This window comes from Streptomyces sp. NPDC101166, assembly GCF_044768125.1.
Lineage (GTDB): Bacteria > Actinomycetota > Actinomycetes > Streptomycetales > Streptomycetaceae > Streptomyces.
Genome location: NZ_JBIWPF010000016.1, coordinates 1 through 57,285 on the forward strand (window position 1 = coordinate 1; position 57,285 = coordinate 57,285).

General features: G+C 72.1%; 48 protein-coding genes (1 of these 48 only partly in view). 22 read left to right on the top strand and 26 right to left on the bottom strand.

Annotated elements, in window-relative coordinates; translation table 11 throughout:
- Window positions 1-143 precede the first annotated feature (143 nt).
- Together ACIRS4_RS26435 and ACIRS4_RS26440 are read right to left on the bottom strand one after the other, a co-directional pair.
- A complete protein-coding gene (locus ACIRS4_RS26435; RefSeq protein WP_404200687.1) occupies window positions 144-1,394 on the bottom strand; it encodes a helix-turn-helix domain-containing protein in 1,251 nt (416 codons plus the stop codon).
- Window positions 1,395-1,779: 385 nt separating this feature from the next.
- The gene (locus ACIRS4_RS26440; RefSeq protein WP_404200689.1) at window positions 1,780-2,172 is read right to left on the bottom strand and encodes a hypothetical protein; all 393 of its coding nucleotides are present in this window, start codon (window positions 2,170-2,172) and stop codon (window positions 1,780-1,782) included.
- 308 nt (window positions 2,173-2,480) lie between these two features.
- Between ACIRS4_RS26440 and ACIRS4_RS26445 the strand changes: the two genes are divergently transcribed.
- A complete protein-coding gene (locus ACIRS4_RS26445; protein WP_404200691.1) occupies window positions 2,481-3,008 on the top strand; it encodes a universal stress protein in 528 nt (175 codons plus the stop codon).
- 90 nt (window positions 3,009-3,098) lie between these two features.
- Here the strand turns inward: ACIRS4_RS26445 and glmS are convergent, their stop codons facing one another.
- Together glmS and ACIRS4_RS26455 are read right to left on the bottom strand one after the other, a co-directional pair.
- The gene (gene glmS, locus ACIRS4_RS26450) at window positions 3,099-4,916 is read right to left on the bottom strand and encodes a glutamine--fructose-6-phosphate transaminase (isomerizing) (protein WP_404200693.1); all 1,818 of its coding nucleotides are present in this window, start codon (window positions 4,914-4,916) and stop codon (window positions 3,099-3,101) included.
- A gap of 24 nt (window positions 4,917-4,940) precedes the next feature.
- Window positions 4,941-5,198 (bottom strand): hypothetical protein, encoded by a 258-nt coding sequence (locus ACIRS4_RS26455; protein WP_404200695.1) that lies wholly within the window; start codon window positions 5,196-5,198, stop codon window positions 4,941-4,943.
- 186 nt (window positions 5,199-5,384) lie between these two features.
- Here ACIRS4_RS26455 and ACIRS4_RS26460 point away from each other — a divergent pair, with 186 nt between their 5' ends.
- Window positions 5,385-6,947: a purple acid phosphatase family protein gene (locus tag ACIRS4_RS26460; protein WP_404200697.1), complete on the top strand. Its 1,563-nt coding sequence runs from the start codon at window positions 5,385-5,387 to the stop codon at window positions 6,945-6,947.
- A 21-nt stretch (window positions 6,948-6,968) separates the two neighbouring features.
- Here ACIRS4_RS26460 and ACIRS4_RS26465 read toward each other — a convergent pair whose 3' ends face one another.
- The 11 genes from ACIRS4_RS26465 to ACIRS4_RS26515 all read right to left on the bottom strand — a co-directional run bounded on the left by ACIRS4_RS26465 (window position 6,969) and on the right by ACIRS4_RS26515 (window position 21,129).
- A complete protein-coding gene (locus ACIRS4_RS26465) occupies window positions 6,969-7,892 on the bottom strand; it encodes a DUF4429 domain-containing protein (protein ID WP_404200699.1) in 924 nt (307 codons plus the stop codon).
- A gap of 69 nt (window positions 7,893-7,961) precedes the next feature.
- The gene (locus tag ACIRS4_RS26470) at window positions 7,962-9,737 is read right to left on the bottom strand and encodes an IucA/IucC family protein (protein WP_404200701.1); all 1,776 of its coding nucleotides are present in this window, start codon (window positions 9,735-9,737) and stop codon (window positions 7,962-7,964) included.
- Window positions 9,734-10,297 (bottom strand): GNAT family N-acetyltransferase, encoded by a 564-nt coding sequence (locus tag ACIRS4_RS26475; protein ID WP_404200703.1) that lies wholly within the window; start codon window positions 10,295-10,297, stop codon window positions 9,734-9,736. Before ACIRS4_RS26475 ends, ACIRS4_RS26470 begins: the two co-directional genes overlap by 4 nt.
- Window positions 10,294-11,571, bottom strand: a complete 1,278-nt coding sequence (locus ACIRS4_RS26480; protein ID WP_404200705.1) for a lysine N(6)-hydroxylase/L-ornithine N(5)-oxygenase family protein — start codon at window positions 11,569-11,571, stop codon at window positions 10,294-10,296. Before ACIRS4_RS26480 ends, ACIRS4_RS26475 begins: the two co-directional genes overlap by 4 nt.
- On the bottom strand, window positions 11,555-13,021 hold the full coding sequence (desA, locus tag ACIRS4_RS26485; RefSeq protein ID WP_404200707.1) for a lysine decarboxylase DesA: 1,467 nt from the start codon (window positions 13,019-13,021) through the stop codon (window positions 11,555-11,557). The genes ACIRS4_RS26480 and desA overlap by 17 nt, the downstream gene beginning before the upstream one ends.
- Before the next feature lie 180 nt (window positions 13,022-13,201).
- Entirely contained in the window at window positions 13,202-14,059 is an 858-nt protein-coding gene (locus ACIRS4_RS26490; protein WP_404200709.1) for a siderophore-interacting protein, read from the bottom strand.
- 151 nt (window positions 14,060-14,210) lie between these two features.
- Window positions 14,211-15,257 carry an ABC transporter substrate-binding protein gene (locus tag ACIRS4_RS26495; RefSeq protein WP_404200711.1) on the bottom strand — a complete coding sequence of 349 codons (1,047 nt, stop codon included), beginning with the start codon at window positions 15,255-15,257 and terminating at the stop codon, window positions 14,211-14,213.
- Window positions 15,258-15,459: 202 nt separating this feature from the next.
- Complete coding sequence (locus ACIRS4_RS26500; RefSeq protein ID WP_404200713.1) at window positions 15,460-16,620, bottom strand: acyl-CoA dehydrogenase family protein; 1,161 nt, start codon at window positions 16,618-16,620, stop codon at window positions 15,460-15,462.
- On the bottom strand, window positions 16,620-17,573 hold the full coding sequence (locus tag ACIRS4_RS26505; protein WP_404200715.1) for a hydroxymethylglutaryl-CoA lyase: 954 nt from the start codon (window positions 17,571-17,573) through the stop codon (window positions 16,620-16,622). Before ACIRS4_RS26505 ends, ACIRS4_RS26500 begins: the two co-directional genes overlap by 1 nt.
- A complete protein-coding gene (locus ACIRS4_RS26510; protein WP_404200717.1) occupies window positions 17,570-19,501 on the bottom strand; it encodes an acetyl/propionyl/methylcrotonyl-CoA carboxylase subunit alpha in 1,932 nt (643 codons plus the stop codon). The genes ACIRS4_RS26505 and ACIRS4_RS26510 overlap by 4 nt, the downstream gene beginning before the upstream one ends.
- A gap of 11 nt (window positions 19,502-19,512) precedes the next feature.
- Complete coding sequence (locus tag ACIRS4_RS26515) at window positions 19,513-21,129, bottom strand: carboxyl transferase domain-containing protein (RefSeq protein WP_404200719.1); 1,617 nt, start codon at window positions 21,127-21,129, stop codon at window positions 19,513-19,515.
- Between the two features lie 96 nt (window positions 21,130-21,225).
- Here ACIRS4_RS26515 and ACIRS4_RS26520 point away from each other — a divergent pair, with 96 nt between their 5' ends.
- The 4 genes from ACIRS4_RS26520 to ACIRS4_RS26535 all read left to right on the top strand — a co-directional run bounded on the left by ACIRS4_RS26520 (window position 21,226) and on the right by ACIRS4_RS26535 (window position 24,657).
- A complete protein-coding gene (locus ACIRS4_RS26520; protein ID WP_404200721.1) occupies window positions 21,226-21,828 on the top strand; it encodes a TetR/AcrR family transcriptional regulator in 603 nt (200 codons plus the stop codon).
- Window positions 21,829-21,996: 168 nt separating this feature from the next.
- Entirely contained in the window at window positions 21,997-23,154 is a 1,158-nt protein-coding gene (locus ACIRS4_RS26525; RefSeq protein ID WP_404200723.1) for an acyl-CoA dehydrogenase family protein, read from the top strand.
- A 35-nt stretch (window positions 23,155-23,189) separates the two neighbouring features.
- Window positions 23,190-24,056 (top strand): acyl-CoA thioesterase, encoded by an 867-nt coding sequence (locus ACIRS4_RS26530; protein ID WP_404200725.1) that lies wholly within the window; start codon window positions 23,190-23,192, stop codon window positions 24,054-24,056.
- A gap of 304 nt (window positions 24,057-24,360) precedes the next feature.
- Window positions 24,361-24,657 carry a hypothetical protein gene (locus ACIRS4_RS26535; protein ID WP_404200727.1) on the top strand — a complete coding sequence of 99 codons (297 nt, stop codon included), beginning with the start codon at window positions 24,361-24,363 and terminating at the stop codon, window positions 24,655-24,657.
- Between the two features lie 37 nt (window positions 24,658-24,694).
- On the opposite strand, the gene ACIRS4_RS26540 is transcribed toward ACIRS4_RS26535, so the two are convergent.
- Together ACIRS4_RS26540 and ACIRS4_RS26545 are read right to left on the bottom strand one after the other, a co-directional pair.
- Window positions 24,695-25,483 (bottom strand): phosphatase, encoded by a 789-nt coding sequence (locus ACIRS4_RS26540; RefSeq protein WP_404200729.1) that lies wholly within the window; start codon window positions 25,481-25,483, stop codon window positions 24,695-24,697.
- Between the two features lie 82 nt (window positions 25,484-25,565).
- Window positions 25,566-27,047 carry a PucR family transcriptional regulator ligand-binding domain-containing protein gene (locus tag ACIRS4_RS26545; protein WP_404200731.1) on the bottom strand — a complete coding sequence of 494 codons (1,482 nt, stop codon included), beginning with the start codon at window positions 27,045-27,047 and terminating at the stop codon, window positions 25,566-25,568.
- Window positions 27,048-27,243: 196 nt separating this feature from the next.
- On the opposite strand from ACIRS4_RS26545, the gene speB reads away from it, so the two are divergent.
- On the top strand, window positions 27,244-28,224 hold the full coding sequence (gene speB / locus ACIRS4_RS26550; protein WP_404200733.1) for an agmatinase: 981 nt from the start codon (window positions 27,244-27,246) through the stop codon (window positions 28,222-28,224).
- Window positions 28,221-29,903, top strand: a complete 1,683-nt coding sequence (locus tag ACIRS4_RS26555) for a thiamine pyrophosphate-binding protein (protein WP_404200735.1) — start codon at window positions 28,221-28,223, stop codon at window positions 29,901-29,903. Before speB ends, ACIRS4_RS26555 begins: the two co-directional genes overlap by 4 nt.
- Window positions 29,904-29,913: 10 nt before the next feature.
- Here ACIRS4_RS26555 and ACIRS4_RS26560 read toward each other — a convergent pair whose 3' ends face one another.
- Complete coding sequence (locus ACIRS4_RS26560; RefSeq protein ID WP_404200737.1) at window positions 29,914-30,723, bottom strand: endonuclease I family protein; 810 nt, start codon at window positions 30,721-30,723, stop codon at window positions 29,914-29,916.
- A 207-nt stretch (window positions 30,724-30,930) separates the two neighbouring features.
- Window positions 30,931-33,219 carry an ArnT family glycosyltransferase gene (locus ACIRS4_RS26565; protein ID WP_404200739.1) on the bottom strand — a complete coding sequence of 763 codons (2,289 nt, stop codon included), beginning with the start codon at window positions 33,217-33,219 and terminating at the stop codon, window positions 30,931-30,933.
- A 182-nt stretch (window positions 33,220-33,401) separates the two neighbouring features.
- Between ACIRS4_RS26565 and ACIRS4_RS26570 the strand changes: the two genes are divergently transcribed.
- The 4 genes from ACIRS4_RS26570 (at window position 33,402) to ACIRS4_RS26585 (ending at window position 40,170) form a co-directional block, all read left to right on the top strand.
- Complete coding sequence (locus ACIRS4_RS26570) at window positions 33,402-34,256, top strand: serine hydrolase (RefSeq protein ID WP_404200741.1); 855 nt, start codon at window positions 33,402-33,404, stop codon at window positions 34,254-34,256.
- 101 nt (window positions 34,257-34,357) lie between these two features.
- Window positions 34,358-38,071 (top strand): ABC transporter ATP-binding protein, encoded by a 3,714-nt coding sequence (locus tag ACIRS4_RS26575; protein WP_404200743.1) that lies wholly within the window; start codon window positions 34,358-34,360, stop codon window positions 38,069-38,071.
- 135 nt (window positions 38,072-38,206) lie between these two features.
- Window positions 38,207-38,608: a hypothetical protein gene (locus ACIRS4_RS26580; RefSeq protein WP_404200745.1), complete on the top strand. Its 402-nt coding sequence runs from the start codon at window positions 38,207-38,209 to the stop codon at window positions 38,606-38,608.
- Between the two features lie 104 nt (window positions 38,609-38,712).
- Entirely contained in the window at window positions 38,713-40,170 is a 1,458-nt protein-coding gene (locus ACIRS4_RS26585) for a S28 family serine protease (RefSeq protein ID WP_404200746.1), read from the top strand.
- Between the two features lie 43 nt (window positions 40,171-40,213).
- On the opposite strand, the gene ACIRS4_RS26590 is transcribed toward ACIRS4_RS26585, so the two are convergent.
- Window positions 40,214-42,001, bottom strand: coding sequence for a glycoside hydrolase family 3 protein (locus ACIRS4_RS26590; protein ID WP_404200748.1), 1,788 nt, complete (start codon window positions 41,999-42,001; stop codon window positions 40,214-40,216).
- 385 nt (window positions 42,002-42,386) lie between these two features.
- Entirely contained in the window at window positions 42,387-43,298 is a 912-nt protein-coding gene (locus ACIRS4_RS26595; protein WP_404200750.1) for a LysR family transcriptional regulator, read from the bottom strand.
- Between the two features lie 94 nt (window positions 43,299-43,392).
- On the opposite strand from ACIRS4_RS26595, the gene ACIRS4_RS26600 reads away from it, so the two are divergent.
- Complete coding sequence (locus ACIRS4_RS26600) at window positions 43,393-44,502, top strand: EamA family transporter (protein WP_404200948.1); 1,110 nt, start codon at window positions 43,393-43,395, stop codon at window positions 44,500-44,502.
- Window positions 44,499-45,131, top strand: a complete 633-nt coding sequence (locus ACIRS4_RS26605; RefSeq protein WP_404200751.1) for a GNAT family N-acetyltransferase — start codon at window positions 44,499-44,501, stop codon at window positions 45,129-45,131. The genes ACIRS4_RS26600 and ACIRS4_RS26605 overlap by 4 nt, the downstream gene beginning before the upstream one ends.
- 46 nt (window positions 45,132-45,177) lie before the next feature.
- Here ACIRS4_RS26605 and ACIRS4_RS26610 read toward each other — a convergent pair whose 3' ends face one another.
- Window positions 45,178-46,596, bottom strand: a complete 1,419-nt coding sequence (locus tag ACIRS4_RS26610) for an MFS transporter (protein WP_404200753.1) — start codon at window positions 46,594-46,596, stop codon at window positions 45,178-45,180.
- 174 nt (window positions 46,597-46,770) lie between these two features.
- The gene (locus ACIRS4_RS26615) at window positions 46,771-47,571 is read right to left on the bottom strand and encodes a sugar phosphate isomerase/epimerase family protein (protein ID WP_404200950.1); all 801 of its coding nucleotides are present in this window, start codon (window positions 47,569-47,571) and stop codon (window positions 46,771-46,773) included.
- A 60-nt stretch (window positions 47,572-47,631) separates the two neighbouring features.
- On the opposite strand from ACIRS4_RS26615, the gene ACIRS4_RS26620 reads away from it, so the two are divergent.
- Together ACIRS4_RS26620 and ACIRS4_RS26625 are read left to right on the top strand one after the other, a co-directional pair.
- Window positions 47,632-48,279: an ArsR/SmtB family transcription factor gene (locus ACIRS4_RS26620; protein WP_404200755.1), complete on the top strand. Its 648-nt coding sequence runs from the start codon at window positions 47,632-47,634 to the stop codon at window positions 48,277-48,279.
- Window positions 48,280-48,290: 11 nt separating this feature from the next.
- A complete protein-coding gene (locus ACIRS4_RS26625) occupies window positions 48,291-48,494 on the top strand; it encodes a hypothetical protein (protein WP_404200757.1) in 204 nt (67 codons plus the stop codon).
- A 129-nt stretch (window positions 48,495-48,623) separates the two neighbouring features.
- Here the strand turns inward: ACIRS4_RS26625 and ACIRS4_RS26630 are convergent, their stop codons facing one another.
- Window positions 48,624-49,670, bottom strand: coding sequence for a LacI family DNA-binding transcriptional regulator (locus tag ACIRS4_RS26630; protein ID WP_404200759.1), 1,047 nt, complete (start codon window positions 49,668-49,670; stop codon window positions 48,624-48,626).
- Window positions 49,671-49,979: 309 nt separating this feature from the next.
- On the opposite strand from ACIRS4_RS26630, the gene ACIRS4_RS26635 reads away from it, so the two are divergent.
- The 4 genes from ACIRS4_RS26635 to ACIRS4_RS26650 all read left to right on the top strand — a co-directional run bounded on the left by ACIRS4_RS26635 (window position 49,980) and on the right by ACIRS4_RS26650 (window position 55,265).
- The gene (locus tag ACIRS4_RS26635) at window positions 49,980-51,137 is read left to right on the top strand and encodes a Gfo/Idh/MocA family protein (RefSeq protein ID WP_404200761.1); all 1,158 of its coding nucleotides are present in this window, start codon (window positions 49,980-49,982) and stop codon (window positions 51,135-51,137) included.
- Entirely contained in the window at window positions 51,134-52,285 is a 1,152-nt protein-coding gene (locus ACIRS4_RS26640; protein ID WP_404200763.1) for a dihydrodipicolinate synthase family protein, read from the top strand. The genes ACIRS4_RS26635 and ACIRS4_RS26640 overlap by 4 nt, the downstream gene beginning before the upstream one ends.
- A 35-nt stretch (window positions 52,286-52,320) precedes the next feature.
- Window positions 52,321-53,121 (top strand): sugar phosphate isomerase/epimerase family protein, encoded by an 801-nt coding sequence (locus ACIRS4_RS26645; RefSeq protein ID WP_404200952.1) that lies wholly within the window; start codon window positions 52,321-52,323, stop codon window positions 53,119-53,121.
- A gap of 323 nt (window positions 53,122-53,444) precedes the next feature.
- The gene (locus tag ACIRS4_RS26650; RefSeq protein ID WP_404200765.1) at window positions 53,445-55,265 is read left to right on the top strand and encodes an alpha/beta fold hydrolase; all 1,821 of its coding nucleotides are present in this window, start codon (window positions 53,445-53,447) and stop codon (window positions 55,263-55,265) included.
- 148 nt (window positions 55,266-55,413) lie between these two features.
- Here the strand turns inward: ACIRS4_RS26650 and ACIRS4_RS26655 are convergent, their stop codons facing one another.
- On the bottom strand, window positions 55,414-55,761 hold the full coding sequence (locus ACIRS4_RS26655) for a DUF6177 family protein (RefSeq protein ID WP_404200954.1): 348 nt from the start codon (window positions 55,759-55,761) through the stop codon (window positions 55,414-55,416).
- Between the two features lie 120 nt (window positions 55,762-55,881).
- Here ACIRS4_RS26655 and ACIRS4_RS26660 point away from each other — a divergent pair, with 120 nt between their 5' ends.
- A complete protein-coding gene (locus ACIRS4_RS26660; protein WP_404200767.1) occupies window positions 55,882-56,361 on the top strand; it encodes a hypothetical protein in 480 nt (159 codons plus the stop codon).
- Window positions 56,358-56,717, top strand: coding sequence for a hypothetical protein (locus ACIRS4_RS26665; protein WP_404200769.1), 360 nt, complete (start codon window positions 56,358-56,360; stop codon window positions 56,715-56,717). The genes ACIRS4_RS26660 and ACIRS4_RS26665 overlap by 4 nt, the downstream gene beginning before the upstream one ends.
- A 202-nt stretch (window positions 56,718-56,919) precedes the next feature.
- Here ACIRS4_RS26665 and rbsD read toward each other — a convergent pair whose 3' ends face one another.
- Window positions 56,920-57,285: the 3' portion of a D-ribose pyranase gene (gene rbsD / locus ACIRS4_RS26670; RefSeq protein WP_404200771.1), read on the bottom strand. Its footprint extends 24 nt past the window's final position; 366 of the gene's 390 nt are visible here — the last part of the coding sequence; the start codon falls outside the window, past its right edge; the stop codon is at window positions 56,920-56,922.

Genomic DNA, 57,285 nt, shown 5'->3' on the forward strand with positions numbered 1-57,285 from the left:
GTGTCCGCCCCCCCCCCCTGGCCGCGCGGCGGGGGTGGGGCCCCGGGGGGGGGGGGCGGGGGGCGGGGGCCCCCCGGGGGGGGGGGGGGGGGGGGGGGGGGGGGGGGGGGGGGCCCCCCGCCCCCCCCCCCCCCCGCCCGTCGTCACATCCCGCTACGCGGTCCCGGCAGGCTCGCCCGGGGCACCGCGAACGGCTCCCGTGCGTGCTGGCCGTGCTCCGCCGACAGAGCCGCGGCCGACGCCGTGTGCGGCGCGGTCGGTCCTGGCGTGCGCCGCACCTGCGGCGGTACTCCCGCCTCCGGGTGCAGCCCGCCCATGCCCGGCCCCGCCGGAACCGGCGCGGGCGGCTCGCTGTCGGCCTGCGGCCGGTCTCCCTGCGGCCGGCGTGCCCGGTACGCCGCCCGATAGGCGGCCGGGGACGAGCCGAGCTGCCGCCGGAAGTGCCCGCGCAGCGCCACCGGGGAGCGGAACCCGCACCGCCCGGCGACCTCGTCGACGGAGTAGTCCGAGGTCTCCAGCAGCCGCTGCGCCTGAAGCACCCGCTGGGTGATCAGCCACTGCAGCGGCGCACTGCCGGTGAGCGAGCGGAACCGCCGGTCGAAGGTGCGCCGGCTCATGTACGCGCGCGCCGCGAGCGTCTCCACGTCGAACTGCTCGTGGAGGTGCTCCAGCGCCCAGGCGACGACCTCCGCGAGCGGGTCGGCGCCGATCTCCTCCGGTAAAGACCGGTCGAGATAGCGCTCCTGGCCGCCCGACCGGCGCGGCGGGACCACGAGTCGGCGGGCCAGCGCGCCGGCCGCCTCGTTGCCGTGGTCCGTCCGCACGATGTGGAGACAGAGATCGATCCCGGCCGCCGTGCCCGCCGACGTCAGCACATCGCCGTCGTCGACGAACAGCTCCCGCGGATCGACGTGCACCGACGGATAGCGCTTGGCCAGCGTCGGCGCGTACATCCAGTGCGTGGTGGCCGGACGCCCGTCCAGCAGGCCCGCCGCCGCCAGCACGAACGCGCCGGTGCACAGGCCCACGATGCGGGCGCCTTCCTCATGCGCTCGACGCAGTGCGTCGAGCGCTTCCGCGGGCGGCGGGGAGGTGATCGAACGCCAGGCCGGCACGACGACCGTGCCGGCCCTGGATATCGCCTCCAAGCCGTGCGGTGCGGTGAGTTCCAGGCCCCCTGTGGTCCGCAGTGGGCCGTCCTCGCCGCCGCACACCAGAAGTCGGTAGCGCGGTACGCCGGCGTCCTGGCGGTCAATCCCGAACACCGACAGCGGAATGGAACTTTCGAAAATCGGGCCGCCGCTGAACAGCAGCACCGCGACGATCTCCTTGCGGCGTCGCCCCGACAGCTTCCGGGCCGCGGCTTCCGGCGCGGCGGTGGAGTCGTGGCTCATCCTGCTAAGCCCCCCTCGGTGGTCGCGGCGCCCCTAACTTGTCGGGCATGTCGCTCCAGCACGTTTCCCCTCGGTCCTGCACGAGTCCCCCGCCGTAACAGTCAAGATCGAATCTACTGTGTCGTGTGCCGCCGGCGTGGCCGGTTCAGCACCCGACGGATTGTCGACATGGCAACTTGGCGTGAAGCATTCGATCACGAAGCGTTGCACTCGCGGGGCGTGCAGGGAAGTGCGCCTTGTCGCAGTGGCCAATCCACGTAGGGTGCGCGGGGCCCCCCAGACCTTCTTCGTGCAGGTGGGACGGGGGGAGGGGGGTGGTCGGGGCAAGAGGTGCGGGGTTCCTGGAAGTTGGCTGAAAACCGATGCCTCGGGGTGTGAAAACCGGTCAGCCGACCGGTGTGCTTCCGCCGCTGTGACGACCGCCACGCCGCGCTCCGCCCTCGCTGCGACGGCGGGCCCCGTGCCGTGGCCCGTAGGGGGCCTGTGCCCGCTGTTCCGAGAGTGACGTCTGCGACCTTCGGGGCCCGTGCGAGAGGTGGGCCCTGTGCGCCCGCGCCCGCTGTCGGGCGGCGCACCGCTCCGAGCGGCGCAGCAGCACCCGGCAGACGGCGGTGACGGCGGCCAGGCCCAGAGCGGTGCCCAGGGCGCCGGCGAGGGAGGCGCCGAACCAGAGCAGGACCACCGGGACCAGGACGCAGCTGAAGGCCGCCCAGCGGATCAGGTCGGTGGTCCGGTCGTCCCCGGCGCGTGCGTCGGGGGCTCGGCGGGCTGCGGGCATGGGGCGGCTTCTTCCTGGCCTCTTCCTGGGGCGACGGCTCACGGAGTTCAACGTCCGTCCGGCGGGTCGGTCACTGCCCCCGGCGAGCGCATCCTGTGCAAACCGCCTGTACGGGACAGCAACCATTGCGTTACGGGCGGCCCTCGTGCATGCTCCCTGGAACCCCCCAGGGGACAAGCGCGGGATCTGGGTCGACGGGGCTTGCCGCCGTACCCTTGAGGGTAAGGGCCGGGGAAGGCGATTCCCGGACACGCTCCGCCGCTCACGCTCGTCCCACCCGTATTAAGGATCTATACGCCGAGACAGCCATGGCCGGTCACGAATTCTTCGAACCCGCGGACCGCAAGCGGCCCGTCGCCGATCCGACGGCGGCCGAGCCCCTGGCGGCGGAAGAGACACGCCCGTCCTGCGATCCCGCTTTCAAGCACGGCGTGGTCGTCGGCTTCGACGGCTCCATGTCCAGTGAGCGCGCCCTCGCGTACGCCATCGGCATGGCCCATCGCTCCCGCTCGGGGCTGATCATCGTCCATGTGGCCAACCGGCTGCCCACCACGGTGTGGGCGGGCTGCGAGCCGCCGGTCTTCGTCGATGTGCCGGACCATCGCACCGAGGTGCTCGGGCTGGAGCTCGCCTGCGCCGACTACCTCTCCGAGGTGCCCTGGATCCTGGTCGAGCGCGGCGGTGACATCTGCCACGAACTCGAAGAGGTGGGCCGGGAGTACGAGGCCGACGCGATCGTGGTCGGCTCGACGCACGGCATCGTCGGGCGCATCTTCGGCTCCGTCGCCGGGCGGCTCGCCAAACGCGCGAAGCGCCCCGTCATCGTCATCCCGTGAACCCGACGTGTCGCTCGTCAGGGTGAACTGACGTGTCATACGGGTGGGCCCCCTGACGTCACGTCAGGGGGCCCACCCGCGTCGGTTCTTCTACTCGACGGTGACCGACTTCGCCAGGTTGCGCGGCTTGTCGATGTCCCGGCCGAGGGCCTTCGCCGTGTAGTAGGCGAGGAGCTGGAGCGGAATGCCCATCAGGATCGGGTCGAGCTCGTCCTCGTTCTTCGGGACGACGATCGTCTGGTCGGCCTTCTCCTGGCACTCGTGGGCCACCGCGAGGATCTTGCCGCTGCGGGCCTTGATCTCCTCCAGGGCGGCGCGGTTCTTCTCCAGCAGGTCGTCGTCGGGGACGATCGCGACCGTCGGCAGGGCCGGCTCGATCAGGGCCAGCGGGCCGTGCTTCAGCTCCGAGGCGGGGTAGGCCTCGGCGTGGATGTAGGAGACCTCCTTGAGCTTCAGGGAGGCCTCACGGGCCACCGGGTAGCCCCGGACGCGGCCGATGAAGAGCATCGAGCGGGCCTCGGCGAACTGCTCGGCCAGCTTCTCGATCTCGGCCTCCTGCTCCAGGATCTCCGCGATCTGGCCGGGCAGCTTGCGCAGCCCCTCGATGATCCGCTTGCCGTCGCGCACCGACAGGTCGCGGGTGCGGCCCAGGTGCAGCGCGAGCAGCGCGAAGGCGACCGTGGTGTTGGTGAAGCACTTCGTGGAGACGACGCACACCTCGGGGCCGGCGTGCACGTAGATGCCGCCGTCCGCCTCACGGGCGATCGCCGAGCCGACCACGTTCACCACGCCCAGCACCCGCGCGCCCTTGCGCTTCAGCTCCTGGACGGCGGCCAGCACGTCGTACGTCTCACCGGACTGGGAGACGGCGATGTACAGGGTGTCGGGGTCGACGACCGCGTTGCGGTAGCGGAACTCCGAGGCGGGCTCGGCGTCGGCGGGGATGCGGGCCAGCTCCTCGATCATCTGGGCGCCGATCATGCCCGCGTGGTACGAGGTGCCGCAGCCGAGGATCTTCACCCGGCGGATCTGGCGCGCCTCGCGGGCGTCCAGGTTGAGGCCGCCGAGGTGCACGGTGGAGAAGCGGTCGTCGATGCGGCCGCGCAGCACGCGGTCCACGGCGTCGGCCTGCTCGTGGATCTCCTTGTGCATGTAGGTGTCGTGGCCGCCCATGTCGTAGGAAGCGGCCTCCCACTCCACGGTGGTGGGCTCGGCGGTGGTGCGGGTGCCCTCGGTGGTGTAGGTGCGGAAGTCGTCGGCCTTGAGGGTGGCCATCTCGCCGTCGTCCAGGGTGACGACCTGGCGGGTGTGGGCGACCAGGGCGGCGATGTCCGAGGCGACGAACATCTCCTTCTCGCCGATGCCGAGGACGACCGGCGAGCCGTTGCGGGCGACGACGATCCGGTCGTTGAAGTCGGCGTGCATGACGGCGATGCCGTAGGTGCCCTCGACCACGCGCAGCGCGTCGCGGACCTTGTCCTCCAGCTTGTCGGCCTGGGACCGGGCGACGAGGTGGACGAGGACCTCGGTGTCCGTCTCGGAGAGGAACTCCACGCCGTCCGCTTCCAGCTTGCGGCGCAGGTCGGCGGCGTTGTCGATGATGCCGTTGTGGACGACGGCGACCTTGAGGTCGGCCGACATGTGCGGGTGGGCGTTGACGTCGGAGGGGGCGCCGTGGGTGGCCCACCGGGTGTGGGCGATGCCCGTGGTGCCCTTGAAACGGGCCGGGACCTTCGCCTCCAGGTCGCGGACGCGGCCCTTGGCCTTGACCATCTTCAGACCGGCCGTCTTCGGGGAGGTGACGACGAGACCCGCCGAGTCGTAGCCGCGGTACTCCAGGCGCTGCAGGCCCTCCAGGAGCAGCGGGGCGACGTCACGCTTCCCGATGTATCCGACGATTCCGCACATGTATACGTATCCCCAAGCTTTCGATCACCCGTAGACGATGCGCCGCAGTTGCCGGAGCGTGAGCTCCGGCGGGGCCACCGCACGGTATTTCAGGTCCGCCTCGATCCGTTCGAAGATCTCCGTGTTCACCAGGCCCTGGGCCTGGAGCTCGCGGTGGCGGCGACGGACGTAGTCCTCGGTCGTCTCGTCGAAGTAGGCGAGCACGTCCTGGATCACCCGCAGCGCCTCGCCCCGCTGGAGGGGCGAGGAGCGCGTCAGATGATCAACGAGTTCGTCGTGCACCCGGTAGATCCTGAGGTACCGGAGCCGGTTTCGCAAGAATCTTGCCCGATTCCGGGCAACCGCTTGCGGACGATCTTTGGCACAACATTGGATCTGTCATGAGGGGCTGTTCGTACGCCGTCCATCCGCGCGCCCGCGAACCGTTGCCCGGGGCAGCGAGTTTCGGGCGTCATGGACACTCCTCGCATGGGCGTACCCGAGCGGCTCGCCGCCCGCATGAGCATGGCCGAGCAGCACGAGTACCTGCGCACCAGATTCTCCCGGCGCACGATGATCAGGGGCGGCGCGGTCACCCTGGGCGCCGTCGCCGGCGGCGCGTTCGTCCCCGGCGCCACCGCACAGGCCGCCGTACCCACGCAGACCTTCGCCGCCGCCGAGACCGTCGACGGCTCACTGGTCGCTCCCTTCGGCCGCCACCTGGCCTTCGGTGACGACCCCCGCACGGAGATCGGCATCTCCTGGCAGGTGCCGCTCCCGGTGAAGAAGCCCTTCGTCCGGATCGGCACCCACGCCTCGCACCTCTCCGTCAAGATCGAGGCCGAGGTGCGCACCCTCTTCACCCCGGCGGGCGTCGGGGCCAGCGGCAACCACACCCAGTACTACGTGCACGCCAGGCTGACCGGTCTCAAGCCCGGCAGGACGTACTTCTACGGCGTCGGCCACGCCGGCTTCGACCCGGCCGACCCGCGCTTCGCCGGCACCGTGGGCACCTTCACCACCGCCCCCGCGCACAAGGAGCCGTTCACCTTCACCGCCTTCGGCGACGAGGGCGTCAGCTACCACGGCCTCGCCAACAACAGCCTCCTGCTGGGCCAGAACCCCGCCTTCCACCTGCACGCCGGGGACATCGCCTACGCCGACCCCTCCGGCTCCGGCAAGACCGCCGACACCGGCTTCGACTCCCGGATCTGGGACCAGTTCCTCGCCCAGACCGAGTCCGTCGCCAAGTCCGTCCCCTGGATGCCGGCCTTCGGCAACCACGACATGGAGGCCTGGTACTCGCCCAACGGCTACGGCGGCGAGGAGGCCCGCTGGAACCTCCCCGGCAACGGCCCCGACCGCAAGAACCTCCCCGGCGTCTACTCCTTCGTCTACGGCAACACGGCGGTCGTCTCCCTCGACGCCAACGACGTCTCCTTCGAGATCCCGGCCAACCTCGGCATCTCCGGCGGCACCCAGACCACATGGCTGGAGGCCCAGCTCAAGAAGTACCGCGCGGCGAAGGACATCGACTTCGTCGTCGTCTTCTTCCACCACTGCGCCTACTGCACCTCCACCGCCCACGCCTCGGAGGGGGGAGTGCGCCAGGAGTGGGTGCCGCTGTTCGAGAAGTACTCCGTGGACCTCGTCATCAACGGCCACAACCACCAGTACGAGCGCACCGACGTCATCAAGGGCGGCAAGGTCGCCCGGGAGCTCCCGATCGGCGGCACGGCCTATCCCGAGAGCGACGGCGTCGTCTATGTCACCGCGGGCGCCGCGGGCCGCAGCCTGTACTCCTTCACCGCCCCGCTGTCCTACGAGGGCCATGTCGACGACGTGGAGTCCGTCGCCTCGTTCGTCAACACCAAGGACGGCAAGCAGAACGAGACCGTCGCCTGGTCCCGGGTGCGCTACCTCGACTACTCGTTCCTGCGCGTCGACGTCGCCCCCGCCGCCAAGGGCCGCACGGCCACGCTCACCGTGCGGGGCATCGCCGAGAGCGGGGAGCAGGTCGACCACTTCACGGTGGCGCGCAAGGCGAAGTAGCCGCGTGCGCGCGGGCGGTCCTCACATCCGCTTGAGGACCGCCTGCTTGGCCACGGCGAATTCCTCGTCCGTCAGCACCCCGTCCCGGTGCAGCCCGCCCAGCTCCCGCAACCGCCGCAGCAGCGCGTCGTGTTCGTCCCCGGCGGGAACGGCGGGAACGGCGGGAACGGCGGGAACGGCGGGAACGGCGGAAGGAGCGGCGGCGAGCCGGTCACGCGCCCCGGGCACCGCGTCCTCGGGGGCGCCCGAGGGGTGCGGCAGCCGCGCCTGCACGGCGGCCGCCACCAGCGCCATCAGCGGATCCTTCTTGAATCCCCACAACTCGACCGCGTTGGGGTCGTACTTGGGCGGCGCCTTGGTGGCCGCGCCCCGGACGGTGAAGCGCAGATGGCCGTTGCCCAGGCCCGCGGCCGGATGCCATTCCACGGCCGTGATCTCGGCGACGGGCAGCGTGCGGGTCCCGGCGGTCGCCTTGGCCTCCTCCGTCTTCCAGTTCCACTCCAGTTTCACGCACTCGCCGTCGAAGCTCGCCGTGCCGTCCCCCGCGGACACCGACAGCGGCACCGACGGCCCCGGCAGCAGATACGACTCCACCGCCTCGGAGGGGACCTCCTCCAGCAGCAGCGCGTTGCGCACCTCGTCCGCGAAGTACTCGGCGACACCGAAACGGTCGCTCTCGACGAGGAGTCGGTAGGGATCGTGCGGCTCGGTGAGCCGGCCGCCCGTCGCGTGCAGCAAGGGGTCGGCGCCGTCCCGCAGCCGTAGTCTCAGCCGTCCGGCCTTCTTCCCCTGCTCGAACGAGATCCCCGCCAACGCGCTGAGAGGCAGCGTGAGTTCGCCGAGCGTCCGGCGTAACAGGCCGACGTTCTTGTCCCTCCCCGGGGTCAGCCGCAGCGTGTCGCCGTCGAAGACCCAGGTGCCGTCCTTCTGGATGATTTCCGCCATGGGGCGATTCTTCCAAAGACGGCGACGGGCACCCCCGAGGACCGTACTCGGGGGCGCCCGTCCGTTCGATCAGAACCCGGCGACGGGGTTCTGAAGGGTTCCGATCAGCTGGAGGGCGCCCGACGGGTCCGCCAGGTCCACCATCTGCTTGTTGTTGCGCAGTTGCAGCCGGTTGAGGCAGGACAGCGCGAACCGGGGCGCGAACATGTCGTACTGCTCGAACCGCTCGGCCAGCTGGGGGTTCGCGTCCTGGTAGGCGCGGGTCACCTCGGCGACCGTACGCCAGAACTCGCCCTCCTCCAGGATCTCTTCGGCGGCGAGGTCCGCGGCGAGGAAGCGGAAGAAGCAGTCGAAGACGTCCGTGAAGATCGACAGCAGCTTCTTGTCCTCGGGGACCTCCACCCGGATGCGCCGCACCGCAGGCGGCAGCACCGCGTCCGGGTCCATCACCGCGATCTCCTCGGCGATGTCCTTGTAGACCGCCCGCTGCACGACCCCGTCCCGCAGCACCAGGATGGTGTTCTCGCCGTGCGGCATGAAGACCAGGTCGTAGGCGTAGAACGAGTGCAGCAGCGGGGTGTAGTACGCCTCCAGGTAGTGGCGCAGCCACTCGGTGGGCGCCAGCCCCGACTGCTCGATCAGCGCGCCGGCCACCGACCTTCCCTCGTGGTCCACGTGGATCAGCGAGGCCATCGTGGCGAGCGACTCGCCGTCCTTCAGGGACGGCACCGGGCTCTCCCGCCACAACGCGGCCAGCATCTTGCGGTACGGCGAGTAGCGGTCGGTCGCCGCCTCGTACTCCAGGTGCCGGTAGCCCACGGCCGCCCGCTCCCGGATGATCGACAGACCCGACGACCTCAGCACCGGGTCGTCGTCGATGAGCCGCGCCAGCCAGTCGTTGATCGCCGGGGTGGCCTCCATGTACGCCGCCGAGAGGCCGCGCATGAAGCCCATGTTGAGCACGGACAGCGCCGTCTTCACGTAGTGCTTCTCGGGGTGCGAGCTGTTGAAGAACGTCCGGATGCTCTGCTGCGCCAGGTACTCGTCCTCGCCCTCGCCCAGGCACACCAGGTTCCCCCGGGCGACCTCGGCGGCGAAGGTGACGGCCAGCTTGTTCCACCACTGCCAGGGGTGGACGGGGATGAGCAGGTAGTCGGCCGGGTCCAGCCCCCGGTCGGTGAGCCGCGCCTCGAACCGCTCGACCGTCTCCTCGCCCAGCTCCTGCCGGACGAAGGACTCGTACTCGATGCCGGCGCCCGCGGTGAACGCCGCCCGCGACCGGTGCGCGGCCAGCCACACCAGCCGGACCGGGCTCGCCGTCTCCGGCGCGTACGACAGGTACTCGTGGACGCCGAAGCCCAGCCGCCCGTTGTTGGCGACGAAACAGGGGTGGCCCTCGGTCATCCCGGTCTCGATGGCCTGGAAGCCGCTGCGCGCGAGCTCCGCCGAGGTGAGCTGCGGCTTGGTGAGCTTGTAGCAGGTGCCGGAGAGGGTGGAGGAGATCTCCTCCAGGTAGACTGGCAGGATCTCCTCGCTCAGGCCCAGCGTCGTCTTCAGCTCGATGAAGAAGTCCAGCGCGGCGAGGGGGAGTTCGACGCCGTCCCGGCTGCGGGTGATCGAGTCGGCGTCGACCTGCCAGTGGTCGAGGGCGCGGCGGACGGCGGCGAAGCGGTACGCGGTCAGCCCGTCGTCGCTGCGGACGGTGTACCGGCCGTCGTCGCCCTCCGGCTCGGGGGTGAGCAGCCGCTCGTGCGCGAACTCGGCGAGGGCCTTGCGCACCAGCAGACGATTGGCCGTCTCCCAGCGCTCGGGGGAGAGGTGGGCCACGGAGTCGGTGAGGCTCATGCGGCCACCCCCGTCGCGGCGGCGAACTGCTCCCGCGTGCAGAAGCTCAGCAGCGCCTTCTTCTCCGGCTTGACGATCTCCCGCTCCGCCACGAAGCCGACGGCCTCGTTCAGGGCGTGCACGGCCTTGTTGGCCACGTCCGGCTCGACGACGACGCGCCGCACCGCCGGGTCCTCGAACAGCCGCGCCATCACGGCGGTGATGACCGCTCGGGTGAAGCCGTGCACGGGCCGGTCGGTGGGGGCGACCAGGAAGTGCATGCCGATGTCGCCGGGCTGCGGCTCGTACAGCCCGACCAGTTCACGGTGGGCCGGGTCGTAGTACTCCATGAGGAAGGCCGGCACGCCGCGGTGCAGCCCGAGCAGGGCGTGATGGTGCTCGTCGGCGGCTGTCTCCATGTACGCCCGCTCGACGTCCACGAGCGTCGCGTCCTGCATCATCCAGTAGGCGGCCTTGGGATGCGTCACCCAGCCGTGCAGCAACTCGGCGTCTTTCAGCGGGTCGAGAGGCCGGAGGGTGAGGGGGCCGGTGTCGGCGCGGGAGCCGGTGGTGGGGGTCATACGGCGAACTCCTGGAACGCGATGGTCTTCTCGACCGGGTAGTACTCGCTGCCGAGCAGCTCTCGGATGATGTAGCTGTTGCGGTAGGGGCCCATGCCCAGGTCGGGCGAGGTGATGCTGTGGGCGTGGACGCCCCCGTTCTGCAGGAACACCTCCCGGCCGGTGCTGTCGATGGCGTAGTTGCGGGCGACGTCGAAGTTGCCCTGGGAGTCGTAGCGGAGCCTGTCGCGGATCGGCCGGAGGAACCCGGGTTCCGCGTAGGCGTATCCGGTGGCCAGCACCAGTCCCTCGGAGGCCAGCTCGAAGTCCTTCTCCTGCTCCTCCTGGCGGAAGGACAGGCGGTAGGCGCCGTCCTCGTACGCCGCGGCGGTCAGGGCGGAGTTGGTGAGCAGCCGGGTGGGGACCGGGCCGCCGAGGTTCTTCTGGTAGAGCAGGTCGAAGATGTCGTTGACGAGGTCGCCGTCGATGCCCTTGAACAGGCCCTTCTGCTGGGCGGTGAGCCGGTAGCGGGTGGCCTCGGGCAGCGCGCGGAAGTAGTCGACGTACTCCGGGGAGGTCATCTCCAGCGTGAGCTTGGTGTACTCCAGCGGGAAGAAGCGCGGGGAGCGGGTGACCCAGTTCAGCTGATAGCCGTGGACGTCGATCTCGCTGAGCAGGTCCTGGTAGATCTCGGCGGCCGACTGGCCGGAGCCGACGATGGTGATCGACCGCTTCTTCTGCAGCTCCGCCTTGTTCTGCACATAGCGGGAGTTGTGGAAGAAGTCGCCGCCCAGATCGCTGACCGCCTCCGGGTAGTGCGGCGAGGTGCCGGTGCCGAGGACCAGACGACGGGCGCGGAACTCCTCGCCGGCGGTGGTGCGCACCACGTACCGCTCGCCGTCGTGGACGATCTCGTCGACCGTCGTCGAGAAGCGGACGTTGCTCAGCTTGTTCGCGGCCCAGCGGCAGTAGTCGTCGTACTCGACCCGCAGCGGGTAGAAGTTCTCGCGGATGTAGAACGAGTACAGCCGCCCCTTCTCCTTCAGGTAGTTGAGGAAGGAGTACGGCGAGGTCGGGTCGGCGAGGGTCACGAGGTCCGACATGAACGGCGTCTGCAGGTGCGCGCCGTCGAGGAACATGCCGGCGTGCCACTCGAAGTCGGGCTTGGACTCCAGGAAGATCCCGTTCAGTTCACCGATGGGCTCGGTGAGACAGGCGAGGCCGAGGTTGAAGGGGCCGAGCCCGATGCCCACGAAGTCGTAGGTCGTGTCCGTGGTGTCAGGAAGCGCGGTCAAGGGGTTCTCCCAGGTACTGCTCGGCGTGGCCGGCGATCAGGTCGAGGACGGCGGCCATGTCGGCGGTCGTGGTCTCGGGGTTGAGCAGGGTGAACTTCAGGTAGTGGCGGCCGTTCACCTTGGTGCCCGCGACCACGGCGTCGCCGGAGGCGAACAGGGCTTTGCGGGCGTGGAGGTTGGCACGGTCGATCGCACCCGGGTCGGTGACGGCCGCGGGGATGTAGCGGAAGACGAGCGTGGACAGCGAGGGCTGGACGACGACGTCGAAGCGCGGGTCGGCGGCGAGCAGCTCCCAGCCCTCGGCGGCGAGGTCGCACACCTCGTCGAAGAGCGAGCCGATGCCGTCGGCGCCCATCGTGCGCAGGGTCATCCACAGCTTGAGCGCGTCGAATCGGCGTGTGGTCTGCAGGGACTTGTCCACCTGGTTGGGGATGCGCTCCTCCACCATGCGGCGCGGGTTGAGGTACTCGGCGTGGTAGGTGGCGTGCCGGAGCGTGGCCGCGTCGCGCACCAGCACCGCCGAGGAGCTCACCGGCTGGAAGAAGGACTTGTGGTAGTCGACGGTGACGGAGTCGGCGCGCTCGATGCCGTCGATGCGGTCCCGGTACTTCACAGAGGCGAGCAGGCCGCAGCCGTACGCGGCGTCGACGTGCATCCACGCGCCGTACCGGTCGCACAGCTCGGCGATCTCGGGCAGCGGGTCGATGGAGCCGAAGTCGGTGGTGCCTGCGGTGGCGACGACGGCCATGGGGACCAGACCGGCCTCGGTGCAGCGCTCCAGCTCGCGGGCGAGGGCGACGGTCTGCAGGCGCTTGTCGTGGTCGACGGGGACGGAGACCACGGCGTCCGCTGCGAGGCCGAGCAGTTTCGCGGACTTCTTCACGCTGAAGTGGCTGACCTCGGAGGCGAAGACACGCAGCTTGCCGAGGGCGGCCGGCCCCTCCCACCCGTCGCGCCCCGGCTTGGCCTCCTCGCGGGCCAGCAGCAGGGCCTGGAGGTTGGACTGCGAGCCGCCGGAGGTGAAGACACCGTCGGCGGCGGGGCCGAGGCCGATGCGCTCGGCCGTCCAGTCGATCAGTTTGCGCTCGATGAGGGTGCCGCCGGCCGACTGGTCCCAGGTGTCCAAGGAGGAGTTGACGGCGGAGAGGACGGCTTCGCCGAGGACGGCGGGGATGACGACCGGGCAGTTGAGGTGCGCGAGGTAGCGGGGGTGGTGGAAGTAGATCGCGTCGCGGAGGTAGACCTCCTCCAGCTCGTCCAGGACGGCCGCGGTGTCGTGCAGGGGCTTGTCCAGGTCGATGCCCTCGATCCGGGGGGCGAGGTCGTCGACCGAGACGCCGGTGAACGGACGGTCGGTGGCGGCGAGTTTGGCGGCCACCCGCTCGACTCCTTCGGTCACGGAGCGGCGGTACTGCTCCGCGGTCGTGTCATTGAGCAGGTGCGAGCGCATGGTGGGGGTCCTCCGGGTGGGGACGGTCCGCTCGGGGAACGGACACAGGGGCGGAGCCTCGGGTTCAACTTAGGCAAGCCTAACCTAAGTTGACGCGAACTCGAACCCGGCCCTCCCCGTGACGGTCCTCACGTTTGTCCGGCAGTCAACTTGCCTTTCGGGAAAGGGTGTTGCCGAGTCTCACTCCTGCTCGCGCAGCTGCTCCTCGGACAGGCCCCGGCGCCAGTAGCCGACGAACGTGACCCTGCGCCGGTCGATCCCGCGCTCACCGACGAAGTGCCGGCGCAGCTGTTTCACGCACCCCGACTCGCCCGCGATCCACACGTACGGCCGCTCGGCGGACGGCAGCCGGGCGGCGCGCAGGGCGTCGAGGGTCATGGGGGAGCCCTCGTCGCCCTCCCCGCCGGTGCGGTCGCCGTGCACGAGCCAGGTGATCTCGGCGTCCGCCGCCGTCGCCAGACCCCGCACGCTCCCGGCGTCGTGGACCTCCAGCCAGGCCCGCACCCGCAGCCCGGCCGGCAGCGCCTCGAGGATCGAGGAGATCGCGGGCAGCGCCGTCTCGTCGCCCCACAGCAGCACCAGGTCGGTGTCCTCGGGCGCCCGGAAGCGGATCGCCCGGTTGTCGGCGATCGCCGGCCCGAGCAGCACCACGCGGTCCCCGGCGACGGCCCGGGAGGCCCACCGGGAGGCCGGGCCGGCCGGGGTGTGCAGCACGAAGTCGACGTCGATCTCCGTGGTCCGCCCCGAGGCGTCCCGGCGCAGCGACCGGAGCGTGTACGAGCGCATCACCGCCCGCACGTCGTCCGGCAGTTCACGCCATGCCTGCCACCAGCCGTCCCCGAGCTCGTACGGAATCCGCGGCTCGCTCTGCCCGGGGTGCGGCAGGAAGAGCGAGAGCGACTGGTCGTACCCGTCGGAGAAGAAGTACTGGAGGTCCTCCCCGGCGAAGGTGACCCGGACGAGGGACGCGTCGAGCCGTGTGGTTCGAGCGACCTGGAGGGAGAAGAAGCGGAACGGTGCGGCAACGGCGGTGGTCATGAGGCGCTCTCCTGATGTTGCGTCAGGTGTCGACGGGGGGCAGGGCAGCTGACCGAGGGGCGCGGGGCTGTGTCGAGGTGCGGCTCCGCCGCGTGGGCGCGACCGGTCACAGCCGGACCCGCAGCTCACCCACGACGTCAGGCCACCGTGATCAGGCGACCTTCTTCGCCGTCTCCAGCGCCTTGGCGAGGTTCTCCAGCAGCGGCACGCACTTGTCGTACGACAGGATCGGCTCCGGCGACCGCCCGATGACCTGCCCCGCCTTGACGGCCGGCAGCTGCTTCCACGTCGGCTTGGTGATCGCCGAAGGCTGCAGCGCCTGCGAGCGGTCGTCCAGCATGATGATGTCGGCCTTGTACTTGTCGACGTTCTCCCAGCTGAGCGACTCGAACCAGCCGCCGCCCTGCGCCTTGGCGCTCTCCGGCGGCTCGACGAAGTTCACGCCGAGGGCCTTGAAGTACTCGAGGTCGATGGAGAGGTTGGTGCCGGAGACGTAGAACAGCTCCGCGCTCGCGGAACCGGCCAGCACCTTGATGTCGGGCTTGGCCTTGGCGGCGGCGCGCAGCCGGGTGGCCGCGGCCTCGAAGCGCTTCTTGGCGTCGGTGACCTTGGCGGCGGTCAGGTCCGCGCCCAGGGACCCGGCCAGCGCCCACATGCGCTCCAGGGGCGCGGTGAGCTGGCGGTCGTAGACGGATATGCCGACGGTCGGGGCGAGCTTGGCGATCTTGTCCTTGGAGGCCTCGGGGACGTACCAGAGGGTGCCGGTGTTGTCGAACATCGTGGAGATGAGCACGTCGGGAGCGAGCGCCGCGTACTTCTCGACGTTGAACTCGTCCCAGACGTTGCCGATGATCTCGACCTTGGAGACGTCCATGTCGCCGGCCTGGACGTCGGGCTTGCCGGCGGTCGTCTTGGTCGGGCCGAAGACGCCCTTGACCTGGATGCCGTAGTCGAACAGGGCGGCGGCGACGCCGGTGAAGGCGACGATGTTCGCGGGCGTCTTGTCGAGCTTCACGGTGGTGCCGCGGTCGTCCTTGAACGTCCAGGGGCCCGACTTGGCGGAGGGGGCGGCGGTCGAGTCCGAGCCACCGCTCTTCGCGTCGTCGTCCCCGCAGGCCGCGAGGACGGCCCCGAGGCCGAGGGCGCCACCGGCGGCGAGGATGCCGCGGCGGGTGAGGTGGGTGGTGGCGTTGGACATGAATCTGGCTGCTTTCGAACGGGGCTGATCACCCAAGGGCAAGTTCGAATGTAGGTTAGCCTAACCTCAGATCTTGTCCAGTCCCGCTCATGAGTCATGTGCGGGCGGTGAACGCCCCGTCATGTGCGGGGCGAAGCGCCCATGCCGACGGCCGCGACGGGCGCACCGCCGCGGCCGCTTCGAGCGCTCCGCCCGCCAGGGGTCAGCCGGCGAGCCCCAACTCCCGTGCGATCAGCATGCGTTGCACCTCGCTCGTGCCCTCGCCGATCTCCAGGATCTTGGAGTCGCGCCACATGCGGGCGACCGGATACTCGTTCATGAAGCCGTACCCGCCGTGGACCTGGGTGGCGTCACGGGCGTTGTCGACGGCGACCGTCGAGGAGTACAGCTTCGCCAGCGCCGCCTCCTTCTTGAAGGGCTCGCCGGCCACCAGCCGGGACGCCGCGTCGCGCCAGGCGAGACGCGCCGTGTGCGCCTTCATCTCCATGTCGGCGATCTTGAACTGTATGGCCTGGTTCGCGCCGATCGGACGGCCGAAGGCCTGGCGTTCGCGCGCGTACTTCACCGACTCGTCCACACAGCCCTGGGCGAGCCCGGTGGCGAGGGCTGCGATCGCGATCCGGCCCTCGTCCAGGATGCGCAGGAACTGGGCGTAGCCGCGGCCCTCTTCGCCGAGCAGGTTCGCCGCCGGGACGCGCACGTCCGCGAAGGACAGCTCGCGGGTGTCGGAGGCGTTCCAGCCGACCTTGGAGTAGGGGGCGGCCACCGTGAAGCCGGGCGTGCCCGACGGGACGATGATCGCGGAGATCAGCGGTCTGCCGTCAGGCCCCCGGCCGGTGACCGCCGTGACCGTGACCAGACCGGTGATGTCGGTGCCCGAGTTGGTGATGAAGCACTTCGTGCCGTTGATGACCCATTCGTTCGTCCCCTCGTCCAGCCGCGCCGTCGTGCGCGTCGCGCCCGCGTCCGAGCCGCCGTCGGGCTCGGTGAGGCCGAACGCGCCGAGGATCTCTCCGGAGCACAGACGCGGCAGCCACGTGCGCTTCTGCTCTTCCGTGCCGAACAGGTGCAGCGGCATGGCGCCCAGCGAGACGCCCGCCTCCAGGGTGATGGCGACGGAGGAGTCGACACGGGCCAGCTCCTCCAGGGCGATGCCGAGCGCCAGGTAGTCGCCGCCCATGCCGCCGTGCTCCTCGGGGAACGGCAGCCCGAACAGGCCCATCCGGCCCATCTCACGGACGATCTCGTACGGGAACTCGTGCCGTTCGTAGTAGTCGCCGATCTTGGGGGCTACGACGTCATGGGCGAACGCCTCCACCGTGCGGCGGAGTTCCTCGAGTTCGGGGGAGAGGCGGTGGTCCATCACTGCTCCTTGTGGGACAGGGCCCGCACGGTGCGGGAGGGGCTGGGGCGGCCCAACTGTTCGGCCATCCAGACGCTTGTGGCGACGAGACGGCCGAGGTCGACCCCGGTGTCGATGCCGAGGCCCCGCAGCATCCACACGAGGTCTTCGGTGGCGAGATTGCCGGTGGCGGACTTCGCGTACGGGCAGCCGCCGAGACCGCCCGCCGAGGCGTCGACGGTGGTGACACCGTGCTGGAGCGCGGTCAGGGTGTTGGCGAGGGCCTGCCCGTAGGTGTCGTGGAAGTGCACGCCCAGCACGCCCGCGGGGACGCCTTGTTCGCCGAGCGCGGTGAGCAGCTCCACGACGTGGCCGGGGGTGGCGACGCCGATCGTGTCGCCGAGGCTCAGCTCGTCGCACCCCATGTCGAGCAGCGCCCGGCAGACCCGCACCACCTGGGGGACCGGGACCGCGCCCTCCCAGGGGTCGCCGAAGCACATGGAGAGATAGCCGCGCACATGGACGGCGTTCGCCTTCGCGCGGGCCACGACCGGCTCGAACATGGCGAGCGCCTCGTCCACCGTGCGGTTGAGGTTGGCCTTGGCGAAGGACTCGGTGGCGCTGGCGAACACGGCGACCCGCCCGGCCCCGAGGGCGAGCGCCCGGTCCAGTCCGCGCTCGTTGGGCACCAGGACGGGCAGCTCCACGGGCAGCGAGGACACCAGCGGGTACAACTGCTCGGCGTCGGCCAGTTGGGGCACCCACTTGGGGTGCACGAAGCTGGTCGCCTCGATCGTCGTGAGCCCGGCCTCGGCGAGCCGGCGCACGAACTCCGCCTTCACCTCGGTCGGCACGGCCGTCTTCTCGTTCTGCAGTCCGTCGCGCGCCCCGACCTCGTGGATCCTGACGCGTGCGGGCAGGCCCCCGGCCGGCACGACCATGGGGAGCCCGCGCAGGGTGTCCGGCGATGTCATCCCGCGGCCTCCTCGTGCGGTGCGACGACCGCCAGGACCTGGTCCATGGCGACCGTCGTGCCCGGTGCGACGTCCAGTTCGGCGACCGTGCCGGCGTGCGGGGCGGAGATGACGTGCTCCATCTTCATCGCCTCCACCACCAGCAGGCTCTGCCCGGCGGCCACCTCGTCGCCGACGGCGACCTTCACCACCGTCACCGTGCCCGGCATGGGCGCGGTCAGCGAGTCGGCGCCCGCGTGCGCGGCCCCCGACAGGGAGGCGGCGACCGGGTCGTGGTCGCGCACGTGCCAGGCGTCGCCGTCCCGGCCCAGCCAGTCGCCGGCCCGGTGGAAGGAGTGCCGGACGCCGTCGAGGGTGACATGGACGAGGTCCTCGGTGACGGTGTGGGAGCCGCGCGTCGTGTGCTCGACGGGCTCGGTCACCCGCAGGGGGAAGGCGACCGGCCGGGGCACGCCGCCCATCCGCCAGCCGCTCGGCACCGAGAAGGGGTCCGTCCAGCCCTCCCCGCGCGGCCGCAGCGCCTCCAGGCGTACGGCCGCGGCGGCCTCGTAGACCTCCTCGGGCACGTCGGCCGGGACCAGGTCCTCCGCGACCCGCTCGACCAGCCCGGTGTCCAGCTCGCCCGCCACGACCGCCGGATGGGCCAGCAGCCGGCGCAGGAACCCGGCGTTGGTCTGCACGCCCAGTGTGACCGTCTCCGCGAGGGCCGCCCGCAGCTTCCGCAGGGCCGTCGCCCGGTCGGGGCCGTACGCGATCACCTTGGACAGCATCGGGTCGTACAGGCTGCCGACCTCGGCGCCCTCGACGAGCCCCGAGTCGGTGCGGACGCCGTCGCCCTGCGGCTCGCGCAGCCTGAGCACCGTGCCGCCGGAGGGCAGGAAACCCCGCGCGGGGTCCTCGGCGCACAGCCGCGCCTCGACGGCGTGCCCGGTGAGGGCGATGTCGTCCTGGGTGAACGCCAACGGCTCGCCCGCCGCCGCCCGCAGCTGCCACTCCACCAGGTCCAGGCCGGTGACCAGCTCGGTGACCGGGTGCTCCACCTGCAGGCGGGTGTTCATCTCCATGAAGTAGTACGCCGTCGGGTCCCCGCCCGGGACGATGAACTCCACGGTCCCCGCGCCCCGGTAGCCGCAGGAACGGGCCGCCTGAACCGCCGCCTCGCCCATCGCGGCCCGGGTCGTCTCGTCGAGCAGGACGCTGGGCGCCTCCTCGACGATCTTCTGGTGCCGGCGCTGGAGGGAGCATTCGCGCTCGCCCAGGTGGACGACGTCGCCATGGGCGTCGGCCAGCACCTGGATCTCGATGTGGCGGGGCCGGTCGATCCACCGCTCCACGAGGAGCGTGTCGTCGCCGAAGGAGGCGCGGGCCTCACGGCGTGCGGCGGCGATCTCGTCGGCGAGGTGCGCCACGTCACGGACCAGGCGCATGCCCTTGCCGCCGCCGCCGGCGCTCGGCTTCAGCAGCACGGGCACGCCGATCTCGCGGGCGGCCTCGATCAGCTGCGCGTCGTCGAGGCCGCTGCCGGACGAGCCCGGCACGACCGGCACCCCGGCCTCGCGCACGGTCGCCTTGGCGCGGATCTTGTCGCCCATCAGGGCGATCGCCTCGGCGGGCGGCCCGATGAAGACGAGCCCCGCCTCGGCGCACGCGCGCGCGAAGGCGGCGTTCTCCGCGAGGAAGCCGTACCCCGGGTGGACGGCCTGGGCGCCGGTGCGGGCGGCGGCCTCCAGCAGCCGCTCCACGGACAGATAGCTCTCGGCGGCCGGCGCCGGGCCGATCCGCACGGCGGTGTCGGCCTCCCGGACATGCCGGGCGTCGGCGTCGGCGTCGGAGAAGACCGCCACCGAACGCACGCCGAGCGAGCGCAGGGTGCGGATGACGCGGACGGCGATCTCGCCGCGGTTGGCCACGAGCACGGTGTCGAACAAGGGTCCCCTCCTCACATCCGGAAGACGCCGAACTGGGGGTCTCCCAGGGGCGCGTCGGCACAGGCGGTCAGGGCCAGGCCCAGCACCTGCCGGGTTTCCAGCGGGTCGATCACGCCGTCGTCCCACAGGCGGGCGGTGGCGTAGTAGGCGTTGCCCTGGCGCTCGTACTGCGCGCGGACCGGGTCCTTGAACGCCTCTTCCTCCTCCAGGGGCCACTCCTGGCCGCGCCCCTCCAGCTGGTCGCGCTTGACGGTGGCGAGGACGGAGGCGGCCTGCTCGCCGCCCATCACGGAGATCTTGGCGTTGGGCCACATCCACAGGAAGCGGGGGGAGTAGGCCCGGCCGCACATCGAGTAGTTCCCCGCGCCGTACGAGCCGCCGACCACGACGGTCAGCTTCGGCACGCGCGCGCAGGCGACCGCGGTCACCATCTTGGCGCCGTGCTTGGCGATGCCGCCCGCCTCGTAGTCGCGGCCGACCATGAAGCCGGAGATGTTCTGGAGGAAGAGCAGCGGGATGCCGCGCTGGTCGCACAGCTCGATGAAGTGGGCGCCCTTCTGGGCCGACTCGGAGAACAGGATGCCGTTGTTGGCGACGATCCCCACCGGGTGGCCGTGGATCCGGGCGAAACCGGTGACGAGGGTCTGGCCGAACTCCGACTTGAACTCGGCGAAACGGGAGCCGTCGGTGATACGGGCGATGACCTCCCGTACGTCGTAGGGGGTACGGGAGTCGACGGGGACCGCGCCGTACAGCCCGTAGGGGTCGACCTTGGGCTCGACGGCCGGGCGGACCTCCCACGGCGGGGCCGGGCTGGCCGGCAGCGTGGAGACGATGGTCCGCACGATCCGCAACGCGTGCTCGTCGTCCTCCGCGAGGTGGTCGGTGACGCCCGACACGCGCGCGTGGACCTCGCCGCCGCCGAGCTCCTCGGCGGTGACGACCTCGCCGGTGGCGGCCTTCACCAGCGGCGGGCCGCCGAGGAAGATCGTGCCCTGTCCGCGCACGATCACCGCCTCGTCGCTCATCGCCGGGACGTACGCGCCGCCCGCCGTGCACGAACCGAGGACGGCGGCGATCTGCGGGATGCCGGCGCCCGACATACGGGCCTGGTTGTAGAAGATCCGCCCGAAGTGCTCGCGGTCGGGGAACACCTCGTCCTGCATCGGCAGGAAGGCGCCGCCGGAGTCCACCAGGTACAGACAGGGCAGCCGGTTCTCCAGCGCCACCTCCTGCGCCCGGAGGTGCTTCTTCACCGTCATCGGGTAGTAGGTGCCGCCCTTGACGGTGGCGTCGTTGGCGACGATCACGCAGTGCCGGCCGCTGACCCGGCCGATCCCGGCGATGACGCCGGCCGCCGGGGCCTGCCCCTCGTACATCCCGTCGGCGGCGAGGGGGGCGAGCTCCAGGAAGGGCGAGCCGGGGTCGAGAAGGGCGTCGACCCTGTCCCTCGGCAGCAGCTTCCCGCGCGCGGTGTGCCGTTCGCGCGCCTTCTCGCCACCGCCGAGGCGGGCGGCGGCGAGCTTGCCGCGCAGCTCCTCGACGAGTGCGCGGTGGGCCTCCTCGTTGGCCCGCCAGGCCTCCGACGCGGGGTCCGCCGCGCTCGTCAGCTCCGGTGCCTGCTCCATCCTTGCGGTCCCCTCACCCAGTGATCGACTGTTAATGAGCGTTAACCATTTCCATCAGGTTAACGAGCGCTAACCTCGATGTCTAGAATTGTTTTCATGGCCACCAGAACCGACGCCCCCACCCGCCGCGAGCAGATCCTCAGGGAGGCCGCGCGCCTCTTCGCCGAGCGCGGGTTCCACGGCGTCGGCGTGGACGAGATAGGGGCCGCGGTCGGCATCAGCGGCCCCGGCCTCTACCGGCACTTCCCGGGCAAGGACGCGATGCTGGCGGAGCTGCTGGTGGGCATCAGCGAGCAGCTGTTGACCGGCGCCAGGCGCCGCCTGGCCGAGGCCGACGGCGACCCCGCCGAGGCGGTCCTCGACTCGCTCATCGAGGGGCACATCGACTTCGCGATCGACGACCGTCCCCTGATCACCCTGCACGACCGCGAGCTGGACCGCCTGCGCGACAGCGACCGCAAGCTGGTCCGCCAGCTCCAGCGGCAGTACGTCGAGCTGTGGGTGGAGGCGCTGCGCGCGGTGTACCCGGACCTGCCCGAGCCCGCGGCCCGCTCGGCGGTCCACTCGGTCTTCGGCCTGCTGAACTCCACCCCCCATCTGGGCCCCCCGGGCTCCCTCCCCGGCCGCGCGGCCACGGCGCAGCTGCTGCACCGCATGGCCCGCGGCGCGTTCGCGTCGGCCGCGCCCCCACAGGAGTGACGAGCGTTACGACCGCCCCCCTGGACTCCCCTCCCTACCCGCCGGTACGGTTGCCCTGAGCAAGCGCTTAGCCCAGGGGAAGCGCAACCATGAATTGAGTCACCCCCGCGGCGAGCAACCAGGTACGCGAGAGCGGCGCCGGTTTAGGCGCACAGAAGGGTGGCGGCGGTGCGCCGTACGGTGTTCAACGAGGATCACGAGGCGTTCCGGGACACTCTCCGGGCCTTCATCGAGGCCGAGGTCGTCCCCGTCTACGACGAGTGGCTCGCCGCCGGCCAGGCGCCGCGCGACTTCTACTACAAGCTCGCCGAGCTGGGCGTCTTCGGCATCCGCGTCGACGAGGAGTACGGCGGCGCCGGCATCGACTCCTACAAGTTCGAGGCCATCCTCTACGAGGAGACCGCCCGCGCCGGCATCACCTTCGGCGGCTCCGGCGTGCACGTGCTGCTCGGCCTGCCGTACATCAAGCTCCTCGCCACCGACGAGCAGAAGAAGCGCTTCCTGCCGAAGTTCGTCTCCGGCGAGGAGATGTGGGCCATCGCGATGACCGAGCCGGGCACCGGTTCCGACCTCGCCGGCATGCGCACCACCGCCAAGCTCTCCGAGGACGGCACGCACTACGTCCTCAACGGCGCCAAGACCTTCATCACCGGCGGCGTCCACGCCGACCGCATGATCGTCTGCGCCCGCACCTCCGCGCCCACCGCCGAGGACCGCCGCTTCGGCATCTCCCTCTTCGTCGTGGACACCAAGGCCGAGGGCTACTCCGTCGGCCGCAAGCTCGACAAGCTCGGCCTGAAGACCTCCGACACCGCCGAGCTGGCGTTCGTCGACGTCAAGGTCCCCGTCGAGGACCTCCTCGGCGAGGAGAACAAGGGCTTCTACTACCTCGGCCACAACCTGGCCTCCGAGCGCTGGGGCATCGCCTACGGCGCCTACGCCCAGGCCAAGGCCGCCGTCCGGTTCGCCAAGCAGTACGTGCAGGAGCGCACCGTCTTCGGCAAGACCGTCGCCTCGTTCCAGAACACCAAGTTCGAGCTGGCCGCCTGCCAGTCCGAGGTGGACGCCGCCGAGGCCGTCGCCGACCGCGCCACGGAGGCCCTCGACGCCGGTGAGCTGACCCCCGCCGAGGCCGCCAGCGCCAAGTTGTTCTGCACCGAGGTCGCCCACCGCGTCATCGACCGCTGCCTCCAGCTGCACGGCGGCTACGGCTTCATGAACGAGTACCCGATCGCCCGCCTGTACGCGGACAACCGCGTCAACCGCATCTACGGCGGCACCAGCGAGATCATGAAGTCGATCATCGCGAAGGACATGGGCCTGTAAGCCGCCCGCAATCACCGGCGGATACAACTGACTCCATGAGCCAGGCACTTCAGGATCTCCTCGATCTGCTCGACCTCGAGCAGATCGAGGAGAACATCTTCCGCGGCCAGTCACGGTCCGCCGTCGTCCCGCGCGTCTTCGGCGGGCAGGTCGCGGCCCAGGCGCTGGTCGCCGCCGGGCGCACGGTCCCCGCGGACCGGCACGCCCATTCCCTGCACGCGTACTTCCTGCGCACGGGCGATCCGGGCGCGCCGATCGTCTACAACGTCGAGCGCATCCGCGACGGCCGCTCGTTCACCACCAGGCGCGCGGTCGCCGTCCAGCACGGCCGGCCGATCTTCACTCTCTCCGCGTCCTTCCAGACGTACGAGGAGGGCCTCGACCACCAGGCCCCCGTGCCGTCCTCGCCCGATCCGGTGAGCCTGCCCACCTCCGAGGAGCGGCTGCGCGGCTACGACCATCTGGACCCGGTCGTCGTGGAGAAGTTCCTGGAGGCCCGCGAGGCCATCGACCTGCGGTACGTCGACGAGCCGCCCTACGGCAGGTTCGGCGAGCCGCGCGAACCGCACAGCCAGGTCTGGTTCCGCACCAACGGCAAGCTCGCGGACGATCCGCTGCTGCACGTCGTGCTCGCCACCTACGTCTCCGACATGACGCTGCTGGACTCCGTCCTCCTCGCGCACGGCCGCGGCGGCTGGGCGGTCGGTGACGTGGTCGGCGCCTCCCTGGACCACGCGATGTGGTTCCACCGCCCCTTCCGCGCCGACGAATGGCTGCTGTACGACCAGGAGTCGCCGTCGGCGCACGGCGGCCGCGGCCTCGGCCAGGCGCGCATCTACACGCAGGACGGACGCCTCGCGGTCTCGGTGATCCAGGAGGGCGTGGTCCGGGTCCCGCGGTGACCTACGGCGGGAGGTACGGGGCGGTTTCCGAGATGCCGGGACGCCGCCCCGCGACTAGGCTCGGAGACCGAACGCCGCACGCGCGGCACGCCCGGCCGACCGGTTCCCGCATCACGCGGAACGCGTCCCCCGGCGATCGCCCCGAGACCTCGCCGGCCGTCCTCGTGCCCCCTCGACGCCTGCGGTGACATCCGGAAGACCCTCCCGCGACGTCTGTTCGCGGCTGCGGCCATCCACCCCTCCGGCGCCCTGTCGAACCGCTTCGAAGGGCGCGCGGGCGACGATGGAGCGAAAGGTGATTCCCATGCGAGCACAACGGGTGAGGCGTCTCGCCGTGACGTCGGCCGCCGGCCTGCTGCTGGCCGGCGGCATCGCGGTGGGCACGGCGGGCACCGCGTCGGCGTCCACCGCCTCCCTGGACCGCAACAACAGCCGCCACTGCCACGACGGCTGGTGGTACGGCGACTGCCATCGGGGCGGTTTCCCCGGCAACGTGGGCGGCGTCTACGGCCTGAGCCCGTTCTTCAACCCCTTCAACCCCTACAACTTCTTCTACGGGAACACCCCCTATTGGGATCTCTTCGGCGGCTTCCGGGGCTGACCGGGGCACGCCCCCCGGCTGAGGCCGCCCCGGTCCGTTACGCCAGTTGGGCCGCCCTGAGCAGGTAGGCGGTCATCGGGTCGTAGTGGCGCGGGCTGACCACATGGTCGTCCAAGGGCACCGTCACCTGCACGGTGCCCTCCGCCTCGGCGAGGAACAGCGCGGGGTCGTTGCAGTCGGCGTACCCGACGGAGTCGACGCCGTGCTGTCCGGCGTAGCCCGCCCAGCCGTGGTCGGCGACGACCAGGTCGGGCAGCGGGCGGCCCTCGCGCTCCAGGCCGGTCAGGATCGCCTTCATCGGCTCGCCCGAGTGGGTGTGCCACAGGGAGGCGCCGTGTTCGAGGACGGCCACGTCCGCGAACTGCATGACGTACCCCTCGTCCGTCTGCAGCCCGTCCGGGATGACGACGATCTCGCAGCCGGCCTGGCGCAGAGCCGCGGCGGTGGCGCGGTGCACGTCGAGCAGGCCGCCCGGGTGGCCGGTGGCGAACAGCACCCGCTGGCGGTCCTCGGCCGCCTTGCGCAGCCGGCCCGCCAGCCGGTCCAGGGCGTCCACGGTCAGCTCGGGGTCGATGGTGTCCTGCCCGTACCGGAACTCGGGGTCGTCGTTGACGCCGACCCGCTCCGCCATCACGGCGAGCACGTCCTGCTCGTCGGTCCAGCGGTCGCCGAGTTCCAGCCCGAGCCAGTAGTTGCGCACGCCGTTCGCGAGCTGGCGGTAGTGGGAGAGGTTGTTCTCACGCGGCGTGGCGACGTCCCCCGCGATACGGGTTCTGACGAGATGGGCGACGAGCTCGTCGCGACTGGGAGTCCCGGGTATCGGCATGCTCCTCATTGTGAGGCAGCCGCCGCCGTCATGAGGCGGCGACCGACCGCCCGACCTCGTCAGCCTCCCGGAAGTAGCCCCTTCACCCGCGCTTCAGCGCGAACCACAACTCCATGCGCACGTCCGGGTCGTTCAGGTCGACGGACAGGAGGGCGGCGCAGCGGGCCATCCGCTGGCGGACGGTGTTGCGGTGCACGGACAGGGCGGTCGCCGTGCGGTCCCAACTGCCGTGCAGGGAGAGCCAGGTGCGCAGGGTCTCGGTGAGCGCCGGGGCGTCGGCGAGCGGCGCGAGGAGGGCGCGGGCGTGCGCCTCGGCGTCGTCGGCCGGGACCAGGTCGGTGAGCGCGGAGCGGGCGCCGTGCCGGACCAGCGGGGTGCGCGTCGCGTGGGCGCGGGACAGGGCGCGGGCCGCCTGCACGTCGGCGACCGCCCACGCGCCGGGTTCCACGGCGGCGCTCACTCCGAGCGTCCACCCCTCCTGCGCGGCCGGCTCCCGCCCGGCCGGCACGAGCACCCTTACGACTCCGCCCTCGGCCCCCTGTCCGGTCCGCTCTGCGGAGTCGACCAGCGCCGACCCGAGCGCGGCCCCCAGCGCCGACGCGGCCATGGCGTCCGGCGCCCGGCCCTGCGGCCGCCCGTGCACCACCCGCCACCGCCCGCCGCCCAGCAGCGGGGCCACCTCCTCGGGGGCGGCCCCCAGGAGGAGGCGTACGAGGGCCGAGGAGTGGGCCGCCCCCGTGGCGGTCCGGTGCCCGGCGGTCAGGAGGGACAGCAGCACGGCGGCGACGGAGACGACGGTGTGGTCGCCGGGCTCACGCCGCGAGGCGGCCACCCCGAGCACGAGACCGCGCCCCGCGCCCAGTGCGTACGCGGTGAGACGGTCGCCGCCCGCGGCGGTGTCGCTGGCGGTCGCGGAGCCCCGCGCGACGACGGCCCGCGCGAGCTCCGCCAGCGCCTCCCGCGTCCCGCCCGTCGGCTCCCGCCCCGCCGCCGCGAGCTCGACGCCCTCGGGCCGGTACAGCACCGCCCAGCCGCCCACGCGCCGGGCCAGCTGCCGCAGGACCGAGGGGACGGGGTCCGGACGGGAGGCCGCGGCGGCGAGGCTCTGCTGCGCCTTCGCCACCCGGCGCAGTTCCGCGTGCCGGGCCTCGGCCATCAGCTGCCAGACGGCGCGGGCGACCCCGGAGAACGTGGTCTGCGGCGGCACCTCCAGCAGCGGCAGCCCGTGCGCGTCGCAGGCCGCGACCAGCGCGGGCGGCACGCTGTCGTGCACCGGCGCCAGCCCGAAACCGAGCGCGGCCCCGCCCGCCGCGACGACCCGGGCGACGTAGGAGTCGAAGTGCTCCTCCGAACCCGCCGCCTCCGGGATGTGCACCCCCGCCGTCAGCAGCAGCTCACCGCCCAGCAGGTACGGGTAGGGGTCCGCCATCTCCGAGGTGTGCGCCCAGTGGACGGCCAGGCCGGGGCCGGACGGCCCGGCGATCTGCCGCAGGCCCAGGTCCTCGCGGGCCAGCAGGGCGGCGAGCGGCACCGGCGGAGTGGGCGGGACCGCGGGATCGGGCATGGTGTGCAATCCATCCATTCCGAGCGTCGAGAGTGGAGGAAACGTACACTTCCGGGCCCCGTCGCGGCCACCTAGGGTCGGCACGCGCACCGAGGCCCGAACTCGTGTCCGACCCCGTTGTGGCCCCCCCAGTACAGTCGTCCCCAGCGGTACAGAGCAGTACATACGCGACCAAGCGTAGGAAAGAAGGCAGTTCATGAGCAGCAACGAGACGCCGCGCGGCCCGGTCGACTCCTCGCGGATCCCCCGGTACGCCGGTCCCGCGACCTTCGCCCGGCTGCCCCGCCTCGACGAGGTCGGCCGCGCGGACGTCGCCGTCGTCGGCGTGCCGTTCGACTCGGGCGTCTCCTACCGGCCGGGCGCCCGCTTCGGCGGCAACGCCATCCGCGAGGCCTCCCGGCTGCTCAGGCCGTACAACCCGGCGCAGGACGCCTCCCCGTTCGCCCTCGCTCAGGTCGCGGACGGCGGCGACATCGCGGTGAACCCGTTCGACATCCACGAGGCCGTCGAGACCGTGGAGGCGGCCGCCGACGACCTCCTCGGCACCGGCGCCCGTCTGATGACCCTCGGCGGCGACCACACCATCGCCCTGCCGCTGCTGCGCTCGGTCGCCAAGAAGCACGGCCCGGTCGCGCTGCTCCACTTCGACGCCCACCTCGACACCTGGGACACCTACTTCGGAGCCGAGTACACCCACGGCACGCCGTTCCGCCGGGCGGTCGAGGAGGGCATCCTCGACACCGAGGCGCTCTCCCACGTCGGCACCCGGGGCCCGCTCTACGGCAAGCAGGACCTCACCGACGACCAGAAGATGGGCTTCGGCATCGTCACCTCGGCGGACGTCTACCGGCGCGGCGCCGACGAGGTCGCCGACCAGCTGCGTCAGCGCATCGGCGACCGGCCGCTGTACATCTCCATCGACATCGACTGCCTGGACCCGGCCCACGCCCCCGGCACCGGCACGCCCGAGGCCGGCGGCATGACCTCCCGCGAGCTGCTGGAGATCCTGCGCGGCCTGGCCTCCTGCAACCTGGTCTCCGCGGACGTCGTCGAGGTGGCCCCCGCGTACGATCACGCCGAGATCACGTCGGTGGCGGCCTCCCACACGGCGTACGAACTGACCACGATCATGTCCCGCCAGATCGCCGCGGCGCGTGAGGAGAACGAGGGCAAGTGACCCACGACCACGACCTGGTGCTCCGTCCGACCGCCGCCCAGACGGAGGCCGCGCTGAACCCTCGCGGCCGCACCGGCGGAGACCTGGTCGTGGAGACCCTGGCCGGGCTCGGCGCGACGACCGTCTTCGGCCTGCCCGGCCAGCACGCCCTCGGCGTGTTCGACGCGCTGCGCCGCTCCGGACTGCGCTACGTCGGCCTGCGGGTGGAGAACAACGCGGGCTTCGCGGCGGACGCCTACGGCCGTGTCACCGGCGAGGCGGCGCCGCTGCTGCTGTCGACCGGCCCGGGAGCGCTGACGTCGCTCGCCGCGCTCCAGGAGGCCGCGGCGGCCAGCGCGCCCGTGCTGGCGATCGGCAGCCAGGTGCCGAGGGCCGGGCTGGGCGGCGGCCGTCGGGGCTATCTGCACGAACTCCCCGACCAGGCGGCCTCGTTCAGGGGCATCGTCAAGTCCGTCCACATCGTCCGCGCCCAGTCCCAGATCCCCTCCGCGATCGAGGCGGCCTGGAAGTCCGCGCTGACGGCCCCGCACGGCCCGGTGTGGGTGGAGATCCCGCAGGACGTCCTGTCGGCGGCGACGCCGCTCCCGGCGGTCACGGTCGGGGACGCCTTCCCCGAGGAACTGCCCCCGCGCCCCGAACTCACCGCCGTGGCAGCCGACCTGCTCTCCCGCGCCGAGCGCCCGGCGATCATCGCCGGCGGCGGGGTGATCCGGGCGGACGCCTCGGGCAAGTTGCGCAAGCTCGCGGAACGGCTGGACGCGCCCGTGGTGACGACCTTCGGCGGCAAGGGCGCCTTCCCCTGGAACCATCCTCTCTCCCTGCGGTCCTGGCTGGAGGACCGCCACACCACCGACTTCCTGGAGGACGCCGACGTCCTGCTGGTCGTCGGCTCGGGCCTGGGCGAACTGTCGTCCAACTACCACACCTTCGCGCCCCGGGGCCGGGTGATCCAGATCGAGGCGGACCTCGGCAAGCTGGAGGCGAACCACCCCGCGCTCGGCATCCACGCGGACGCCCGCCTCGCCCTCCAGGCGCTGCTGGAGACGGTGGACGAGCGCCGTGACCCCGCCGCACCGGAGCGGGTCCGCGTCCTCCTCGCGAAGGTCGCCGACCGCATCGCCGCCCAGGAACTCACCTTGGAGCAGGACGTGTTGGCGTCGGTGCGCCAGGCGCTCCCGGCCGACTCCCCGTCCTTCTGGGACATGACGATCCTCGCCTATTGGGCCTGGTCCGCGTTCGACGCCGAGGGGCCCAACCTCATGCACTCCGCCCAGGGCGCGGGCGGCCTCGGCTACGCCTTCCCGGCGGCGCTCGGCGCGGCGGCCGCCGACCCGACCCGCCCGGTGCTGGCGGTGTCGGGCGACGGCGGCGCGATGTACTCGATCGCCGAACTGGCCACCGCGAGGCAGCACGACCTGCCCGTGACCTGGCTGATCGTGGACGACGGCGGCTACGGCATCCTGCGCGAGTACATGACCGACGCGTTCGGCCGGGCCACGGCCACCGAGCTGACCGGCCCGGACTTCGTCGCGCTGGCCGAGTCCTTCGGCGTGCCGGCCACGCGCACGACCCCGCAGGCGCTGCGAGCCGACCTGGCGCGGGCTCTCGGGGCCCCCGGCCCGTCGGTGGTCGTGCTCCCCGCGGCCCTGCGCATGTTCGCGCCGACGCACCTGGACTGACGGCGCTCCGCTACCAGATGGCCTCGACCCATTCCGGGTGGTCGATGAACGGGTTGCGGTTCTTCTGGTAGGTGTCGTAGATGACCTGGTTGCGGCGCTCCTCGAAGGCGCTCGGCGGGTCCTGCTCGTTCCACTGCTTGAGGACGGAGAGCTTGCCCATGTAGGGGTTGCTGTTGTTGTTGACCTTCTCGTTCGGCTCGAGGTCGGCGAAGCCGTCGCCGCCGTCGTAGCGCACGGCCATGTAAAGGATCATGCGGGCCACGTCGCCCTTGTCCGCGTCGCGCGGCTCGAAGGAGTCTGAGTCCGTGAGGCTGCCGCCTCCGCCGCTGACCGCGCTGCCGCCGTTGTCGAAGTCCTTGTTGCCGCGGATGCTGTTGACCTGGACGTCGGCCGCGCGCAGGTGGTGCAGGTCGGTGCCGGGACCGGTCACCTCGCCGAAGTCGCCGTGGGACTTGGCCCAGGTGTGCTCGCGGTTCCAGTCGCCGAGGTCGCCGCCGTTGAGGGACTTGCTGCGCGAGACGCCGCTGTACAGCAGGATCACGTTGTTGCTGTTGTTCGGGTCCTGGTCGGTGACCTTCAGCGCGTTCCAGACTGCGGAGTACGAGATCTTCGTCTGCGGGGTGATGATCGTGTGCAGGGCCGACTTCAGGCTCGTCCCCGATTTACCGATCGCGTTCTTGTAGTACGTCTGGTCGTACGCGGTGGTGGTGGCCGCGGCGGGGGTCGCGGTCAGGGCGGGGGCGGTGAGGCCGACCAGGACGGCGGAGGTGGCGAGGGCCATCGTCTTCCACCGGCGTGAGCGGGGCGTCGCAGCCAGCATGTGGGGTGTCCGATCTACGCGGGTTGAGGGAGGCGGCAATCGGGAGAGTGACATGCACATGCGGCCTTGTAAATGAATCCGACGTGTCGATCGGATGACGGAAAGCGGCAAGTCAGGTTTTGTCTACGCGAGTTGACTGAGGCGGAGGTGCGAGGACGGCCCCCGGCTCGGTCGAGCGGGGGCCGTCGGTGAGGTGGTGGCCTGATGTCAGCTGACGTCGGAGGCGTCCAGGCGGTAGATCGTCGCGGAATTGGCGTCGGAGTCGGAGCCGGCGTCGGAGCCGGCGTCGGAGTCGGAGGTGTTCGCGCTCTTGGACGTGTCGCGCGTAGTCGACTTCTGCGTCGCCGTGGCGGAGCTGTACTCGCTCTCCTCCACCGCCGTCCCGTTCTTCCGCACCCACGCGGTCACCTCGGAGCTCGCCGTGGAGCCCCCGCCCGGGCCGCCACCCATACCGCCGCCGAGCTGGACGTAGTGCAACTCGCCCTTCTTCACCAGCTCCTTGAGCTTGGCGAGGGTCATCGCGTTGTCGCTGCCGGACCAGCCCCACATGGAGATGACCGGCTGGCCGCTGCTGAGGACGAGCTGCGCCGCGCTCTGCGAACTGGACACCGCCAGCAGCCACTTGGCGCCGTCCCGGTTCTTCTTCAGGTACGCGATGAGCTCGCTGCTCGCGCCGCCCATCCCGCCGCCCGTTCCAGGGCCCATCCCGCCTCGGGACATCCCGCCCGGGGCCGTTCCGCCGCCCGTGCCTGCGCCCGTTCCTTCGCCACCGAGGCCGCCCGCGCCGGAGGGAGGCGTGCCGCCGGCCGTTCCGCCGCCCGGCAGTTCGCCCGCCCCGGGGAAGCCGCCGGCCTGGGCGCCGCCGGTCTGCCCGCCGTCGGCCTGAGCGCCGCCCTGGCCGCCGCCCGGGAACCCGCCACCGCCACCGGGGCCGCCCCCGAAGCCGCCGTTGCCCGTGGTCGGGCCGGCCGTCGGGTTGACGCCGCTCATGCCGCCTCCCGTGCCCGCCGGCACCGACCAGGCGTACGCCGCCGGTCCCGCCACCGCCGCGACGACCGCCGCGGCCACCGAGGCGGCCAGCAGTCGCGCCCTGACGCCGGAACGGAACACGAACAGGCCCGTGATCGCCAGCGCCATGACCACGCCGACGGACGGCCACAGCCAGGTGTTCCAGCCGGACGCCCGGCGCAGCAGCACGATCGCCCAGACGGCGGTGACGCCCAGCGCGAGCGGCAGCGCCCACGCCCAGCGCCGGTCGGTGCGGAACGCGCGCAGCAGCATCGCGCCGCCGCCCCCGCACAGGGCCGCGATGCCGGGGGCGAGCGCGGTCGTGTAGTACGGGTGCATGGTGCCCTCGGCCAGGGCGAAGGTCAGGTAGTGCAGCAGTGTCCAGCCGCCCCACAGCAGCAGCGCGGCGCGGGTGAGGTCGGTGCGGGGCGCGCGGCCGCGCAGGACGAGGCCGGCGACGAGGGCGAGGGCCGAGAAGGGGAGCAGCCAGGAGATCTGCCCGCCGAGGACGTCGTTGAACAGCCGGCCGATGCCGGCGGCCCCGGAGAAGCCTCCGCCTCCGCCGCCCCCGCCCCCGCCTCCGCCTCCGCCGTTGCCCTCGCCGCCGAAGATCCGGCCGAGACCGTTGTAGCCCATGATCAGGTTCCAGGCGCTGCCGTCGGTGGAGCCGCCGATGTAGGGCCGCTCGCCGGCCGGGACCAGGGACACGGCCGCCGCCCACCAGAAGCTGGACACGGCCAGCGCCACCCCCGCGACCAGCAGGTTGACGATCCGCTTCACCAGCGTCGGCCCGGCCGCGTACAGGTAGACCACGAAGACGGCGGGCAGCGCGATGTAGCCCTGGAGCATCTTGGTGTTGAAGGCCAGTCCGAAGCACACGGCCGAGCCGACGAGCGGCAGCAGCCTGCCGTCGCGCACGGCCCGCAGGGCCAGCGCCGCGCCGCCCGCCATCAGGAACACCAGGAGCGTGTCCGGGTTGTTGTCGCGGCTGATGGCGACGGTGATCGGGGTGAGCGCGAGCACCAGCGCGGCGATCGCCGCCGCGCCGTGGCCCCAGACCCGCTGGACCGAGGCGTGCACGATCCAGATGGTGGCGAGGGCGGCCAGGACCAGCGGCAGCATCATCTGCCAGGTGCCGAAGCCGAACAGCCGGCAGGACAGGCCCATCACCATCAGGGCGAAGGGCGGCTTGTCGACGGTCAGGAAGTTCCCCGCGTCCAGCGAACCGAAGAACCAGGCCTTCCAGCTCTGGGTGCCGCTCAGCACGGCGGCGCTGTAGAAGCTGTTGAGGGACGAGCCCGAGAGGTTCCAGGAGTACAGCGCCGCCGCCAGGACCAGGGTCGCGAGCAGCGCGGGGAGCGACCAGCGCGGCGCCCGCTCCGGTGGCGCGGGCGTGGCTGACGACGCCGACACCGACGACGACGGAGCCGTCGAAGGCCGGTCGGGGGAGGCGGTCGGCTGGGGGAGGGGATCGGTGGCTGAGGTCACCCTTCGGATGCTGTACGCCGGTCGTGGGTGGCCGCTGTGCCGAGCCTGGCCGTCGCCTGTGAAGACGCTCCGGCATCGGGTGAGGGCCGCAAGACGCTCGCCGCTCGCGGATACCTGAGCGCTTCCCTCGCCAAGGCCCTTCGCCCGTACAACTTTTCGACGAACTCGTGTGTCAACTTCGCATGACCAACCGGACATTCAGACGCACGAGGAGACTGCTCGCCGCCACGATCGGCGTGGGCGTCCTCGTCACGGGTGTGGCCGCCGCCTCACCCGCCGCGGCCGCTCCTCCCGCCGTCAGCTGCACCTCGGCCAAGGCGGGACTCGCCGCCAAACTCAAGAAGGACATCACCGCCGCGCTCGCGGGCCGCGCCGGCACCGTCGCCGTGGGCCTCTACGACCGCAGCACCAACACCACCTGCACGCTGCGCGCCTCCACCGCCTTCGACTCCGCCAGTGTGGTCAAGGTGACGGTCCTGTCCGCCCTGCTGTGGGACGCGCAGAAGACCAGGCGCGGCCTGACCGCTCGTGAGCGGACGCTCGCCACGGCCATGATCACCAAGTCGGACAACGCCTCCACCACCGCCCTGTGGAACCAGCTCGGCCTGACCAAGATCAAGGGCTTCCTCGCCACCGCGAAGATGACGCAGACCAAGCCGGGCGCGAACGGCTACTGGGGCCTGACCCAGATCACCGTCACCGACGAGCAGAAACTGCTCGGGCTGCTCACCGCCAAGAACGCGGTGCTCCTCGACTCCTCCCGCGCCTACGTCCTCCGGCTCATGAGCCAGGTCGTGGCGAGCCAGCGCTGGGGGACGCCGTACGGCAAGCCCGCGAACGTCACCCTCCAGGTCAAGAACGGCTGGCTGTCGCGTGCCACCAACGGCTGGCGCGTGCACAGCCTGGGCGCCTTCAAGGGCGGCGGTCACGACTACCAGATCACCGTCCTCACCCACGGCAACAGCACGATGAACTACGGCATCGCCACCATCCAGGGCGTCGCCAAGGTCATCCACCGGGACCTCGCCGCCTCCTGAGCCCGCCCCGCTCCCATGGGCCGGAACGTGACGGAGGGATGAAATCCGCTCCCTTCGGCGTTGGTGCCTTCCGGTAGATCAGGACGACCGGAGGGCACCGCGTGGAACCGCAACGGGGATGGACGAGGAGACTGGCGAGCTGTGCGTGGCGCCATCCGGCGGACGTCGTCCTGGCGCTCGTCTCGTCCCTCGCCGGCATGGCCGTCATGGCCGTCGTCCCGCTGATCACCAAGGTGATCATCGACGACGTCATCGGCGGCCACACCCGCTCCATGGCCCCCTGGGCGGGCGCCCTGGTCGCGGCCGCGGTCCTCGTCTACGGCCTCACCTACGTCCGCCGCTATTACGGCGGCCGGCTCGCCCTCGACGTCCAGCACGACCTGCGCACGGAGATGTTCGCGACCATCGCCCGGCTCGACGGGCGCCGGCAGGACGAGCTGTCCACCGGGCAGGTCGTCGGCCGCGCCACCAGCGACCTCCAGCTCATCCAGAGTCTGCTGTTCATGCTCCCGATGACCATCGGGAACGTCCTGCTCTTCCTGATTTCCCTCGCCGTCATGGCGTGGCTGTCCCTGCCGCTCACCCTCGTCGCGGTGGCCGTCGCTCCCGCGCTGTGGTGGATCGCCCGGCGCAGCCGCCGCAGGCTCCACCCCGCGACCTGGTACGCGCAGGCCCAGGCGGCGGCCGTGGCCGGCGTGGTCGACGGCGCGGTCAGCGGTGTGCGCGTGGTGAAGGGGTTCGGGCAGGAGGAGCAGGAGACCGGGAAGCTCAGGGAGGTCGGCCGCAGGCTCTTCGCGGGCCGGCTCCGCACGATCCGCCTGAACGCCCGCTACACCCCGGCCCTCCAGGCCGTTCCCGCCCTCGGCCAGGTCGCCATGCTCGCCCTCGGCGGCTGGCTGGCCGTGCGCGGGCACATCACCCTCGGCACCTTCGTCGCCTTCTCCACCTACCTCGCCCAGCTCGTCGGCCCGGTCCGCATGCTCGCCGTGGTCCTCACCGTCGGCCAGCAGGCCCGCGCCGGCACCGAACGGGTCCTGGAGCTGATCGACACCGAGCCGTCGATCCGGGAGGGCGTCAAGGAGCTGCCCGCCGACGCGCCCGCGACCGTCGAGTTCGACGACGTCTCCTTCGCCTACGAGGACGGCCGTCCCGTCCTGGACGGCCTCACCTTCGAGATCCGCCCGGGCGAGACCCTCGCCGTCGTCGGCTCCTCCGGCTCGGGGAAGTCGACCGTCTCCCTGCTGCTCCCGCGCTTCTACGACGTCACCCGGGGCGCCGTCCTCATCGGCGGCCACGACGTGCGCGAGCTCACCCTCGACTCGCTGCGCGCCGCGATCGGCCTGGTTCCCGAGGACTCGTTCCTCTTCTCCGACACCGTCCGCGCCAACATCGCCTACGGCCGTCCCGACGCGACGGACGAGGAGATCAGGGCCGCCGCCCACGCCGCACGGGCCGACCGGTTCATCGACGAGCTGCCCGACGGCTACGCCACGAAGGTCGGCGAGCACGGGCTGACCCTCTCCGGCGGCCAGCGCCAGCGGATCGCCCTCGCCCGCGCCCTCCTGACCGACCCGCGCCTGCTCGTCCTCGACGACGCCACCTCGGCCGTGGACGCCCAGGTCGAGCACGAGATCCACGAGGCGCTGAAACACGTCATGGCGGGCCGCACGACCCTCCTCATCGCCCACCGCCGCTCCACCCTGAACCTCGCCGACCGCATCGCCGTCCTCGACGACGGCCGGCTCGCCGACCTCGGCACCCACGAGGAACTGCAGAAACGCTCCGCGCTCTACCGCCGCCTGCTCACCGACCCCGACGAGCTCGGCGGCGTCTCCCCGGGCCACGTCCACCCCGCCCCGCCCCGCGAGGACACGTCGGTGCGTGAGGAGCTCGACGCCGAGTTCGACGCCGAACGGGGGCTCACCCCCCGGCTGTGGACGGGCGAGCGCACGCCCAGGGACGCCGCGCTCGACGGCGCCCCGGCCACGCCCGAGCTGCTCGCCCAGGTGGAGGCGCTCCCGCCGGCGACCGACGTCCCCGAAGTCGACGAGTCCCGCGCGGTCACCCCCGAGGACTCCTACGGCCTGCGCCGGCTGCTGCGCGGCTTCGGCAAGCCCCTGCTGATCAGCCTCGGCCTCGTCGCCGTCGACGCCGGCATGGGCCTGCTGCTGCCGGTGACGATCCGGCACGGCATCGACGACGGGGTCGGTCGGGCGGCGCTGGGCGCGGTGTGGGCGGCCTCGGTGCTCGCCCTGTGCGCCGTCCTCGCCCAGTGGGCCGCGCAGAGCGGTGAGATCCGGATGACCGGCCGCACCGGCGAGCGGGTCCTGTACGCGCTGCGCCTGAAGATCTTCTCCCAGCTCCAGCGGCTCGGACTCGACTACTACGAGCGTGAGCTGACCGGCCGGATCATGACGCGGATGACCACCGACGTGGACGCGTTGTCGACGTTCCTGCAGACGGGCCTGGTCACCGCGTTCGTCTCGGTCGTCACCTTCTTCGGCATCATGGTCGCCCTGCTGGTGCTGGACGCGGAGCTCGCGCTCGTCGTGTTCGCGACCCTGCCGCCGCTGGTCGTCGCCACGTACTTCTTCCGCCGGGCCAGTGTGAAGGCCTACGAACTCGCCCGTGAGCGGGTCGCGTTGGTCAACGCCGATCTCCAGGAGTCGGTGGCCGGGCTGCGGATCGTGCAGGCGTTCCGGCGCGAGCGGGACGGCTCCGCGCGGTTCGCGGAGCGCAGCGACGACTACCGCCGGGCGCGTATCCGCGGCCAGTGGATGATCTCGGTGTACTTCCCGTTCGTGCAGTTCCTGTCGTCGGCGGCCGCCGCGGCCGTCCTGGTGGTCGGCGCGGGCCGGATCGACGACGCGACGCTCACGACGGGCGCCCTGGTCGCCTACCTCCTCTACATCGACCTGTTCTTCGCCCCCGTGCAGCAGCTCTCCCAGGTCTTCGACGGCTACCAGCAGGCCACCGTCTCGCTGGGCCGCATCCAGGAGCTGCTGCGCGAGCCGGCGTCCACGAAGTCCGCGGACGAGCCGCTCCAGGTGCTGTCGCTGCGCGGCGAGATCGCCTTCGAGGACGTGCACTTCCGCTACGGCCCCGACGACGATCCCGAAGAGGCCCTGACCGGGATCGAGTTGAGGATCCCCGCCGGGCAGACCGTGGCCTTCGTCGGCGAGACCGGCGCGGGCAAGTCGACGCTCGTCAAGCTGGTGGCCCGGTTCTACGACCCGACCTCCGGCCGGGTGCTGGTCGACGGCACGGACCTGCGCTCCCTGGACCTCACCTCGTACCGCCACCGGCTCGGCGTCGTGCCGCAGGAGGCCTACCTCTTCCCCGGCACGGTCCGCGACGCCATCGCCTACGGCCGCCCGGACGCCGGCGACGCCGAGGTGGAGGCGGCGGCGCGGGCGGTCGGCGCGCACGAGATGATCGCCACGCTGGACGGCGGCTATCTGCACGAGGTCGCCGAGCGGGGCCGCAACCTGTCCGCCGGGCAGCGGCAGTTGATCGCGCTGGCGCGCGCCGAGCTCGTCGACCCCGACGTGCTGCTCCTGGACGAGGCGACGGCCGCCCTGGACCTGGCAACGGAGGCCCAGGTCAACCAGGCCACCGACCGGCTCGCCGGCCGCCGCACCACGCTCGTGGTCGCCCACCGGCTGACCACGGCGGCGCGCGCGGACCGGGTGGTCGTGATGGACCACGGCAGGGTCGTCGAGGACGGCGCGCACGAGGAACTGCTGGCGCTCGGCGGACGGTACGCGGCGCTGTGGCGGACCTTCGTCGGGGAGCCGGTCGCCACGTCGGGCTGACGGGCCCGCGCCCGTCCCGTGCCGCGACGGGGCAACCGTTCACCCCGTCCGGTGCGTCCGTACATCAGTACGGCGGTACACCAGTGCCGCCGTACGGGCGTACGACGATGGCGGCGGAGCGGGGAGGCGCGGACCGTGGACCTTGGTGCGACACATGGGCGGCCGACGGCCGCACTGACCGCGCTGACCGTGCTCATCGCCTCGGTCCTCCTGGGGCTGCTGACACCGGGCAGCGCCGAGGCCGCCGCGGCCGGGCCCTGCGCCGGCCGGAAGGTGCGGATCGTGACGTTCTCCACCGGCTCGGTGCACGTCTACAACAACCACGGCATGGTCTGCGCGTACACCGTGCAGAAACGTCCCGGCGCGAACAAGCGGATGTCGGTCAGCCTTCAGGCGCGCGGTCACCGGCCCCGGCAGCTGGCCGGCAACCGGACCGCCCGGATCGGGCCGGTCGACGTCTACGCCGGCCACCGCTGGGTTCTGGTCAGGGGCTCCGTCGGCTCCGGCTCGGGCAGTTCCGGCTGGTTCCGCTCCTGACAGATGCGGACGTTGCGGGCATCCGCGCCCAACCCCCTCTGGTGTGAAGGGTGTTGCTCCGATAGCTTCCGGCACATCCGACTCACAGGGAAGGGTGCACGCGCATGCGCAAGGCGCTCAGATGGCTGCTGGCGTTCACCGTGCTCATAGGCATGGCGAGCACGGCCCAGGCGGCCACCGCCTCCCCCACGCTCGACACCGCTCGCGCGGGGGGACCCCCATCGCCCGAAGCCGCAGACATAAAGGACCGGCTGCTCTCCATACCGGGCGTCAGCCTGATCCAGGAGAAGCCGTACCCCGGCTACCGCTACTTCGTACTGAACTTCACCCAGCCGGTGGACCACCGGGACCCCGCCAAGGGCACGTTCCAGCAGCGGATCACCGTGCTGCACAAGGACGTCAGCCGGCCCACGGTCTTCTACACCAGCGGCTACAGCGTCTCCACCAACCCCGGCCGCCGCGAGCCCACGCAGATCGTGGACGGCAACCAGGTCTCCATGGAGTACCGCTTCTTCACCCCGTCCCGCCCCGAGCCCGCCGACTGGTCCAAGCTGGACATCTGGCAGGCCGCGAGCGACCAGCACCGCATCTTCACGGCCCTGAAGGCGATCTACCCGAAGAAGTGGATCTCCACCGGCGGCTCCAAGGGCGGCATGACGGCCACCTACTACGAGCGCTTCTACCCGCGTGACATGGACGGCGTGGTCGCCTACGTCGCCCCCAACGACGTGGTGAACGACGAGGATTCGGCCTACGACCGCTTCTTCGCCACGGTCGGCACCAAGGAGTGCCGCGACCGCCTGAACGCCGTCCAGCGCGAGGCGCTGGTGCGCCGCGAGCCGCTGGAGAAGCGGTACGCCGAGTACGCCGCGGCCGAGGGCCTGACCTTCGACACCATCGGCGGCCTGGACCGCGCCTACGAGGCCGTCGTCCTCGACTACGTGTGGGCCTTCTGGCAATACAGCCTGCTGTCGGACTGCGACTCCATCCCCGACGCCAAGTCCGCGACGGACGAGGAGATCTGGACCTCCGTCGACACGATCTCCGGGTTCTCCGCCTACGCCGACCAGGGCCTCGCGGCGTACACGCCGTACTACTACCAGGCGGGCACCCAGCTCGGCGCGCCCACCATCCGCTTCCCGCACATCGAGCGCCAGTACATCCGCTACGGCTACCAGCCCCCGCGCGACTTCGTCCCCCGGGACATCCCGATGCGCTTCCAGCAGTTCGCCATGGGGGACGTCGACGCCTGGGTGCGCCACCACGCCCGCCACATGCTCTTCGTCTACGGCCAGAACGACCCGTGGGGCGCGGAGCCGTTCCGCCTCGGGCACGGCTCGAAGGACACCTACGTCTTCACCGCGCCCGGCATGAACCACGGCGCGAACGTCGCCGGACTGGTCGCCGACGAGAAGGCCCTCGCCACGGCCCGCATCCTGGACTGGGCGGGCGTCGCACCGGCCGCCGTCAAGGCCGACGCCGCGCAGGCCAAGCCGCTGGCCAGGTTCGACGCGAAGCTGGACGTGCGCGACGTGGAGCGGGAGCCCACCCTGCACCCGTGACGCCACCGGGGCGCCGCGCTACCCGGTGTGCGGCGCCCCCAGGTCAGTAGGTCAGGCCGTGGCCGACCGGATACAGCGTGCGCGTCGGATCGTCGGCGCGCCGCACCGGCACCGGCAGCCGCCCGTGCGGGGGCACGACTCCGGCGATCACCCTGGCCGCGGCACGCAGTTCGACGTCGGTCCAGGAGTAGGCCGCCAAGTACGCTCGCACCTTCGGCAGCTGAGCCACGTCGTACGGGTTGCGGACGGCGACCGCGACCGTCGGCCGTCCGGTCGCCAGCAGCCGCTCCACGAGAGTTCGCTGCGCGCTGTCCGCGGTGACCTCGTACGTCGCCGCCACCACCGCGTCGGCCTCGCCCGCCCGGGCCACCGCGCGGTCGATGACGGCCGCGGACGGGGCCGTGCCCGTGGACAGGGCGGTCGCCGTGAAGCCCAGCGCGTTCAGCGCGGCGGCGAGCACGGATGTGGGCGGGCCCGTGGTGCCCGTCGGGGAGGCCGGATCGGCGCCCACCACCAGCAGCCGGCGGTGCCTGCGGGGCGACAACGGCAGCAGCGGACCCTCGTTCACCAGCAGCGTCGTCGTCCGCTCGGCGATCCGGTCGGCCGCCGCAAGATGCGTCCGCGCGCCCACCGTCCGCCGCACACCGGCCCGGCTGACGTACGGGTCCGCGAACAGGCCCAGCCTCGCCTTCAGCCGCAGGATCCGCAGGACCGACTCGTCGAGCCGCGCCTGCGTCAGCTCCCCCTCCCGCACGGCCCTCACCACGGCGTCGAAGGCGACGTCCAGCCTCGGCGGGTTGAGGAGCTGGTCGACGCCCGCCTTGAGCGCCAGCACGGGGACCCGGTCGTCGCCGTACTTGGTGCGCACGCCCTCCATGTCCAGGGCGTCGGTCACCACGACCCCGTCGTAGCCGAGGCGTTCGCGCAGCAGACCGGTGACGACGGGCCGGGAGAGGGTGGCCGGATCACCGCCGGCCGAGTCCAGCGCCGGCATCAGCAGATGCGCGGTCATGATCGAGTCGACGCCGGCCGCGATCGCCGCCCGGAACGGCACGGCGTCCAGCTCCTCCCACACCTGACGGCTGTGCGTGACGACGGGGAAGCCGTAGTGGCTGTCGACGGCGGTGTCGCCGTGCCCCGGGAAGTGCTTCGCGGTCGCCGCGATCCCGGCCGACCGGTAGCCCCTGATCTCCGCGTCGACGAAGCCGGCCACCGCCTCCGGGCCGGCCCCGAACGAGCGCACGCCGATGACCGGGTTGGCCGGGTCCACGTTCACGTCGGCCACGGGGGAGTAGTTCTGCCGGATGCCCATCGCGCGCAGCTCCCGGCCCGCGATCCGCCCGAGCGTACGGGCGTCGGCACGGGAACCGCCGGCGCCGATCGCCATCGCGCCCGGGAACAGGGTGGCCGGCGCGCCGACGCGGGCGACGATCCCGTGCTCCTGGTCGATGGAGATCAGCACCGGCAGCCCGCGCGGCCGCCGCAGCGAGGCCCGCTGGATGCCGTTGGAGAGGTCGGCGGCCTGGAGGGGGTCGCGGGTGTTGTGGGCCCAGGTGAAGTAGATGATCCCGCCGACGTGGTAGCGGTCGATCAGCTCGGCGGCGCTGCGCACGCCCAGCTCCCGGAGGTTGGCCTCGGCGTCGGCCGGGTCCGGATCCGTCGCCGAGTGACCGTACACCCGGGTGACGAAGAGCTGGCCGGCCTTCTCCTCGACGGGCATACGCGCGATCAGCGCGCGCAGGCGGCGCTCGTCGGCGCGGGCGGTGCCGCTGAGGGAGAGGGCCGCGGTGAGGCCGGCGGTGGCGGCGAGAACGGTACGTCGGGAGGGCATGTGCGCTCCTTGCGGGGACCGGAGGGGTCCGGCCGGCGGGCCGGGCGGGGCTTTCCGGTGGCGCACGGTACCCGGGGCGGGGCCGCCATCGGCGCATTGGCGGGGGCGCGCCGGTGACGGGGCGTCCGGACCCCGGACCGCACGGTTCGGTCCCGCCCGGTACGGCCCGGCCCGGTGTGGCGGCCCGCGCCTGCGGCCGTGTGCTGTCACGTGGCTCGGCCGGGCTCGGTCCGGCGCGGCACGGCTCAGTCCTGCACGGCTGGATCCGGCCCGGCCCGGCTCCGTCCGGCGGCCCGGCGCGATTCGGCCTGGCCCGACCGGCCCGGACGAGTCGGCACGGCGGCCGTGGCCTTCCGCCGGGGCTCGTGCGCGGCCGCCAGGTGGCTCAGTGGGCGGCCGCCACCCTCGGCCAGTGTTCGCGCAGTGTCCGTACCGTCTCCGCGATGGCGGGTCGGCGTGCCGCGCCCGTGCGCCACAGCGCGTACAGCCGCCGTACCGGCATCGGGTCCAGCGGCACCTCCACCACGCCCGCCGGCAGCGGCCCGCGCCCCAGCCGCGGAATGAGGGCGACACCGAGGCCGGCGGCGACCAGGGCGACCAGGGTCGGGTTCTCCTCGGCCTGGTGGACGAGATCCGGCTCGTGCCCCGCCGCGCGCAGCGTGCGCAGCAGCCAGTCGTGGCAGACCCGGCCCGGCGGCTGGCAGATCCACCGCTCGCCGCCCAGCTCCTCCCGCCGGACGGCGCTCCGCCCGGCGAACGGATGCCCCTCGGGAACCAGCAGGTCGCACAGGTCGTCCCCGATCACCGCCTGCTCCACCCCCGCCGGGGCGGGCAGCGGCGCGATGTCCCAGTCGTGGGCGACGACGAGGTCGACGGCGCCTTTCGCGACCAGGTCCACGGACAGATCGGGGTCGACCTCGGTGAGACGGGTGTCCAGCGCCGGGTGCCGGTCCGCGAGGTCGGCCAGCACGGCGGGCATCAGACCGCGCGCCGCCGAAGCGAACGCGGCCACGCTCAGCCGCCCCGCCGGAACGCCCCTGCGCTCCTCCAGACCGGTCTCCGCCCGCTCGATGATCGTCAGCAACTCCTGTGCGGTGGAAGCGAGTTGAAGAGCCTCGTCGGTGAGGCGGACGCCGCGCCCCTCCCGCTCCAGCAGAGTGGTCCGGGTCTCCCGCTCCAGCTTCGCGATCTGCTGGGACACGGCCGACGGCGTGTAGCCGAGAGCGGCGGCCGCGCCGCCGACGGTGCCGTGCACGGCGACGGCGTGCAGGGCGCGCAGGCGCTGGAGGTCGAGCACGACGGGCTCCTCACGTAAGCATGGCTTCATCCCATCATGCAGCAATCATCGCTGGTGCTTCACAGTCGCGCGACGAGATCCTCGACGCATGCGCCTGCCCCCCTCTCATCTCGCCCTCGCCGTCCTGGTCACAGCCGTCTGGGGCGTGAACTTCACCGTCATCGAGATCGGCCTCGACCACTTCCCGCCGCTCCTCTTCTCCGCCCTGCGTTTCCTTGTGGCCGCGCTGCCCGCCGTGTTCTTCGTGGGCCGCCCCAGGACGGCGTGGAAGTGGATCGTCGCGGTGGGCCTGGTGCTCGGGGTCGCGAAGTTCGGGCTCGTGTTCGTCGGGATGGACGTGGGAATGCCGGCCGGACTGACCTCCCTGGTCCTCCAGATACAGGCGGTGTTCACGGCGGGCATCGCCGCGGTCGTTCTCGGTGAACGCCCCACCCCGCTGAGGGTGTTGGGCATGGCCGTGGCCCTCGCGGGCATCGCCGTGGCCGCCGTTGACGAGGGCTCCACGGGCCCGCTCGGCGCCTTCGCGCTGGTCGTGGCGGCGGCGGCGTGCTGGGGTGCGTCGAACGTCCTCACCCGCAAGGCCTCCCCGCCGGACGCCTTGAACTTCATGGTGTGGGTCAGCACCGTCCCCGTCCTGCCGCTGCTGGGCCTGTCCCTCCTCACGGAAGGCCCGTCCCGGGACTGGGCGGCGCTGCGCACGCTGGACTGGCAGGGCGTGAGCACGATCGCCTTCGTCGCGTGGGTATCGACAGTCTTCGGCTTCGGTGCGTGGGGCTGGCTCCTGCACCGCCATCCGGCATCCATGGTGGCCCCGTTCTCCCTCCTGGTGCCCGTCTTCGGCATGAGCGCGGCGGCGGTGATCCTGGGCGAACCGGTGAGCGGCCTGCGCGGCTGCGCGGCGGCGCTGCTGGTGGGCGGAGTGGCGCTGACGTCACTGGCGCCGGCGGGGCGGAGTACGGCGGGGGCGCCGGGGGAGCCCGGGACGCCGCCGGCTCCCGTCGCCCCGCCGAACCGTCGGTCACCGGCCCCGGCCCGGATACCGGCCCGGATACCGGCCCGGATACCGGCCCGGATACCGGCCCGGACACCGGTCCCGGTCCCGGCGCACTTGCGAAACCCGGTCGACGACTCCCGCCACGTGCGCGAGACTTCCCCCGGTTTCGACGACACGTTCGCACAGCCGCGGAAGGACATCGCCGGGTGAGTTTCCGACTGGAGGGGCAGGCTCTGGAGGGGGCGCTCGTGCGCCTGGAGCCGCTGGAGCACCGGCACGCCGACGACTTGGCGGTGGCGGCGGAGGAGAACCGGGGGACGTACGCGTACACGTGGGTCCCGCGGGCCGACGAGGTCGGCGACTACGTGGACGCGCAGCTCGCCCGCGCGGCGACGGGCCGGCTCGCGCCGTACGCCCAGATCTCGCTCGCCACGGGCCGGGCGGTCGGCGCCACCTCGTACTGGGAGCCGCGCTCCTGGCTGGCCGAGGACCGCCTGGACGCCGTGGAGATCGGGTTCACCTGGCTGGCGGCCTCGGCGCAGGGCACCGGCGTCAACGCCGAGGCCAAGTTGCTCCTCTTCCGGCACGCCTTCGAGGAATGGGGCGTCTCACGGGTCGACCTGAAGTCCGACGCCCGCAACAGCCGTTCCCGCGCGGCCATCGAGAGCGTGGGCGCCCGCTTCGAGGGCGTCCTGCGCAACTGGTCCCGTTCCTGGGCCCCCGGCGAGGACGGCCGCCTGCGCGACACGGCGGTCTTCTCGATCACGGCGGAGGAATGGCCCGAGCGGCGTGTCCGGCTCGAGGAGCGGGTGGCGAGGTTCCGGGCACGGACGAGGTGACACCGGCCGCCACGGGGCCACGACGGCCGCGCCCCTCCGGCACAGCTCAGGGCCCGGCCGGGGCGGCGGCCGCCGGTCCTTCGGGTTCCTGAGCGGCGCCGCCCGGCGAGGCCGGGTCCGGCGCGGCCGAGGCCGACGGGGCCCCGCCCGGCGGGGCGGCGAGCAGCGGCGGGGACTCGTGCGGGGGAATCCTCTTCGGCGGCAGCCGATCCGGGGCGCCCCTCTTCGACGACACCCTCCGGGACGTGGTCCCGCCCCGCAGTTCGGGGGTCATGGCGGCCACCGCCGTCACCGCGAGAAGGCACAGCAGACCGCCGCCGACCAGGGCGGTCGCACCCGAGGTCCAGCCGGCCACCACACCGCCGCGCAGACTGCCCAGGTGCGGGCCCGCCTGGCCGACGACGGTCTCGGCCGCCGTCACCCTGCCGAGCAGGGAGTCCGGGGTGCGGGTCTGCACGATCGTCGTACGGGACAGCACGGCCACCGCGTCCGCCGCGCCGGCCAGGACGAGCGCCCCGAGGCAGGCCCACGCGTTCGGCATCAGCCCGAACAGGGCCAGGGCCACGCCCCAGGTGGCGGAGGCGCACAGCATCACCGGCCCCGGACGGGCGAGCCGTGTGACGGGCCCCGAGAACGCGGTCGCCGCCACCCCGCCCACCGCGAGCGCCGACAGGAAGAGGCCCAGGGTGTGCGGATCACCGCCGAAGCGTTCCGCGTTGACCAACGGGAACAGACTGGTCGGCATCGCCAGCACGGTCGCGGCGAGGTCGGTCAGCAGCGCGCCGCGCACCACCCGATGCCCCGTCAGGAACCGCAGTCCGTCGAGGACGCCGTGCAGGCCCGGGCGGGACCTCTCGCCCTCGGGAGGCAGCGCGGGCAGGCCGAACGCGCCGTAGAAGGCGAGGCCGAAGCTGAGGGCGTCCAGCAGATAGCAGACGCCGATGCCCCACCACCCGAGGACGACGCCGGCGACGGCCGGGCCGAGCAGCATCATCGCCTGGCCCGTGACCTGGTTCAGCGCCAGCCCCGCGGCCACCTGGTCCCCGGGCAGCAGCCGCGGCACGAACACGCCCGCCGCCGGCGCCCCCACCGCCCCGAACGACGCCTGCACCGCCACCAGGGCCAGCACGACGGGCACCGGCACATGGCCGGTGAAGCCCTGCACCGCCAGCAGCACGGAACAGGCGGCCTGTCCGACCGTCGCCATCAGATACACCCGGCGCCGGTCGGCCCGGTCCACCCACGCCCCCGCGAACAGCCCGACCGCGACCATCGGCACCGCCTGCGCCAGCCCGACGGCACCGCTCCAGAAGGCGCTGTGGGTCATGTCCCACACCTGGAACATCACGGTGACCATGGTCATGAAGCCGCCGAGCGTGGACACCGTGCGCCCGATCAGCAGCCGCCGGAAGACGGGGGAGGTGCGAAGGGGACGGACGTCGAGGAGGGTACGGCCGAGACTCATGACGCCGACGGCGCGACGGACGGCGCGGAACGCGCTGGGGGCTGAGGCACGGCGCGGAGGCTAACCCGCGCCGCCACCGCCCCGCCAGCCGATTAACAGCCGACTCGGGCTGCTACGGCCGGACGCGATCAACAGCCGACTCGGGCCGCTACGGCCGGGCGCCGTCCCGCCCGCTCACGCCGACTCGTTCAACAGCCGCCCCAGATGCCGCCGGCCGGCCTCCAGCAGCCCTTCCAGCGGTTCGGCGGCCTCGTACCACCGCTTCTCGTACTCCCAGCACAGCCAGCCGTCCCAGCCGTGCCGGGAGAGGACCTCCACGCACTCGGCGAGCGGCAGCACGCCCGCGCCCAGCGCCAACGGGGTGGTGTCCTCGGTCGAGGCGATGTCCTTGACCTGGACGTACCCGAGATACGGCGAGAGCGCCGCGTACGTCTCCAACGGCTGCTCGCCGCCCCGCCAGGTGTGCATCACGTCCCACAGCGCACCCACCTGCCGGTGCCCGACCAGGCCGAGGACGCGCGTCGCGTCGGCGCCGGTCGCATGCGAGTCGTGGGTCTCCAGCAGGATCCGTACGCCGAGGTCGGTGGCGAACTCGGCGGCCACCCCGAGCCGCCGGGCGGCGACGGCGTCCGCCTCGGCGGGGGACTGCCCGTCGGCGCCGCCCGGGAAGACCCGGACGTAAGGCGCGCCCAGGTCGCGGGCCAGCTCGGCGAGGTCGCGGATCTCCTCGATGACGGCGTCGTCCTCACCCGGCGCGGCCACGCGCGCGTACCCCGCGACAGCGAGGAGTTCCACCCCGGAGGCCTTGAACGCGGCCGCGACCTCGGCCCGTCGGTCCGCCGGAAGGCCGGGATGCACCGGCTCCTCCGGGTGGGCGCGCAACTCGACGCCGTGATAGCCGTGCGCGGACGCGAGCCGCAGCACCTCGTCGATCGACAGTCCGGGGACACCGAGGGTGGAGAAGGCGATCTTCATACCCATCGACCCTACTCCACGGTCTTGCAAAGAGACCTTTGCAAAGCTACCTTTGTAACCATGGATGAGCCCCAGAAGCCGTTGGGCCCGCAAGGCCCACAGGATCCGTCGGTCCGCAGTCTCGACGCGCGCTCGCTGCGCGGGCTCGCGCACCCGCTGCGCATGCGGCTGCTGAACGAGCTTCGGCATGAAGGGCCGGCGACCGCCTCCCAACTGGCCTCCAGGCTGGGCGAGTCCAGTGGGGCCACCAGTTACCACCTGCGCCAGCTCGCCGCGCACGGCTTCGTCGAGGACGCGCCGGAGCGCGGCAAGGGGCGGGAGCGGTGGTGGAAGTCGGTCCACCGGGGCGTGAGCTTCGACGGCGCGCTGCTGGAGGACCACGACCCCGAAGTGCGCGGCGCGGCCGACCTGTTCCTGCACGAGGTCGCCAACCACCACACCCGGGAGCTGGCGACCTGGCTCGGCACCCGGCACGAATGGTCCGAGGAGTGGAACCGTTCCTCGGACATGAGCGACTGGACGCTGGAGCTGACCCCCGAGCAAGCCGCCGAACTCATCGGCGAGTTGCACGACATCGTGGGCCGCTACCGTGCGTCGGCCCTCGGCGGCGGCGCCCCGGACGCCGAGCGGGTGCGCGTCCACACGCACCTGATCCCCACCCGCACGGACCGTACGGACCCGACCGACCCCACGAACCCTTCGGACTGAGAGGCCGCCCGATGCATCCCGAGACCTGCCTCGCCCTGCACCGCGTCCACGCCGCCGCACTCCGCGCGGACGCCGACGCCCACCGCCTCGCGGCGGCGGCCCGACGCCCCCGTGACGTGCGCACCCGCCTCGGCTGGACCCTCGTGGAACTCGGCCTGCGCCTGGCGGCCGCCCCGCGGCCGGCGGCGGTCGCGCTCCACGGGGCCCTCCGCTGACAGCGCCGGTGACGCGGGGGCGTCAGTCCGGCCGGGGAACCGACCTGGCCGGTCGCGCCCGCGCGGCGGAGCCGCACATCGATGCCGCCCCGCGCCCCTCTGTCCCCCGGAGCTCCTCAAGTCCCCGCGTCAGCCCCGCGGCACCCCCGAGGATCCCCGCACCATCAGCTCGCCCCGCACCGTGGTGATCCCGCCCGGCGGCGGCTCCTCGCGGCCCATGGCGATGCGGCCGGCCCGTGCCCCCGCCTCGGCCAGCGGCAGGCGAACCGTCGTCAGCGAGGGCACCGCGTCGATGCTGAAGGGGAGGTCGTCGAAGCCGGCGACCGAGACGTCCTCCGGGATGCGCAGTCCCGACTCCCTCAGCGCGGCGCACGCGCCCAGGGCGACGGAGTCGTTCGCGGCGACGACCGCCGTCAGGGACGGGTCGCGGCGCAGCAGTTCCAGCGTGGCCTCGTAGCCGGACTGCCGGTCGTAGCGCCCGTACACCGTCCGGCGGGGGTCGTCCTCCATCCCGGCCGCTTCGAGCGCGGCCCGGTGGCCCTCCAGCCGGTGCCGGGTCGTGGTCCGCTCCTCCGGGCCCGCGATGTAACCGAGGTTCCGGTGGCCGAGCCCGATCAGATGCTCGGTGAGTTCCCGTCCCCCGCCCCGGTTGTCGAAGGTCAGCGCGATCGCGCCGGTGCCGTCGGCGGGTGGGCGCCCGCACAGCACGACCCGCGTCCCCGCCTCCGCCAGCTTGCGCAGCTTCGCCGCCACCGCCGAGGCGTGCGGCTCGTGCTCCACGGCGCCGCCGGTCAGCACCACGGCCGCCGCCCGCTGCCGCTGCAACAGGGTCAGATATGTCAGCTCCCGCTCCGGGGAACCCCCCGTGTTGCACACCACCGCCAGCCGCTCGCCGCCGGCTCTGCCGCCGGGCCCCCCGATCTCCGACTGGATCGCGCTCGCCATGATCCCGAAGAAGGGGTCGGCGATGTCGTTGACCAGGATGCCCACCAGGTCGGAGGTCGCGGCCGCCAGCGCGCTCGCCGGCCCGTTCAGTACGTAGTCCAGCTCGTCCACCGCCCGCAGCACCCGTTCCCGGGTGGTTGCGGCCACGGGATAGTTCCCGTTCAGCACGCGCGACACCGTCGCGGGGGAGACCTGCGCGCGGGCCGCCACGTCCGCCAGGGTCACCGTCATCTCGTCGTCCTCCGGTCGCGCATCTCGTCGTACTCCGTCGTTCGCCCACGTAGACAGCCATGCCAGGGGCATGGTTCCTGGGCGTGCCGAGCAGACCTTACGGCCAGGAGCTCCGTTTGTTCGCCCCCTCGAACAACTCGGGATGGACACGGTCTTGTCCGGACCAGTGGTCAGAGGCTAGCTTCTCATCAGATAGAAAGCGCTTGCTGCATCGCTGATCAGGACAAGGCGTCGACGCAGCGCTCATCCGCGACAAGCCGCGTACGAGACGCGCACAGCGCCGCCTACGACGCCTACGAAGGGACCGACGTGACACGCAAGACGGTGCGTATCGCCATGAACGGCGTGACCGGGCGCATGGGCTACCGCCAGCACCTGGTCCGCTCCATCCTGGCCCTGCGCGAGCAGGGCGGACTCGACCTCGGCGACGGCACCGTGCTGTGGCCGGAACCGATCCTCGTCGGCCGCCGCGAGCACGCCCTGAAGACGCTCGCCGAGCAGCACGGCCTGGGCCTGGACAACATCTCGACGGACGTGGACGCGGTCCTCGCCGACGACAGCGTGGACATCTACTTCGACGCCCAGGTGACCTCCGCCCGTGAGGGGGCGATCAAGAAGGCGATCGCCGCCGGCAAGCACATCTACACCGAGAAGCCGACCGCCACCGGTCTCGAAGGCGCGCTGGAGCTCGCCCGCCTGGCCGACGCGGCGGGCGTCAAGCACGGCGTCGTCCAGGACAAGCTCTTCCTCCCCGGCCTGCTCAAGCTCAAGCGCCTCATCGAGGGCGGCTTCTTCGGCCGGATCCTGTCGATCCGCGGCGAGTTCGGCTACTGGGTCTTCGAGGGTGACTGGCAGACCGCGCAGCGCCCCTCCTGGAACTACCGTGCCGAGGACGGCGGCGGCATCGTCGTCGACATGTTCCCGCACTGGGAGTACGTGCTCCACGAGCTGTTCGGCCGCGTGAAGTCCGTCCAGGCTCTCACCGCCACCCACATCCCGCAGCGCTGGGACGAGAACGACAAGCCCTACGACGCCACCGCCGACGACGCCGCCTACGGCATCTTCGAGCTGGAGGGCGGCGCGATCGCCCAGATCAACTCCTCCTGGGCCGTCCGCGTCAACCGCGACGAGCTGGTGGAGTTCCAGGTGGACGGCACGGAGGGCTCCGCCGTCGCGGGGCTGCGCAACTGCCGTGTCCAGCACCGCAGCTCCACTCCCAAGCCGGTGTGGAACCCGGACATCCCGGCCACCGAGGTGTTCCGCGACCAGTGGCAGGAGGTCCCGGACAACCAGGTGTTCGACAACGGCTTCAAGGCCCAGTGGGAGCTGTTCCTCAAGCACGTCTACGCCGGCGCCCCCTACCAGTGGGACCTGCTGGCCGGCGCCCGCGGTGTCCAGCTCGCCGAGCTCGGCCTGAAGTCCTCGGCCGAGGGCCGCCGCCTCGACGTCCCGGAGATCTCCCTGTGACCATCCAACTCCCGGACGCATCAGGCGCTTTGCGGACGTACGAACCCCGCCCCGAACCCCTCGCCCTCACCTCGGGTGCCCCTCTCGCCTCCCGTACGGTCTTCTCAGCGGCGCACGTCGTCGCCGACCCCTTCGCGGACGTGTCGCCCGACTCGGCCGCCGCCGTCGACTGGGACGCCACCCTCGCCTTCCGCCGCCATCTGTGGTCCCACGGCCTGGGTGTCGCGGAGGCGATGGACACCGCCCAGCGCGGCATGGGCCTGGACTGGGCCGGCGCGGCGGAGCTGATCCGCCGCAGCGCGGCCGAGGCCAAGGCGGTCGGCGGACGCATCGCCTGCGGCGTCGGCACCGACCAGCTCACCGCCGGCACGCTCGCCGAGGTCCGCTCCGCCTACGAGGAGCAGCTCGCCCTCGTCGAGGCCTCCGGCGCCCAGGCCATCCTGATGGCCTCCCGCGCGCTGGCCGCCGCCGCCCGGGGACCCGAGGACTACGTGGAGGTCTACGGGCACCTGCTCCGCCAGGCCTCCGAGCCGGTGGTCCTGCACTGGCTGGGCCCGATGTTCGACCCGGCGCTGGAGGGCTACTGGGGCTCCGCCGACCTGGACGCGGCGACCGACACCTTCCTCGAGGTCATCGCCGCCCACCCGGACAAGGTCGACGGCATCAAGGTCTCGCTGCTGGACGCCCGGCGCGAGGTCGACCTGCGCCGCCGCCTCCCGCAGGGCGTCCGCTGCTACACGGGCGACGACTTCAACTACCCCGAGCTGATCGCGGGCGACGAGCAGGGTTTCAGCCACGCGCTGCTCGGCATCTTCGACCCGCTGGGGCCGCTGGCCGCCGAGGCCGTCCGGGTCCTGGACACCGGCGACACGGCGGGCTTCCGCGCGCTGCTCGACCCCACCGTCGAGCTGTCCCGCCACCTCTTTCAGACGCCCACCCGCTTCTACAAGACGGGCGTGGTCTTCCTGGCCTGGCTGGCCGGCCACCAGTCGCACTTCACGATGGTCGGCGGCCTCCAGTCGTCCCGCTCCCTGCCGCACTTCGCCCGCGCCTACGAACTCGCCGACGGCCTGGGCCTGTTCCCCGACCCGAAGCTGGCCGAGGAGCGGATGAAGAACCTGCTCGCCCTGTACGGAGTCACCCAGTGAGCGATCCGGACCTGAGCCGCTTCTCCATCAACCAGATGACGGTGAAGCAGCTGTCGCTGCCCGAACTCGTCGGCGCCTGCCGCGACCTGGGCGTCGTCAACGTCGGCCTGTGGCGCGAGCCGGTCCAGGAGCACGGTCTGGAGGCGACGGCCAAGCTGGTCCGCGACGCGGGCCTGACGGTGACGACACTGTGCCGGGGCGGCTTCCTCACGGCGATCGACCCGGACGCGCGGAACGCCGCCCTGGCCGACAACCGCCGGGCCGTCGACGAGGCCGCCGCCCTCGGCACGGACACCCTCGTCCTGGTCTCCGGCGGCCTCCCGCCCGGCTCGAAGGATCTGCGCGCCGCCCGCGAGCGCATCGCGGACGCGCTGGCCGAACTGGGCCCGTACGCCGAGGAACACGGCGTACGGCTGGCGATCGAGCCGCTCCACCCGATGTACGCCTCCGACCGCTGTGTGGTCTCCACCCTCGCTCAGGCCCTGGACCTCGCGGAACGCTTCCCCGCGCACCAGGTCGGCGTCACGGTGGACACCTACCACATCTGGTGGGACGACCAGGCGCCGGCGCAGATCGCCCGCGCCGGCGCCGGGGGCCGGATCCACTCCTTCCAGCTCGCCGACTGGACCACCCCGCTGCCCGAGGGCGTCCTCACCGGCCGCGGCCAGATCGGCGACGGCGCGATCGACATGCGCGAGTGGCAGGGCTACGTGGAGGCGGCCGGCTACACCGCCCCGATCGAGGTCGAACTCTTCAACGACGTCCTGTGGTCCCGGGACGGCCACGAGGTGCTCGCGGAGACGGCGGCGCGGTTCGTGGAGCACGTGAACCGCTGACGTGGTCGGGGGTGGCCGGGGGGCCCGCACTTTCTGGACGCCCCGCCCACCCCCCTCCTCATGTCGTCATTCGAACATGCCGGGCTGTCGGTCGCCGGCGGGCTGCTGGACGATGACGTTCACGCCGCGACCATGAACGTCATCGCGACCGGGCTCTCCACGTCCCGGCGCACCGTCGCCGACGGGCGCGTGCGTGACCCCATCGGACCCGCCGGAGTGCGGCGCACGAGTGGTCTTCGCAGGCTGGCGTCAGACGCCCCCGCCACGTGTGACGAGTTCGATCGGTGCCCGTGAGTCGCCCGGTACCGGTACGGAAGGACGACATGCCCATACGCAACCGCCGCACGGCTGCCGCAGCCGCCTTGTTCCTGACCGGTCTGACGGTGCTGTGCGCGGCCCCGGCCCACGGCACCCCCGGCGTGGCCGCCACCCGCCCTCAACAAGGTCTGTCACCCGGACGGACGGCCGGTGATGCCATGCCCGCACGTTCGACAGCCGCCACGCACACCGTCGCCTCCGGACACACGCTGTGGGACATCGCCCGGCGGACCCTCGGCGACGCCCCGCGGTGGGACAGCGTCTACACCCTCAACCGGCAGACCATCGAGGACGAGGCCCGTCGGCACGGACACGCCTCCAGTGACCGGGGCCACTGGATCTTTCCGGGAACCGTGCTCGCCCTGCCGCAGCCCCCGCCCGCGCGGCCGCATCCGTCGTCGCGGTTCGTGCCCGCTCCGTGCCCGACCACGTACGGAGAACTGAAGGACACCCGCTGCGGCTTCCTCGTCGTGCCGGAGAACCGGGCCCACCCGTCCTCGCGAACCCTTCGCCTGGCCGTCGCGCTCGTCCGCTCCGCCTCGCCGAGGCCGCACCCCGATCCGATCGTGTTCTTCACCGGCGGGCCCGGCGCGGACGCCATCGGGAACATAGCGGAACTCACGGATGCCGGGGTGAATCGCGACCGCGATCTGGTCGTCCTGTCCCAGCGCGGGACGCTCTCGTCCCAGCGGCCGCTGACGTGTCCCGAGATCGACCGCTTCTACCAGGAGCGGGTCCACCTCCTCTACGACGCACCCTCCACCGGAGACCGGTACGCCCAGGCGGCGGCCCGGTGCCGCGAGCGACTGACGTCCCGGGGAACCGATCCGGCTGCCTACGACACCAGCGAGAACGCCGCCGACGCGGCGGATCTGCGCAAGGCCCTGGGAATCCGGCAGTGGAACGTCCTCTCGCATTCCTACGGCACGCAACTGGCGCTGACCTACATGCGCATGTTCCCCGAAGGGGTCCGCTCCGTGACCGTCGACGGCGTCGTACCGCCGTCCGTGGCGACGCCCGGGTGGACGTGGAGCAGCATGAGGGAGTCGTTCGAGGGCATCGTGAGCGCCTGCGCGGCCCGGCCCTCCTGCCGTCAGCGCCACCCCGACATCGGTGCCGCCTTCCTGCGCATGGTGCGTCAGCTGGAGGCCCGTCCGGTCACCACGCACGTGACGGTGCCGCAGGTCGGGAAGGTGAAGGTGGTCCTCGACGGCGGGGCGCTGCTGAACTGGATGGTTCGTGCCAGTCACACCCCCGACACCTTCCCGCTGGGCGTGGACGAGTTGGCCGACGGCCACCCCGAGCGCATCGCCGAGCAGTGGGCGGCCGCCTGGCTTCCCGGCTCGCGAGGGATGTTCGCTCACGGGCTGTCGCTGAGCGTCTGGTGCAGCGAATGGGTTCCGTTCGAGACCCCCGGCGAACAGCTCGCCAAGGCGCTGCGAGCCTTCCCCGAGCTCCCCCGCTCGGTCCTGGCCCAGGCTCCCCAACTGCCCTTCCTGCGGCAGGCATGCCAGGCCTGGGACGTCCCGAAGGCACCCGACTCCGTGCGTGAGGTCACTCGGAGCGGCATCCCCACCCTGGCCATCTCCGGGAGTTTCGACGCCCAGACCGGCGCTCAGTGGGGGCGCTACGTGACCCGGACGCTCTCCCGCTCCACGGTGGTGACCCTGGCCGGTGTCGCCCACGGGACGTTCGACCATCCGTGCGGGGCAAAGGTGATCACCTCCTTCTTCGACGACCCCGGGAACCCGGACACCCGGTGCGTGAGCTCGGTGAAGCCGGAGCCGTTCGTCATCGGCGGGGAGGGAGCCGGTACCCGGAAATGAGGGCCCCTCGTCGCCCGGCCCCGGCCCAGTGCGCTCCGCGCCACCCGGACCGACCGGCCCCACGCGGTGGTCCCGCCGCGCGGTTTCCTGAACGCGGCCGCGGCGCTGCGCGACCGTCTCGCTGGGTCCGGCGACGACGGCGGCCGCGTCAGCCCCGCCCGTCCGTACCCGGCACCCCGGCCCGCAGATGCGCCGCCAAGCGCTGCAGCCCGACGAGAGCGCCGGCGTCCGACCCGTCCCCCAGCGGGTAGTGCAGGGCGGGCTCGGAGGCGGGCCCCAGGACGCGGGGCCGTACCTCGACGGGCGGGCGGCGGGCGTGAGTGAGGCCGATCTCCCGCACGTCCCGCGCGCCCAGCGGGAAGGCGACCGGGAGGGGCGGCGCCTGGAGCACGGGCGCGGTGACGAGGTCGCGGGAGGCCCGTCGCACCGAGGTGAGCATCGTCGTCAGGCCGTGCTCCGCGACGAGGGCCTCGGCGAGGGGCGCGATCTCCTCCAGGGGGCAGTGTCTCGTCCCGCCCGTATCCGAGAGTGAGCGTCACGTCCTGTCCCACTCCTGCGCCCCGATCACTCGTCCGAGGGATGGTGTCCCAGTGAGTTTCGAAGTAGTTTCAAAGTCATGGGGACTGAGGGTGCGGCTGTGAACTTCTCCGAGCTCGTGAACAAGAACAAGCAGACGTTGGCGCGGCTCCAGAAGTCACCGAGACTGCTCCTGCATCGCAGAGACGGCGAGGACCTGGTCCTCACCACCGCGGCGCGAGCCGAGCAGGACCAGACCGTGGTGTCGGCAGCCACCCGGATGCTGGCCGCGATGGCGCGCCGTGAGCCCGGAAGCATGGAGCTGCTCCTCGACATACTGCCGGACGCGTTCCCATGGGTCCGCTTCCTGCCTGAGCCGGATCTCCATGCTTTCGCCGTCGACCTGGTGGAGACGATGCGTGCCGCTGATTCGGTCGGCAACAGCGCGTCCGTAGCTCAGCTGCTCATCGCGTGGCAGCACACCGCCGAGGTGTACTCCGACCCCGAGCTGCTGGCCGCGCTGACCCGCGATCACGGCGAGGACTACGGTCCGGCGCCAGACCCGCGGGACGTCCTGTGACCCCGGGCCGCGGCGACCGCGCCGCACCACCGGCGCCAGAAGGCCACTGGGAAGTCCGCTTCGCGGACGCGGCCTCCGCCAAGGGATGGGACAACCTCGCCCGACAAGCCCGCGAGAACACCTACCGCGCCTGGATCACCATGCGCACCGACCCCAGGCCGGCCGCCGAGACACCCCGGCACCATCGACTCAAGGGGAGTCTCGCGCACGGTACACATCGGGGTCAGCCCTGCGAGCAGTGGCAGATCGAGGTGACCGGCGGCGGCCGTGTCTGGTACCTCCTCGACATGACCCGTGGCACCTGCTGGATCACCTTCGCGGGCACGGGGCACCCGCGAGCCACGGATCGAAGCTGATCGTCCTTTGCCCCCGCTCTCCCCACCCCACCGGAAAATCACCCGTAGCCCGAGCAACCGTCTCCACCCTCGGTGTGTCGTACAAGGTGTCAGGGCTCTGGAGGGGGATCCGGGGGGATCGCGGGGGTCTTGGCGTCGGGAGGGGGGCACAAGGGGCCCGGTCGACGGACCGGGCCCCTCGCAGCTTCCACAAGCGTCCCTCTCAGAAGAACACCCCGCACCGCAGCAGCACGTTCGCGTACGGCCGCGCCTCACCCGTGCGTACGACCAGCCGCGCCCGGGCCGACAGCTCCTTCAGCTCCTCGTGCGGGACCAGGGCCAGCGCGGGGAAGTGCCCGTCCAGCAGCGCCGAAGCCGCCGGGTTGGCCCGGCGCACCTCGCTCGCCGCCGTCGCCCCCTCCACGACCAGCTCGTCGAGCAGACCCTCCAGCACCTCCGCGAAGGACGGCACCCCCGCCCGGAACGCGAGGTCCACCACGCGCGGCCCGTCCGGTATCGGCATGCCGGCGTCGCACACCAGCACTCCGTCCCCGTGCCCCAACTCCGCGAGCGCGCCCGCCAGATGACG

Coding starts and splice junctions, on each gene's coding strand:
- ACIRS4_RS26435 (WP_404200687.1), bottom strand. CDS start 1,394: ATGAGCCACGACTCCACCGCCGCGCCGGAAGCCGCGGCCCGGAAGCTG.
- ACIRS4_RS26440 (WP_404200689.1), bottom strand. CDS start 2,172: ATGCCCGCAGCCCGCCGAGCCCCCGACGCACGCGCCGGGGACGACCGG.
- ACIRS4_RS26445 (WP_404200691.1), top strand. CDS start 2,481: ATGGCCGGTCACGAATTCTTCGAACCCGCGGACCGCAAGCGGCCCGTC.
- glmS (WP_404200693.1), bottom strand. CDS start 4,916: ATGTGCGGAATCGTCGGATACATCGGGAAGCGTGACGTCGCCCCGCTG.
- ACIRS4_RS26460 (WP_404200697.1), top strand. CDS start 5,385: ATGGGCGTACCCGAGCGGCTCGCCGCCCGCATGAGCATGGCCGAGCAG.
- ACIRS4_RS26465 (WP_404200699.1), bottom strand. CDS start 7,892: ATGGCGGAAATCATCCAGAAGGACGGCACCTGGGTCTTCGACGGCGAC.
- ACIRS4_RS26470 (WP_404200701.1), bottom strand. CDS start 9,737: ATGAGCCTCACCGACTCCGTGGCCCACCTCTCCCCCGAGCGCTGGGAG.
- ACIRS4_RS26475 (WP_404200703.1), bottom strand. CDS start 10,297: ATGACCCCCACCACCGGCTCCCGCGCCGACACCGGCCCCCTCACCCTC.
- desA (WP_404200707.1), bottom strand. CDS start 13,021: ATGCGCTCGCACCTGCTCAATGACACGACCGCGGAGCAGTACCGCCGC.
- ACIRS4_RS26490 (WP_404200709.1), bottom strand. CDS start 14,059: ATGACCACCGCCGTTGCCGCACCGTTCCGCTTCTTCTCCCTCCAGGTC.
- ACIRS4_RS26495 (WP_404200711.1), bottom strand. CDS start 15,257: ATGTCCAACGCCACCACCCACCTCACCCGCCGCGGCATCCTCGCCGCC.
- ACIRS4_RS26500 (WP_404200713.1), bottom strand. CDS start 16,620: ATGGACCACCGCCTCTCCCCCGAACTCGAGGAACTCCGCCGCACGGTG.
- ACIRS4_RS26505 (WP_404200715.1), bottom strand. CDS start 17,573: ATGACATCGCCGGACACCCTGCGCGGGCTCCCCATGGTCGTGCCGGCC.
- ACIRS4_RS26515 (WP_404200719.1), bottom strand. CDS start 21,129: ATGGAGCAGGCACCGGAGCTGACGAGCGCGGCGGACCCCGCGTCGGAG.
- ACIRS4_RS26520 (WP_404200721.1), top strand. CDS start 21,226: ATGGCCACCAGAACCGACGCCCCCACCCGCCGCGAGCAGATCCTCAGG.
- ACIRS4_RS26530 (WP_404200725.1), top strand. CDS start 23,190: ATGAGCCAGGCACTTCAGGATCTCCTCGATCTGCTCGACCTCGAGCAG.
- ACIRS4_RS26535 (WP_404200727.1), top strand. CDS start 24,361: ATGCGAGCACAACGGGTGAGGCGTCTCGCCGTGACGTCGGCCGCCGGC.
- ACIRS4_RS26540 (WP_404200729.1), bottom strand. CDS start 25,483: ATGCCGATACCCGGGACTCCCAGTCGCGACGAGCTCGTCGCCCATCTC.
- ACIRS4_RS26545 (WP_404200731.1), bottom strand. CDS start 27,047: ATGCCCGATCCCGCGGTCCCGCCCACTCCGCCGGTGCCGCTCGCCGCC.
- speB (WP_404200733.1), top strand. CDS start 27,244: ATGAGCAGCAACGAGACGCCGCGCGGCCCGGTCGACTCCTCGCGGATC.
- ACIRS4_RS26560 (WP_404200737.1), bottom strand. CDS start 30,723: ATGCTGGCTGCGACGCCCCGCTCACGCCGGTGGAAGACGATGGCCCTC.
- ACIRS4_RS26570 (WP_404200741.1), top strand. CDS start 33,402: ATGACCAACCGGACATTCAGACGCACGAGGAGACTGCTCGCCGCCACG.
- ACIRS4_RS26585 (WP_404200746.1), top strand. CDS start 38,713: ATGCGCAAGGCGCTCAGATGGCTGCTGGCGTTCACCGTGCTCATAGGC.
- ACIRS4_RS26590 (WP_404200748.1), bottom strand. CDS start 42,001: ATGCCCTCCCGACGTACCGTTCTCGCCGCCACCGCCGGCCTCACCGCG.
- ACIRS4_RS26610 (WP_404200753.1), bottom strand. CDS start 46,596: ATGAGTCTCGGCCGTACCCTCCTCGACGTCCGTCCCCTTCGCACCTCC.
- ACIRS4_RS26615 (WP_404200950.1), bottom strand. CDS start 47,571: ATGAAGATCGCCTTCTCCACCCTCGGTGTCCCCGGACTGTCGATCGAC.
- ACIRS4_RS26620 (WP_404200755.1), top strand. CDS start 47,632: ATGGATGAGCCCCAGAAGCCGTTGGGCCCGCAAGGCCCACAGGATCCG.
- ACIRS4_RS26625 (WP_404200757.1), top strand. CDS start 48,291: ATGCATCCCGAGACCTGCCTCGCCCTGCACCGCGTCCACGCCGCCGCA.
- ACIRS4_RS26630 (WP_404200759.1), bottom strand. CDS start 49,670: ATGACGGTGACCCTGGCGGACGTGGCGGCCCGCGCGCAGGTCTCCCCC.
- ACIRS4_RS26645 (WP_404200952.1), top strand. CDS start 52,321: ATGACGGTGAAGCAGCTGTCGCTGCCCGAACTCGTCGGCGCCTGCCGC.
- ACIRS4_RS26650 (WP_404200765.1), top strand. CDS start 53,445: ATGCCCATACGCAACCGCCGCACGGCTGCCGCAGCCGCCTTGTTCCTG.
- ACIRS4_RS26660 (WP_404200767.1), top strand. CDS start 55,882: ATGGGGACTGAGGGTGCGGCTGTGAACTTCTCCGAGCTCGTGAACAAG.